This window comes from Asaia sp. As-1742 (assembly GCF_011753235.1).
Classification (GTDB): domain Bacteria; phylum Pseudomonadota; class Alphaproteobacteria; order Acetobacterales; family Acetobacteraceae; genus Asaia; species Asaia bogorensis_B.
The window spans coordinates 403700-461370 of sequence record NZ_VWWA01000003.1 but is presented as its reverse complement, the minus strand read 5'-3'; the positions used below and the strand labels follow the sequence as shown (position 1 = coordinate 461370).

Here is a 57671-nt window from a genome sequence, read left to right as displayed (position 1 = left end):
GAGGTTGCCAATATCGGCATTGATCCCGCAGGCCGGGTGATCGACATCCTGAATAAAGCGAACGCTGGAATCAGCCGTCCCGAGATAGGTGTCCTCGTACATTTCGAGCGAGAGTGTCACGCCCACGCTTGCTGCATGGTCGGCAAGTTCGCGGATACGTGAAACCGCCTTTTGCCACACAGCCTTATCTTCCGGATCACGATGACCCTGAGCGGTCCAGAACCAGAGTGCCTTCTTCTGGACATCGTTCAGCGCTGTCGCGAAGCCAACCGCGATTTCACTTGCGCCCATCTCCGGCGCCACATCGATCACCCGATGGATATAGGCCAGATAGGCATCGGCCTTCGCCGGGTCAGGATCAATCACGGAACGTCGCGATGTCGAGATTGCGGGGATCGTCAGGCCGGCATTGGTGCAGAGCGCCAGAAACTCGCGTCGGCGTGCTGGTGTCAGGTCTGCCACACGTAGCCAGCTATCTGTCGGGTCGATTTCCGTGAATCCTGCACGGGACACTTCTGATATCGCCTTGGCCCAACCCTCGGCGGGTTGATCCTGCACCGAACTGCCATCTGCCAGAATGGCGGGATACTGGATCATGGCCGCAGCGATCGGCCAGTTTTTTGCGTTGTAGCGGTGTTCGGATTTATTGCCTGTCGCTATGGATCGGGGGGTGGGGGCGTTCTCAACCGGGGCGGACATGATCACATTCCTTGCAACGATGCGTCCGGCACATTGAGAGTCGGTACCAGACGCGGCCAAGCAAAGACGGCGCAGATAGTCTTGTCGATCAGAGTTATCCGATGCCGCTATCGGCTTTTCCGATAGCCCGCTCCCGTAAAGCCTCCCACACGAACTGTGCCGCGGGTGACATGGCACGGTCTCGCATCCGGATGAGGTGATAGGGCCCGATGATATCAGGCAGCGAAACCGGCAATTCGCCAATCATTCCCGTCTTTTCGAACATCCTGAAAAGCGAGCGGGGCAGGACCGAGACCATGTCGGATTGCGTAAGCAGGTCGATCGTCGCGAGAACGGAGGAAAGTTCGGTCAGGCGCCGGGGCATGGGCAATCGCGCCATCGTGAATATTCCCTCGAATGCACGGCGGAGCGGGCTGGGCTGCATCTGGACAATCCATCGCTGCTGTATCAGCGCATCAAGGTCAAGCGCCTCCGCCTGAAACAGGATATTGTCGCACCCTGCAACTACCAGGAGCGGCTCATCGGATATCTCCTCAATGGTGAGGAGATCATGGCCAATACCCTCCATTGGGCGGCCTAATGCGATATCGATCCGCCCCGATTGCAGAAGGGCCATGAGATCATCGCTGGTGGTCACCCTGAGGGTAAGACTGATTTCGGGGTGGCTGCGCGTTGTTGACGCCAGAACCGGGGTCACAATCTCATGGAGTGCGGCGCCAATCGCGCCAATACTGACAGTCCCTGTCAGCCCGCGTTTGACGGCCTGGAGATCCTCACGCAGGCGCCCGAGATCAGCCAGAATTTTTTCGGCGTGACGTATCGCAACCCGTCCGGCGTCAGTCGGAGTCAGACCGTGGGAATGCCGCTCAAAGAGCTGTGCGCCGAGGTCATCCTCCATATCCTGCAATAGCTTGGATGCGGTTGGCTGCGACAGGTTGAGTGAGCGCGCCGCGCGGTTGAGCGACGGCTTAAGGCTGATCTGCTGCAGAAGCAGGAGCTGCCTGAATTTCAGCCGGAAGATAAGCGCGTCCATCATAAGCAGAAGGTGACGGCTTTGCTGCCCGCTGTCACCTCACAACGTTATCGTCAGAGCACGGCATGAATCTTGAGGCCGATTGCATCGACCTGCGGTTTGTCCGCCTGCAGATTGGTGCGCCAGATATGCTGATAGTCAGGCTGGATCGAAAGCCCCCGGAAAGCATGGATGCTGTAGGTCGCCTCGAACGTCATCAGATGGCTTTGCGGGTAGGTGGCAGAACCCGGCAGGGAAAGACCGCGCCGGTATCGTATCCATTGTGACGCCACAAGCTGGCGACTGGCGAAGGTCTCTGACCACTCGAGGCCGAACGTATCTTTCGGGCGTGACGGAATGATCCCGCGATCGACAATCCCGGCATAGACCTGCCAGTCATAGACGCTGTTCTGGCCCTCGCTTTTCGTCGCACCCGCGAGCGCATAGAGCCCCTGCAACGGGCCATGACCATTACGTATGAGCATCTGGTCACCTTGCAGCCAGATCTGCGTCTTGCCATTGGTCCAGCGATAGGGCTGACCCGTTGCGGCAGCGGCATTCATATTGTTGTCGTAATAGAGATCCCGATAGTTCGAGGAATCATAGGCCACACCAAACTTGTAATGCCCGACAAGCTGGTTTTTGCCGAAGGACGGGATCAGACCGATCTCTGTGGGCACATAAACGCCGGTATAGAGCTCTGTACCCATCCGGAAACCCGTGCGGTCATACTGGTTGGAATTGAGATACGGATTGACCCCGTATAACCCCGACTGGACATAAATGCCGTGCAGCGGCCAGTAACGCACACGCGTTCCCCAGGTCGAGCCCGGATAGGTGCCATAGCCCGCGGCTGTGCGCGTCAGCGATTTCGGAATGCCGCAATTGGATTTGTTCATGAAGGTGCAGAACAGTGGCGAATTGGCGAAGTCGATATTGACGGGCATCTTGCCTAGCGCAATCTGCATGCGGTTATGCAGCAAATTCTGCGTGCCATAGACATAGACAAGATGCACCCCGACATTGCCGCCGCCGCCATAGATTTCCTGAAATCCGTTCAACGAGCGTTCGCCCAGATCGGACGCCAGATTATGCCCGGCACGATTGACGATGACCGCATGGGTAATGAACCCTTGCCACCCCACAAGTCTGGACCAGTCGAGATCAAGCTCGACGCCGATCTGATGGGCGTAGCCCGCGTCGCCTGCATGACCGGCATTGAGCACCATGGCACTTTCGCTGGTATAGTCAGCCACAATGCCAATGCCCTTGCGATTGAGGCGCTTGATCAGCCGCTCCCACGGCAGAACCATGCTTTCGACCGGGGGCGTAAACGCCGTATTGGCGTAGGAAGTCGGTGTATCGAGGGCAAAAAGCGGCGCGGTTTCGGAGATCGGCCCTCGATACTGCGCCCAGGCATTCTGGGTCAGGGCGAGGCATAAGAGGCTGCACCCCAGACCCGCCGGGAGGAGCCCCGAGCGATGGACGAGCGGGTTCGTTGACCGCGCGACTGGCGCGGCCTTCAACAAGAAACTCGATTTCATGAGCGTCAATCCTTGCCTGCGCCTTACCGGGCGCAGATCACGGTCACACAGCCTGCTGCCCAACCCCAACGCAGGCTTTTCACCTCGTGGTTGCAGGCGCTGGTCTGGCGCTGCCTAGCTTGCGGGTTCGGCCTCGCGCGCCGCTACAGGCGCCGATGGCGCAGGAACTGTTGCAGGGAACACAGGCGTCAGTAACGGGGTACCTGCGAAATGAGCCGCCAGATTATCCAGCACGAGCCGCCCCATAGCGGTACGCGTCTCGATGGTGGCGCTGGCGCGGTGCGGTTGCAGCACAACGTTACTCATGGTCGTGAGCGCCTGCGGTACGTGCGGCTCATCAGCAAACACATCGAGCGCGGCGCGGCCAAGCCGCCCGTCCTGAAGCGCCCTGACAAGGGCCTCCTCATCGACCACGCTGCCACGCGCCACGTTCACCAGAAGCCCTTCAGGCCCGACAGCCTCGATAATATCCTCGCTGATCAGATGGCGGGACTGCGCACCGCCCGAGGCCGCAACAACCACAACGTCGCTGGCTTCAGCAAGCGCCTTGAGGTCAGCCACAAACGGAATCCCCGGCAGGGAGAGGTCCCTGCGGCTGAAATACGAAACCGGCATGGAGAAGGCCTGCGCCCGCCGCGCGATGGCCTGCCCGACCTGACCCATGCCCACAATGCCGAGTTTCGCCCCGCTGACCTTGCGCGATAGCGGCAACCCCTTGCTACCCCATAGCCCTTGTCGAACCAGCGCATCACCGGGCAACAGGTCCCGCAGGGCTGACAGCATAAGGGCCATCGCGAGATCGGCCACATCGTCGGTCAGCACATCACGCGTGACGGTCACGGCAATATTGCGGCGCGCAGCTTCGACCAGATCCACCGCATCCGTACCGATGCCGTTGATGGTGATGATCTCCAGATCAGACAGCGCGTCCATCAACTTGCGAGGCAGCCCCGTACCGCCGCCGGTCACCACCCCGCGTATCGACACCTCCGAAGGAAGCGTCTCACCATTCCAGCGATGAAGCACGTAGCCTTGCTCAAGCTCGGCTTCCACAAATGGCATCATGGGTTCGATAAGAAGGATATGAGGTTTCACGGGAATGTCCTGTTTCTGGAAAAAATTCTGGGTCTGACCCGATTGACGGGTTAATTTATGCGTGGTGAGCCGATGTCAGGGCATCTCGACCGTGATGGGCTGTAGATGGGCGATCCTTGCCGTGGCCGTCGTGCCCGGTGGGACGAAAATGGTGTCGGTCATCGAGCCCGTTGTGATCATGCAGCCCGCCATGAGGGGGATACCTCTTCCCATTGCGTGATTGGCCAGCCACACCAGCAAACGACGCGGATCGCCCGCCGAATTGCCACCAATATGCTCGATCACACGACCATCACTGAAGGCGAGGCGAACCGTCTCGCAAACAGGGCTGAGACGCTGCCACGCCTTCGCGCCTTGGCCGATTACAAGTGCGCCGTGGCTCGCCTGATCAGCCAGATGCACGAGCCGTGGCTGGGAGCCGGGCCGCACAAAACGTGTGTCGATGATCTCGATGGCGGTATGGACACTGTCGATGGCGTCCATCACATCGCCAAGCGACCAAGGCCGGTCGCGCCATGGCAGGTCACGGCCGAGACGATAGACGATTTCCGCTTCCACCCCGCGATGACGACACAGACCCGGTGCCAGCGTCGTATCGCCGTTAAAGAGGGTCGCTTCATGCAAAGGCGCTGCGAACGGAAGCCCGGTGGGCGAGGGCGCGCCAACTTTCCAGCCCATGATGTTGCCCTGATCGGCAATCAGCGCAGCGGCAACAGCGTCCTGTATGCGATAGGCGTCGTCCTCTGTCCGTGGAACCTCACTGTCGTCCAGCGCCTGCAGCGGGGCGCGTGTATGGCGACCATTCAACAGACGCTCAGCAGCTGACGCCGTATCGCAGACATAGGAAATCTCACCGGGAGGTGCGAGGTCGAGCGTGATCATGCGGAAACTCCCGTTCGATCAGAAAAGTGAACACTATGCGGTGCGATGAGGCACGGACTCATAACAGCCCATGCGAAGGCCATAATCGCGTATCTGAGGCTCTTCACAGCGCATCTTCCTGCGCCATCAGATCGCGTCCTCTGGTTTCGGGCACATAGAAAGTCGCGAGGATGGCAAGGCATGCCAGAAAGACGACATAGACGGACAGCGGGATCCAGGCGTATTTGCCACTCCCGACGCCGCCAATATGAAACCTTGCGAACATCGCGATGAGAAATTGCCCGACCATTGGCGATACGCCACCCGCGATGACGGAAGAGAATTCGCGTGTGAACGAGACAGCCGTGTAACGATGGCGCAGCCCGAACATTTCGGGCAGCAGGGCCCCTTGCGTGCCGAACATTCCCCAGGTTGCTACCCCGAGCGCGAAGGACAGGGCGATCGCCGAGGGGATAGGGTGGCCCTGACTGAAGACATACCAGACGGGCAGGGCGCTGACGGCCTGAAGCAGCGCAAAGCCACGATAGACACGCACACGCCCCAAGCGATCGCTCAGCCACCCTGCAACGGGGATGGTCACGCCGCCCACAAGTGCCGCGCCAATCAGGACCAGGGTGCCCCACTGGCTGTTCATGCCGATCGTGTGCACGAGATAGCTGATGGCGAGCACCTGATAGATCGACGAGCCCCCGTTTTCGGCCATGCGCAAACCCATTCCGGCCAAAATCGGCCGCCATGAGGCCGTCAGCGTCTCACGCAGCGAGCCTGTCTCCTTATGACGCTCATCTTCCTTGATCTTGGCGAAAGTGGGTGACTCCTTGAGCCTCATGCGCATGTAAAGCGCGATGAGGAGCAGGACAGCACTGCCAACAAAGGGAACACGCCAGAGCATGGTCTGGGTGATATCCGGAACACCGGTCAGCATGGCATAATAGATGAGTCCGGCCGCGACCGTCCCGATCTGGATGCCTAAAAAGGGCAGGGCCGCGTAGTAGCCACGACGCTTGCGCGGGGCACACTCGGTCATCATGACGGCAGCCCCGGCCTGCTCCGCGCCCGCGCCGAAGCCCTGCGCCATACGCAGGAAAACGAGCAGAAGGGGCGCCATGATGCCGATGCTCTTGTAAGTCGGGATAAGGCCGATAAATGCGCTGGCAAGCCCCATCAGCGTGACTGTCAGCAGCAATACGCGCTTGCGACCGTAGCGGTCGCCCAATCGGCCAAAGAAGATCCCGCCCAGAGGGCGCACCGCAAAACCGATAAAATAGGTGGCGAAGCTCGCTACCAGACCGAGGCCGGGAATATTGCTCGGGAAAAAGAGCGGGGCGAAGATCAGAGCAGAGGCGAGGCTATAGAGCGCGAAGTCATAGTACTCCATCGCGCTGCCAATCGAGCATGTCCAGGCGGCCCGGCGTAGTTCCTGCGGCGACATTTCTGGACGCTGCACGTCGTTCGCTTCGACCGAGGGGGAGCGCATGGCGACTGCCGGGCTGTTTCGGGGAAGGGCTACGCTCACCATGACATGTCCTTCATTCTGAAAACGAGCACATCACGCGGACTTCTCTCGAAGCCTCGGAACACCATCGACGCAAGATTGAAGAGGATCATCGCATACCGCCTATCTTCACTGTATCGACTGCCGCCCCTCTTTTAGATCGATCTAAAAGCCACCTGAAAAAGTCTGGAGCAGGGACAACGCTACGATATCTGGAGACAATTCTATCTGACTAACAATTCTGTAATGCCATATGAACGCCTATTTGAAACAAGAGTCACATCCAAAATGTGACATACTTATCACTCCTGTGTGATATCCTCAGTGCGAATGGCCGAGGCCCAGATCAGGAATTTTCAGGTGCTTTCGCGAATGACCAGCTCCGGAGCAATAACCTGTCGCTCGGGGCGTCGCGTGGGCCGCGCCATACGCTTTTGCAGCAAACGGGCCGCAGCGGACCCAACCAGACGTGGTTTGGTAGCGATCGTCGTAAGCGCAGGGAAGGCCGCTGCCGCTGCCGCGAGATCGTCCATTCCTATGACGGCAAAACCGCCCTCGTCACGACCACCCACCCTGATCCCCCTTCGCCGAAGCTGGTTCATGAGCGCGAGGGCCATGATATCATTGTAGCATATGGCCGCTTCCGGCGGTTCGGGTGAGTTGAGCAAACTGTCGAGCCTGCGCTCATCATAGCAACTGTCTCTCGTCCCATCGATGACAGCCACGTTAGTGAGGTCCAGACGCGCACATGCCTCGCGGAAGCCCTGAACACGAGCCAGTGCGGCAGAATGCGTGTCCATATTACCAACATAGACCACGCGTTTTCGCCCCGTGCGCTTCAGGTGGGTGAGGGCGACATCAATCCCGGCGGCGTAGTCTACCGTAACATAATCTCGCTGTGCGCCGGGAATTTCACGCAAAACCTGCACGAAGGGGAGACCGAGCCGGTCGAGATCGGCAATCAAGCTGGCATCGCTGCCGATCGACGGGCAAATAATAAGCCCGTCAATATTATGTTCACGCAGGCGTTGGATCTGTCTGGATTGTCGCTCCGTAGACTCACCGCTATCAGCGATGAAAGAGACAATCTCCTGTATGTCGTTCACGTCCTCTATGCCAGCTGTCAGCGTGCTGAAGAACGGATTGGCAATATTCGACAGGACGAGACCGATGGTCCCCGTGCGGTTTTGCCGAAGATTGGCGGCACCCCGGTTATAGATGTAGCCAAGGCTCAGCATAGCGGCCTGGACCTTTTCCCGCGTAGCAGGAGCAACCAGCGGGCTGTTGCGCAGAACGAGGGAGGCTGTTGCACGCGAGACGCCTGCCTCACGGGCGACGTGCAGAAGGCTGACGGTGGTACCGCCATGGTCAGACCTCATTACACAAAGATCCTTCATTGTTTATAATGGCAAAATAACGGAAATATCAGCTAGATACCATTCGCCGTTAACAAAAAACGAACATGTGGGACAGAACATGACAGATCAACAACATTAGGAACTCTGCTTTCACGAACTCAATGCATCATAATATTCTTGTTTTCCAACTTATTTAACCGTGATATTTTTGTAATACTTTGAAAAGCTATGATATTCATGCAGTTTGTCACTGGACCACACTGCCCGCGTGTCATAGAAGCTGCCGAACCTTCAGCCCGGGTCGCCGCGACACTGATCATCCTTGTCCCTGCGGTGGCTTGATGGACAAACGGTTTTTAACGGTCTTTGCGCTCATCAGTTAATCACAAGCTGGCGGGTGTGCACATTTCGATCCAATGACGGGAAATGCGCCTCCCGTCTTAAGAGGTTTTCAGAGCGCGTAGAATAAATTGGGGGATTCTCTCTTGGCAAAAGCAGCCCGGTCCCGGACGACCACAGCACGTAAGAAAACTCAGCCAGACACCCTCGTTTCGGCCTCCGTGCAAAAGACGGTAGCTGTCTCTGAGCGCACGCTGCCGGCAGAGGCAACTGAAACCGTTTCTGGCCCCCTCGCCGGAGGGGAGAACCTCCCATCTGCACCGCTTGCAGAGAATGCTGCAGAACAGCCCCCCGAAGCAGATGTAGCGCAAGAATCGGCCTATCCCGCCGAGGCTCTGTACTTCGACGCCAACTGGTATCTCGCTGCTTACCCAGATGTCGGTGCTTGCGGGATGGATGCTGTCGAGCACTTCATGACCCATGGCTATCTCGAGGGCCGCGACCCCAACGGCCATTTCAGCGTTGCTGAATATATCGCTGCGAACCCGGACATTCCCTTGACGATCAATCCATTCCTGCACTTCATCATGCATGGTGCTGCCGAGGGCCGCAGGCTTCGACCCTGAGCGAGATCAGGGCAAGCACCATCTGGCAACCAGACAGCCAAGGATGACATTGGTGCTTACCCGACGCTCTATACTGGCCGCGACAGCGGCTGCCCCCTGCCTGTACGGGACCAGCCTTGCCGGAACGCTTGGGCATAAAGGCAGTGCCCATGCCCATAAGCAGGCAACGTCTGGCGTATCAGGTGGTAGTTACGCTGCCTTTCTCGATACCCTGCGCAGCGAGGCCATAAGCAAGGGAATCGCTGCATCAACTCTGTCACGCGCCTTTGCCCTGACGCGTGAGCCCAATGCACGCGTCATCAAGCTCGACCGGCATCAACCGGAATTTACCCTGACCTGGGCGCAGTATCGCGAACGTGTGATCAGCACGACACGCATCAGCCAGGGGCAGGCCGCTTATCAGCAGCGTGCCCAGATGCTTGAAGCCACGGGCAAGATGTACGGGGTCGATCCACGGGTCATCGTCGGCATCTGGGGTCTGGAATCAGGTTTCGGTCGCAAGATCGGCACATTCTCGGTCATCGATGCACTCGCGACTCTCGCTTATGACGGCAGGCGCGCCAGCTTCTTCCGTGGCGAGCTGTTCAAGGCGCTTCAGATTCTCGATCATGGCGACATTCAGCCAGAAGCAATGCTCGGCTCTTACGCAGGGGCAATGGGGCAGCCGCAATTCATGCCCAGCGCCTATCTGCACTACGCCGTTGATGCCGACCATGATGGCAGACGCAATATCTGGACCAGCGAGCAGGATGTATTCGCCTCTGTTGCCAATTATCTGCATGGCAGCGGCTGGGAGCCCGACGCTCCCTGGGGACAGGCCGTGACGCTCACGAAGGACATCCCGCAAGGGCAGCTCGGACGAGGCAACAAGCAGACGCTCGCCTCATGGATGGCGCTTGGCGTGCGCCGGGAAGATGGCTCAGCCTTCTCGCGCAGTGATGTAACGGGCGCTGTTATTCGCCCAGATGGTCCCGGCACGGACGCCTTCATGGTCTATCGCAATTTCGATGTGATCCGGCGTTATAACCCGTCCGATTTCTATGCTCTCGGCGTTGGGTTGCTCGGCTATGCGGTCGCTTAAGGGTAGCGCGGCGCTTGTGGGCGCAACAATCGGACTCGCAGGGTGCCATCATCATGAAACACCCAGACAGGCCGCACCCCATTACATGGTAGGCAGCGCCTGGCAGGGAAGTGACAGCTGGTTTTATCCTGCCGAGCATTTCGATCTCAATGAGACGGGCCTTGCGGTGATTGCCGCTGCGCCGAAAGGGGGCGTTACGGCAGATGGCGAAATCTGGTCGCCTGATGCCATGACGGGCGCGCATCAGACGCTTCAGCTTCCGTCTGTGGTCACGGTGCGCAATCTTGCCAATGGCCGCATGGTCAGGATCAGGCTGAATGATCGTGGCCCATCAAGCGCGGCACGGGTGCTCGCTGTCACGCCGCGCGTGGCGACCCTTCTTGGCATGGATACAACCCCGACGCCGGTCGAGATTGTTCAGGACGAGGCCATGAGCCGCCAGATTGCCGAGTCCAATCCGAATGCACCGAAACTCGAAATCAGCGCAGCCCCACGCGAGGCCATCACGGCGCAGTCGCTCGATGATGGCACAACGCAGACGCTTGGCATGAAACAGAACGACCGTGAGGCCGGACGCCAGACGCTTTATGTGCCCGACATGCCGCAAACGGTTATGCAGGGACAGGCCCAGATGCCCTATTACCGTGTGATTCTTGGCAGTTTCTCGGGGCATGCAGCGGCTGCACGTGTGGCTGCACAATGTGGCGCTGACATCAGCCAGACAGCGGGTGTGGCGGGATCATTGCCGTGGACGGTTGCGTTGGGCCCCTTCACCGCTGTATCCGAGGCGGACAGGGCATTAGCCCAAGCGCGCCAATGCGGTGGCACAGGCGCGCATATTGTGGCCAGGTAAGGTGTTGACGTGCGGACAAGACGTTTTCTGCTCTCGGGTGCGGCTGGGTTAGCCGTTTCAAGTCAGTTTGCTTTCGCGCGCCCGCGACGTGGCAAGGTAGCGTCCAGCGCTGCGGCGGCAGCCACCCCGACTGCTGCCACAGCCAGCACGGCCACACCGGCATCCACGCCGATCGGCCCGCTCGATACCGTAGCGCGCTGGGCCTGCATCATCGATTTCGATACGGGCGCAACCCTGCTGGAAAAAGCAGCGGACGAGCACATGCCGCCATCCTCTCTCACCAAGATGATGACCGCCTATATCACGTTCGGCATGATCCGGGCGGGCCATCTGAGCCTGACCCAGTCTCTGCCGGTCAGTGAGAAGGCATGGCGCACACAGGGCTCGAAGATGTTCGTGCCTCTGGGCCAGAGCGTGACCGTTTCGGATCTGATTGAAGGCATGGTCATTCAGTCCGGCAATGATGCCTGTATCGTACTGGCTGAGGGCATTGCCGGGTCGGAAGAGCAGTTCGTCAATCTGATGAATCAGACGGCCGCCAAGCTTGGCATGACCAACACTCACTTCATGAACTGCACCGGCCTGCCGGATGAGTCGCAGTATATGAGCGCACGTGATGTCAGCCGCGTCGCGATGCACCTGATCCGTGACTACCCCGAATATTACCATCTCTTCTCGGCCACGGAATTCACATATAACAATATCAAGCAGGGCAATCGTAACGTCCTGGTGGACAAGGGTCTGGCCGACGGACTCAAGACCGGCCACACCGATGCTGGCGGCTATGGTCTGTGCGCCAGCTCCAAGCGTGATGGCCGTCGCATCATCATGACCATCAACGGCACGTCCTCCATGAATGAGCGCGCTCATGAGGGCGAGCGCCTTCTTGGCTGGGCCTTCGCCAATTTCGAGAACGTCACCCTGTTCCATCATGGTCAGGTGGTCGATCATATGCCGGTCTATATGGGCGAGGCCGCCGAGGTCGCGCTTGTCGGCACCCGTGATATCGTGCTGACCCTGCCGCATGGCTGGCAGCAGCGCAGCAGGATCAGCGTGGAATATCCGTCACCCGCCATCGCCCCTGTCATGGCCGGACAAACGATCGGTGCGCTTGTGCTCCAGAATCAGGGGATGCCGGATATCCGCCTCGATCTCGTCGCCGCCAATGCTGTGCCGCGCCTCGGGCTGGTGGGCCGGGCCCTTGCACGACTGGGCCATGGCCCCAAAGCCGCGCCCCATAGCTGAGGCGTGAGCGGGCTATTCATCACCTTTGAGGGCGGCGAAGGGGCGGGGAAATCCACCCAGACCCGCCTTTTGCACGCGGCCCTGATTGCCGCAGGGCATAAAGTACTCCTCACCCGCGAGCCCGGTGGCTCGCCGGGGGCCGAGGCCCTGCGCGAACTGATCCTGTTCAACGAGGCGCCTCTTTCCCTGCGGGCGCAGGCTCTGGCGCATATGGCGGCGCGCGCCGATCATCTCGACAGCGTCATCCTTCCTGCCTTGTCGCGGGGTGAGATCGTGATCTGCGATCGTTTCCATGACTCAACCCTTGTCTATCAGGGCTATGGCCTCGCCAGAGGCGATCCGCCCACGCTTGCGTTCATCCAGTCCCTGCGGGCCCTGCTGGCCTGCGAGCCCGATCTGACCCTGATGCTCGAAATTCCCCCGGCAATCGGGGCCGCTCGCGTGGCTGCAAGGGGCGGGCGGCTGGACCGTTACGAGCAGGAACAGGAAGCCTTCCATACCCGTATTGCCGAGGGCTTTGCGTGGGTCGCCCAGCAGGATCCGGACCGGGTCAAACGGGTCGATGCCTCGCGAACCCCGGAAGAGGTCGCTGCCGGGATCATGGCTATCGTCGCGTCTCGTCTGATCGGCTCACCCATCGACACGCCACCCTGCGGTTCATGAGCGGCGCTGAGAACCCGGCTGCGACTGCCCTGATCGGGCATGAGGCGGAGAAAGCCTTGTTCCGGCAGGCGCTGGAATCCGGTCGCCTGCATCATGGATGGATGATTCATGGCGATTCAGGCGTCGGCAAGACAAGCTTTGCCTTCGACTGCGCCAGAGTGCTGCTGAATGGTACGGATCGGCAGAGCAGTGCCGGACGACAGATTACAGCAGGCACCCATCCCAATCTTTTGCTGATCACCCGGCGCATGGACGAAAAGCGCAAGCGCATGCGTCAGGAAATCGTGGTGGATGACGTCCGCCCCGTGCAGGATTTTCTGCATCATACGGCTGCGGACGGATCCTGGCGCGTCGTCATTGTCGATGCCGCCGAAACCCTTAACCGCAACGCGGCCAATGCGCTGCTCAAGCTGCTCGAGGAACCGCCCACCGATACGGTGTTTTTCCTGACCTGTCCGGCACCCTCGGCCCTGTTGCCCACCATCAGAAGCCGTTGCCGCCTGCTGGGGCTGGCCCCGCTAACCACCGAGCAGACGGCCGCCGTGCTCAGGGCCCAGGGCAGGAGCGTTGCCGAACTCCAGACCCTCGTCGCGCAGGCGCATGGTGCGCCCGGCCGCATCCTTTCTGCCGATCAGGGCACAGACAGAGCGGCCCGCGATCTCGCCACGGCGCTCCTGGCGACCGGCGAAACACCCGATGCAGACAGTCTTGCCGCTTTCCTGCGTCACGATGACGGTTTTGCCGTGCTCTGTTCTTTGCTAGGAGAGGGGCTTGCAGACCGCGCCAGAACACTGGCGGGGCAGGGGAAGCTTGCCGAGGCCAGCCAGGCCGCCGAGGCTTTCTCCGCCCTTCAGGCGCTACAGCGCGAGACCGAGCGGTTCAATCTGGACAAGAATCAGGCTGTCAGACAGGCAGCCGCCATAGCGAGTGCTCCATGACCTCACGTTATTACGTCACCACCCCCATCTATTACGTGAATGGCGCACCCCATATCGGCCACGCCTACACTTCCATCGCTGCCGACGTGCTTGCGCGGTTCAACCGTCTGGATGGCAAGGACGTGTTTTTCCTGACCGGTACGGACGAACACGGACAGAAGGTGGAACAGGCCGCCCAGACTGCCGGTATCGATACCCAGAGCTTTACGGATGGCATCGCAGCCGATTTCCGCAGCATGGCGGATGCGATGGGCATTTCCTATGACGATTTCATCCGCACCACCGAGCCGCGCCACAAGCAGGCCGCCCAGGCATTGTGGGAAAAAGTCGCCGCAAATGGTCATATCTATCTCGACGCCTATGAGGGCTGGTACGCGCTGCGCGACGAGTGCTTCTATTCTGAAGACGAGCTGACAACGCATGCGGATGGCCGCAAGACAGCCCCGACGGGTGCGCCCGTCGAGTGGGTGCGCGAGCCTTCCTATTTCTTCCGTCTCTCCGCGTTCGAAGACAGGCTGCTGGCGCTCTATGAGCAACACCCGGAATTCCTCGGTCCAATGGGACGGCGCAACGAGATCGTCAGCTTCGTCCGTCAGGGGCTGAAGGATCTCTCCATCAGCCGCACCAGCTTCAAATGGGGTATCCCGGTCCCGGGTGACGCCGATCATGTCATGTATGTCTGGTTCGACGCCCTGACCAACTATCTCTCGGCGCTCGGCTATCCCGATTTCAGCGCTGAGCGCATGAAATACTGGCCGGCCTCGGCACATATCGTCGGCAAGGATATCATCCGCTTCCACGCCGTGTTCTGGCCCGCCTTCCTCATGGCTGCCGAGATCGACCTTCCACATTCGGTTTTCGCCAATGGCTGGTGGACGATCGAGGGCGAGAAAATGAGCAAGTCGATCGGCAATGTCATCGACCCGCGTGATCTGGTGGCCAGCTACGGCCTCGACCCTGTGCGCTTCTTCCTGCTGCGAGAAGTCCCGTTTGGTGGTGACTCCGATCTCAGCAAGCGATCCTTGGTCAATCGCCTGAATGTGGAACTCGCCAATGATCTCGGCAATCTGGCCCAGCGCACACTGAGCCTGATCGCGCGGAATTGCGACGCCACATTGCCTGCCTTTGACGCGCTTAGCGAAGATGACAACGCGCTTCTGGCCAGCGCATCGCTACTGCCCGAACTCCTGCGCGGTCAGATGGGACGCTTCGCCCTGACTGACGGCCTGGAAGAAGTCTGGAAGGTTATCCGTGCCTGCAACAGCTATATCGACCGTCAGGCCCCCTGGGCGCTGAAGAAGACCGATCTTGTGCGTATGGCCACGGTTCTGCGTGTGCTGCATGAGGCCATGCGCCATATTGCCATCCTGCTGCAGCCTTACATGCCGGGGACCATGGACAAGCTGCTCACGCAGCTGGGTGTTGCTGAGACCGCACGCGATTTCGCCTCCCTTGCCACGCCGCTCGATGCCGGTATTGCGCTGCCCGCCCCACAGGGTCTGTTCCCCCGCTATGTCGAGCCCGAGACTGCAGCGTGACGGTCCACCCCATGACAGGCCTGATCGACTCCCATTGCCATCTGGACCGTCTGGACGACGTGCCTGCCGCGTTGGCACTGGCCCGCGAACACGGACTGGCAGGCATGGTGACGATTGGCACTCGTCTCTCACGGGCGCAGACGCAAATCGACCTTACCCGTTTTGACACGCCCGAATTGCGGGTCTGGTGCGTGATCGGCACCCATCCCGACCATGTGGGTGAAGAAGCAACGCCAGAGGTCGGGACGATCATCCGTCTCGCAGCGCCAGATCATGTCATCGGCATTGGAGAGTCAGGGCTGGATTACCTGCATGGCGCGCCGTCGGTGCGCGACGCGCAGGCCCATAGCTTCCGGGTTCATATCGATGCCGCCCGCCAGACCGGGCTGCCGCTGGTGATCCATGCCCGAGAAGCCGATGATGACGTCGCGGCCATTCTGCGTGACGAACATGAGAAAGGGGCTTTTCCCTTTCTGCTCCATTGCTTTGCCTCAGGAATGGAGCTGGCCCGGACGGCCATTGATCTGGGGGGCTATATCAGCTTTTCAGGGCTGTTGACCTTCCCGAAATGCGAGACCATCCGCGAGGTCGCACGCGCCTTACCTGAGGAGCGACTGCTGGTGGAGACCGACAGCCCGTTCCTTGCGCCTGTGCCAAAACGCGGCAAGCCGAACACGCCGGGCTACGTGGCTCACACTGCAGCGCGGCTGGCGATGGAACGCGGCATGGAGAATACCGCTCTAGCCGAACTCACCACACGTAACTTTCACGCCTTGTTCAAGCGTGCCGCATGAAAGTCACGATCCTCGGTTGTGGTGGTTCCGGCGGCGTCCCCATGGTTGGCGGCGCACAGGGTGAGGGGATCTGGGGCGCGTGCGACCCCACCAATCCCCGCAACGAGCGAACGCGCTCCTCCATCGTCATCGAGGCCGAGAGCGGCAAGCGTTTGCTGGTGGATTCAGGACCCGATCTGCGCGCCCAGCTCCTGCGCCAGAAAATCGGCGTGGTCCATTCCGTTCTCTACACCCACGAACATGCGGATCATGTGGCCGGGCTGGATGAACTCCGCGCCATCAATCGCATGCTCGATGCACCGCTTCCGCTCTATGCTACCGATACGGTCATGCACGAGCTTGAGGCGCGCTACAGCTATGCCTTCCGGCCGTGGAGCGGTACCGGGTTTTTCCGCCCTGTGCCGGAGCCGCATCTGATCACCCCCACCGACAGGCTGGCAATCTGCGATCTCGATTTGCAGCTCTTCGAGCAGCGCCATTACCGTATTCCGACGATCGGCCTGCGCTGCAGCGATTTCGCCTATTCGACCGATGTCGAGTATCTGAGCGAGGAATCGCTGGAGGTTCTCTCAGGCGTAAAAACCTGGATTGTCGGGTGTTTCCAGTATGAGCCCCATGTCGCTCATGCCTGGGTTAATCTGGTTATCGAATGGTGTGCACGGCTGAAACCTGAGCGCACAATCCTGACCCATATGGGACCTGCGCTCGATTACGAGACACTCCGCCAGCGTCTGCCTGACGGCATAGAGCCCGGCTATGACGGCATGGTTCTCACGGTTTAAATATTTCTTCGATTAACCGTTTTTTTGTTGAAGCGCGGCTCTACATCGCGATAGCGTCAGCATATCGGGTGAGTCCGGTACCAATTTTCATAGCGAGAATTCCCCTCAAATCCGGTCATTCCGGCCAGTTCCTGACCATGTTGGAGCATTTAGTGCTTCCGCACCCTTTGTCGTCTCTCAAAGCCTGACTTCCCGACTTATCGCCTGATTTCCTATCGGTGGGTGTGACCGTTTCGCCCCCGACTTAGTGGCAGGCCTCATCGGAGCATACGAGTCATGAGTGCATTCTCGGACGTCTTTACGCTGGCCTCTTCTTACCGTGAGGAACGCCGGGAAACAGAGATGTCACTGGCTTCCTATCTGTCTCTCTGCCGTGAAGACCCCGGCTGCTATGCCAGCGCCGCCGAGCGCATGCTGAAGGCGATTGGCGCACCGGTCATGCTCGACTCAGCACGCGACCCGCGTCTCAGCCGTATTTTCATGAACCGCACTGTGCGCACCTATCCGGCCTTTGCCGATTTCTATGGCATGGAGGACGCGGTTGAGCAGATTGTCGGGTTCTTCCGTCATGCCGCGCAGGGGCTGGAAGAGCGCAAACAGATTCTCTACCTCCTTGGCCCGGTGGGCGGCGGCAAGTCTTCGCTTGGCGAGCGCCTCAAGACCCTGATGGAACGTGAGCCCATTTATGTGCTCAAGGCAGGCAAGCAGATCAGCCCTGTGTTCGAAAGCCCGCTTGGTCTGTTCGACCCGGAGCGCTACGCGGACTCGCTCCAGGCGCAGTACAATATTCCCCGCCGTGTCCTGACCGGCATCGCAAGCCCCTGGGCGCTGAAGCGACTGGAGGATTTCGACGGCGATATCTCACGCTTTACCGTGGTGCGCCTCAACCCGTCGAAGCTGCGTCAGATCGCTGTCGCCAAGACCGAGCCCGGTGACGACAACAATCAGGATGTCTCCGCCCTGGTCGGCAAGGTGGACATCCGCCAGCTCGAAAATTTTAGCCAGAACGACCCTGACGCCTATAGTTTCTCCGGTGGGCTCAACCGCGCCAATCAGGGCATTCTCGAATTTGTCGAGATGTTCAAGGCCCCCATCAAGATGCTGCACCCGTTGCTTACAGCAACGCAGGAGGGGAATTATGTCGGCACGGAGAATATCGGTTCGATACCCTTCACCGGCGTCATCCTTGCCCATTCCAACGAGGCGGAGTGGCAGTCCTTCCGCAATAACCGCACCAACGAGGCCTTTCTCGACCGCGTATGCGTCATCAAGGTGCCTTACTGCCTGCGGGTGACCGAAGAGTCGAAAATCTACGAGAAGCTGATCCAGTCTTCAGCTCTGGGCGACGCCCCCTGCGCGCCGCACACTCTCGAGATGCTGGCGCAGTTTGCGGTACTTTCACGGCTGAAATCCCATCCCAACTCGACGCAGTTCGCAAAGATGCGCGTCTATGATGGTGAGAATATCCGCGAGACCGACCCCAAGGCCCGCGCCATGCAGGAATACAAGGATAGTGCCGGTGTGGACGAAGGCATGGAGGGCATCTCCACGCGTTTCGCCTACAAGGTCCTGTCCGCCACGTTCAACCATGACCCCTCCGAGATTTCGGCTGACCCGGTGCATCTGATGTATGTGCTCGAACAGGCCGTGCGACGCGAACAGTTCCCGGCTGAGGTCGAGGCGGCATATCTGGCCTCGCTCAAATCCGATCTGTCACGGCGTTATGCCGAATTCCTCGGCAATGAAATCCAGAAAGCCTATCTGGAGAGCTACAATGATTACGGCCAGAACCTTTTTGACCGCTATCTCGATTACGCGGATGCCTGGATCGAGGATCAGGACTTCAAGGACCCTGACACAGGCCAGTTGATGAACCGCGATCTGCTCAACGCGGAGCTCAGCAAGACCGAAAAGGCAGCCGGCATCGCGAACCCTAAGGATTTCCGCAATGAGGTGGTCAAGTTCTCCCTGCGCTCGAGGGCGAGCAATGGCGGCCGCAATCCGTCCTGGACCAGCTACGAGAAAATTCGTGATGTGATCGAAAAACGCATGTTCAGTCAGGTCGAGGATCTACTGCCGGTCATCAGCTTCGGCTCGAAGAAGGACAGCACGAGCGAGCGGAAACATGACGAGTTTGTCAGCCGCATGGTCGCACGCGGCTACACTGAACGTCAGGTGCGGCGACTGGTCGAGTGGTACATGCGCGTCAAGCAGTCTGCCTGATCTCTCTTTCACGGAGCGTTTCATGGAAATCATAGACAGGCGCCCGAACCCGCACGGCAAGAATACCGAGAACCGCCAGCGCGTCCTGACAAGGGCGCGCCAGGCGATACAGAGCGCCGTACGCGATGCCGCGGCACAGGGCCGCATACGAGAAATAGGCCAGGATAGTGCTGTATCGATCCCGGCCGATGTCCTGCACGAGCCCAGCTTTCATCGGCATTTCAGCGCCGGTGCCCGCCATATCGTGCTTTCAGGCAACAAGGAGTTCGTAAAGGGAGACAGGCTGCGCCGGCCGCCGGGTGGTGAAGGCGAGGGCGCGGGTGAGGGAAGTGGTGCGGGCGATCAGGGTGGAGGCGAGGATTCCTACCGCTTCGTTCTCTCACGCGAGGAGTTTCTCGATCTGTTTTTCGACGATCTGGAACTTCCCGATCTCGTCAAGCGCGAGATTGCCTCGACAACAACGCTCGCAACCAGCCGGTCTGGCCTGACAAGCGACGGCTCACCCTCACAGATCGATCTCGGTCGCACCATGCGCCGATCAATGGGGCGACGCATCGGCCTCAAACGTCCCAAGCCACAGGAGTTACTCGACCTCGAAGCAGAAATCGCCGCGCTGGAGGAGGCGCGTCCTCTTTCCGACGAGCAGTTCGTGCGGTTGCAAGGCCTGCGTGACGAGCGCGACCTTTTGCGTCAACGCCTCGCACGTATTCCCTGGGTCGATCCGGTCGATCTGCGCTACCGGCGTTTTACCCCTGTCCCGAAACCCACGACGCAGGCCGTCATCTTCTGCATCATGGATGTCTCCGGCTCCATGACCGAGAAGATGAAGGAGCTAGGCAAGCAGTTCTTCCTCCTGCTGCATGTTTTTCTCGAAAAGCGATACGAGAAGCTTGAGATCGTCTTCGTTCGCCATGCCGAAACTGCCGAAGAAGTCGATGAGGACGTGTTCTTTACCGATCCTCGGACAGGCGGCACAATTGTCTCCACCGCGCTGGAACTAATGCATCAGATCCAGGCTGAGCGGTACCCGACTGACAAATGGAATATCTATGTCGCCCAGGTCTCGGACGGGGATAATATTTCATCGGACATGAACAAGGTCAATCGCCTGATGATCGAGACAATACTGCCTGTCGTGCAGTACTTTGCCTATGTCGAAGTCAGTATGGGCGGTGCGTTACTGCGCAGCGAAACCGATTTGTGGCGTGGTTACAAAAATATCGCTGACAGCACACCACAGCTCGCCATGCGTCAGGTTCAGGACAGGCGCGATATCTTTCCGGTTTTCAGAGATCTGTTCGCCCGTCGTGCGGTCGAACGGGCAGGGGAGTAATTATGCTCTATACCGGCACCGACTGGACATTTTCGACGCTCAGGGATTGCTACGGCGAGATCGACCGTATTGCGAGCGAGGAATTACGGCTCGACACGTATCCCAATCGTATCGAGATCATCACCTCAGAGCAGATGCTTGATGTCTATACCTCGCACGGTATGCCGATCAGCTACCCGCACTGGTCGGCGGGTAAACGCTTCGTATCGCACGAGAACGCCTATAAGCGCGGCCTTATGGGTCTCGCCTACGAGGTCGTCATCAATTCGAGCCCATGCATCAGTTATCTGATGGAGGAAAATACGGCTACCATGCAGGCGCTCGTTATCGCCCATGCGGCATTCGGGCATAACCATTTCTTCAAGAACAATCGGCTTTTCCGAGAGTGGACCGACTCAACCCAGATCCTGGACTATCTGGAGTTTGCGCGTGGCTACGTGGCGCGCTGCGAGGAAAAATACGGCATCAAGGCTGTCGAGCGCATTCTGGATGCCGCCCATGCCCTGCAGGGGCAAGGGGTTGACCGTCATACAGGCAGCAAGCGCCTTGATCTGCGGCAGGAACAGGAACGCGCCCGTGAAAGGCGTGCGTATGAGGATGAGCAGTTCAACGATCTGTGGCGCACGCTGCCGGAGATACAGGGTCAGAACACGGGGAGCGGTGCCACAGATGATCAGTTGGCGAGCCTTGGTCTGCCCGAAGAGAACATTCTCTATTTCCTCGAAAAACACGCGCCGCGACTGGCGAACTGGGAGCGCGAGATTATCCGCATTGTGCGCCTGATCGCCCAGTATTTCTATCCGCAACCTCAGGCGAAGCTCATGAATGAGGGGTGCGCAACCTGGGTGCACAATTTCATCATGCATCGCCTGCATGACAAGAAACTGATCGATGACGCGGCTATATTGGAGGTCATCCATTCAACGAGCAATGTGATCACCCAACGTGGCTTCGATGAGGGGGGAGGGCCGAACTTCAACCCATACGCCCTTGGCTTTGCGATGATGAGCGATATCGCACGCGTCTGCACTGACCCAACGGAGGAGGATCGACGCTGGTTTCCCGATCATGCAGGAAACAAGGACCCTGTAGGCACGCTTCATCACGCCTGGGCTGAATATCGGGATGAAAGCTTTGTGCAGCAATTCCTGTCACCCAAGGTGATCCGTGACTTCCGGCTTTTCAGACTGGAGGATGATCTGAGCCAGCCTTATCTGCTGGTTGACGCAATTCATGATGACGGCGGATATCGAGACATCCGTCGCTCTGTGGCCGCATCCTACGATCCCGGCCTGCTTGCAGAGGAAATCGAGATCGTTGGGGCCGATCTTACCGGAGATCGCATCCTGCGGCTCGAGCATCGCACGCGACCGGGAAAGCTGTTGCAACCTACGGATGCAAGGCTGACGCTCGAGCATCTGGGCCAGCTCTGGGGCTATGGCGTGATCCTTAAGGAAGTTGATAGCCAGACCGGCGCTGAACTGGGCAGCTATGCCTTGGCCTGAAAACACCCAAGCAGCGCGTCGGCGGATGGAACGCCGGCGCGATGGGCTGTCGCGCAGACGAGTAAGGATAAAATTCGCGAGCGCGGCGGCGTAACATCAGGCCTTCACCCTGCGGACTGATATACGAGTTGGCATAATATATCTTATCGAACTTTCTTATATGCGAAAGAAGGGCTCTCTGGACACCATCTGTTCACCACCTCATATGGCTGCTGATTGAAGACGCTGGCGACCGCTGAATGCGGCATCCGCATTCCACATGGACCACCTTCGCGCCGGGGTCGTTTCCGGCACAAAGGCGAAGTCCGATCAGGAGTTCTTGGACGTATCCCTCTCCGCCTTGATAAGCTCTCTCGCCGGGATGAACGGCTCCTTGTCCGCGCCGAGCACGAGTGACAGGCGATGTCCGTCTGCAAGCCTCGCCTCTGCACGCTCGTCTATAGTCCGGCGTACGATTGGATACTCCTCAACCAGACGACGGAACAACGATGCCGGTATGGCGAGCAGATGACAGAACTGCAGAGTACGCACCGTACCCCTCGAGAACGTCTCGTTGATCAGCGGCGCCGCCCCGATCAGGTCCCCTGCCCCAAACTGCACATCCTGTTCCGCAATATGAACTTCCGCCAGTCCCGCCACGACAGCGTAGACCATCCTGATCTTGCCATTACGCTTGAGCAGGACCTCACCTGGCGAAGCGAAACGCAGCGAGATATTCATCGCGAGATCATGAAGAACGCCATCCGGCACGCCGCGAAACGCCGGAAATGACCGCAATCTCTGCTCAATACCGCTCTTGAGATTAAAGCGGAGCGGCTTTTCAAGGCGCTCCTGCCGCTTTTCGACATCCTTGAGCAGTTCGCGATGCAGCTCCTCGCTGACGAGGTTGTCAGAAAGAAGCTCGTCATACTCCTCTTCCTCGAGGCGCAGGGCGATCTGGTGAAGGATGCGGCTTTCCAGCGCCTCCGAATAACCCTGATAATGCAGGCGCATCATTTCCAGTGCGTCATCGAGCATACGACGCTGGCGGCCGAGCACTTCGGACACGATTTCACTGATACGCGTTCCAAGCGTTGGTTCGAGGCGCTGGTGCATGAAACGCATGAGTGAAAGCGAGACAAGATGCGCTATGACCAGCATCTCGAAACGCTCGGACATGCAGTGCATGAGCGGCTGATCGATATGAAAGCGCCGGTGCAACATCTGCGCCAGGCGAAACCGCATGGTGGGGCGCAACCGCCGTCGTAGGGCTCTTACATAACCATATCGACCTTCGAGGCGGGCTCCATCAACCATTGCCTCAGAAGAGCGCAGGAGCGTTTCCATCACCCGCCGCGACAGCCCACGTATACGGAACAGGTCGAGCAGAAGCGATCTCTCACGATTGGCGATGGTGATCAGTGCCAGCGTCACGCGTTGACGGTCGCCCAGTGCTGTATCGAAAGTGTTGGCCTCGCTCTCTTCCAGAGCGCGGCGTTCGATATGGCCGATGATCGTTTGCTGGGTCCCTGCCCCGAAACCAAGCTCGTCGGCGAGACTGTGCGTGCGCTCGGCAACCTGGGCCAGACCACTGCTAAGCACCTGATGACGCATCGCCTGATCGATGGCCGGCAGCTGATCAAGCTTGAGAAACACCACCAGATAGCGAAGCGTCGTGCCATTCACCAGCAGGGTGATCAGAACAAACCCTGTCGCGATGATCCCGATAAAATGGGCCGTTGATGTTGAAACACGCTGGTTTTCCGTCACTGCCAGCGCCAGCGCCAGTGTAATGGCGCCGCGCAACCCACCCCAGACCATTGTTGTCTTGAAGGGAGCGGGCACGGGCGGCGACAGCTTGAAGGCTGCGAGGATGGGCAGAAGGCCGAACACCACGGCGCCACGTGCCAGCAACCCGGCAACAGTCGCGATAAGGATCAGTACACAATCCCATCGCGTCATGCCGATCAGCAGGCGCGGCACCAGCATTGAGGCCAGAACGAACACCAAAGAGCCCGCCCAGAACACAAGCTGGACCCACAATTCGTTCAAAAAGCGCCAGACCTGAGGTCTGAAAGTTGAAGGTCCATAGACGGACATCGTCAGGCCGGAAGCTGCAGTGGCCACAACGCCTGAAAAGCCCAAGAACTCATCGCAGAGGATATAGACGATATAAGGCAACGCCAGTGTGAGCGTAATTTCCGCCGCCGCTGATCCACCAAGACCTGCAATCATCAGCAAGGTCAGGCGGCCAACCGCGACGCCGACTATCATGGCGCCACCAAACGACGCGAAGAAATCGATAACCGTCTCACCAAGCTCGATATGTCGGTGCGACGTGACCGAAGCGAGCAGGATCGAGAAAATGGCGATAGCCGCTGCATCATTGAGCAGTGCCTCGCCCTCAACCAGTCTGGTAAGGCGCGAAGCCGCTCCAATCTCGCGGAAAATGCCGGCGACAGCCGAGGGGTCGGTCGTCGCGACAATCGACCCCAGCAACAGACAGACCACCATTGTCTGGCCAGCAAAGGGATAGAGCGCCATGCCGATGGTCAGGGTCGAGACCAGAACTGCCACGACGGCCAGAAGCAACACTGTCGCCGTTTCATGCGCGAGGCGTCGCACATCAATGGCAAGCGCCCCCTGAAACACGAGGATCGGCAGAAAAATGAGGAGAAACGCCTCACTATTGACCGGGAAATAGAGCAGCGTCTCCGCCGCTCCATCGAAAATCTCGGTCAGGGATGAGCGCAACAACAGATCTGCCGCCGCACCAATGCCAATACCCGCCAAGGCAAGCAGGACCGTCTCGGACACTTCCCATCGTCGGGCGAGAGGCTGCACAGCGCTGATGAGAACCATCAAAAGCGCCAGCGCCAGAATAACGGCAGCCAGTCCCGTCACCATCATGGGTGGGTGTTCTCCCTCATTTCTGCATAGACAGCCCTATTATACGCGAAACTTCACGACTCCGCGAGGGCGCCTCGCCGAACATGAAGGAAATATTACTACATTGTGGTGTGGAACTCTTTAACCCGGTCAGATCTTACATGCCTCGAGCCAGCGCTTTACCTGCCCTTCGGGATCGGATGAGCCCGTGAAATCCGACACTGCGGCCACACTGTCTACACCGGCAGCGATGCAGGCGGGAGCACGCTCAAGCGTAATGCCGCCGATCGCGACCAAAGGCATATCTGGACCAATGATGCCACGCCATTCACGCAGCTTTTCGACGCCCTGCGGTCCCCATATCATTTGCTTGAGCTTCGTTTCCCATATCGGGCCGAGCGCTACATAATCGGGTGAGACCGAGAGCGCACGCTGCAGTTCCTCATGCGAGTGAGTCGAGATGCCAAAAGCAATACGTGCAGCCCTGATCTGATCCAGATCGGCCGTGTCGAGATCTTCCTGCCCAATATGAATATAATCGATGCCAAGTTCGATAGCGAGTTGCCAGTAATCGTTCAGAACAAGCCGGACATTGTGGCGTGCTGCCGCTTCCTGCGCCTCGATCACCTGGGCTCGCAGGATCTCGGGATCCAGATTTTTCAGGCGAAGCTGAATGAAACGTGCGCCAGCTGCGCCCAGCCGTTCGACCCAGCGCGGATGATCTACAACCGGGTAGATCGGGGATGGAAGTCGTGACGTCATGGTCAGAAACTCGCCTTGCCAAGAGTTGGTGTTGAGGGAACCGCCATGTCGCGTTCATCCATCGGATCGGCCCTGCGGGACAGAAATCCGACGTCGCAGGCCAGACGGAAGGCCTCCGCCATGACGACAGGATCTCCCGCTTTGGCAACTGCCGTGTTGATCAGGATCGCATCATACCCGAGCTCAAACGCCATCACGGCATGAGAGGGCCTGCCTATGCCAGCATCGATCACCATTGGTACATCGGGAAAATGCGCCCGCAGCGCACGCAGCCCGAAGGGATTGTTAAGTCCCCTGCCCGACCCGATGGGTGCACCCCAGGGCATCAGCAATTGACAACCCGCCCGCAACAGGCGCTCTGCCACGACCAGATCCTCGGTGGTGTAAGGAAAGACCTTGAAACCGTCTTCCGTCAGTATGCGCGCCGCCTCAACCAGCGAGAACACATCCGGCTGAAGCAGATCACCCTGGCCGATTACCTCAAGCTTGATCCAGTCCGTATCGAAAACCTCGCGCGCCATCTGGGCCGTGGTCACGGCTTCGCGCACCGTGTGGCAGCCTGCTGTATTGGGCAGAACAGGCACCTTCAGGCTGCGCACCAGTTCCCAGAAGGCCTGCCCCGCCTGCAAGCCGGCGGACTCACGTCGCAGCGATACAGTTACTGCACCAGGCTGCGCCGCCCGAACGGACTCAGCCAGAATGGCTGGGCTGTCATACAGTGCCGTTCCCAGCATAAGCGGCGAACTCAGTTCCGTGCCATAGGCCAGCATGGCTCAGCCTCCTTGCATGGGAGCAAGAATTTCCAGCCGGCATCCCTCGCTGAGAATACGTGATGCACGGGCAGATCGCGGAACAAATTGCCCGTCCAGAGCCGTCGCAACCTTCGTCTCACCATAACCGAGCTCGATAAGGGCATCCGCAAGCGAGTGGTTCTTGATGATCTTCGTTTCGTCGTTCACCAGAATCATCATGGTGAGTCTCCTGCACTATCTGGTATTCATGCCCGGCCCGGTTCGCACAAGCGCTCGTTTCTCGGTGCGTTGGGGGCATTACTGATCATGGTCCGGCTACCCTAGGCTGCCGGAGCGAACCCCTCAACCCAGCGTGGGGAATACGATTGCAGCCACCTCCGCTGCCCGTGCGGGGGACAGCAGAAACCCATGACGATACATGCCGTTCAGGGAAATCCTGTTTCCCTCGCAGTGTACCCTTGGGACATTATCGGCATAAGAAGGGCGTATGCCTGCATTGGCCTCAATAATTTCAGCCTCGGCAAAAGCCGGATGAAGCGTGTAAAGCGCATTGAGCAGTTCGCTCATGGCGCGAACTGTAATCTCGCGAGAATCGTCACTCTCTACCATCGTCGCTCCCGCCATGAAGACCTTGTTTTCACGCGGGACGATATAGATGGGTATGCGCGGATGAAGCATACGGATCGGACGGTGAAGGGTGACTTCCGGGCAACGCACGAGGATCATCTCCCCCCTCACCCCGCGCAAGCCGGCATCACTTTCCCTTGCTGCGATACCGGTACAATCGACCACCCAGTCGAACGTCTCTTCCATCGGGTCCGCATCAAATCTGAAATGGCCGCCCAGTTCCACCAGACGGGCTTCCAGCCCCTTCAGAGCGATCCGGGGGTCAACGTGCCCTTCCTCGGCAAAGAAGAGCGCACGGTCAAAACGCCCCGCCAGATCGGGTTCGAGCTGGCCGATACGCTCGGCATTTATCGTCTCGAAATGGCTGGTTCTCCTGCCAAACCGGGCAAGTTCGACCTGATCGCGAGGGGGGGCCACAACGAGGCTGCCGTGATGCACAACAGACGGTACATGGGCAGACCACCAGGAGAGCGAGCTGAGCGAGTCACGGGTCACTTCTTCCGGTGCTGACTCAGCCTCACACCAGGGTGCAAGCATGCCGCCCGCGAACCAAGACGCGCCCGAACCGATACGGGAGCCCGCTTCATGCAGCGTGACCTGCGCCCCACGTTCTGCCAGCGTCACAGCAGTAACCAGACCGGCAACCCCTGCCCCCTTGATCAGCACCTTCGGTCCCGGTCCAGTCATGTCGAACGCTCCTCGCTTCAGCTCAGGCTATTTTTTCGGCAAGCCTACTCCACAGTAACGGATTTGGCGAGGTTGCGCGGCTGGTCCACGTCTGTCCCACGGCGCAACGCCACCTCATAGGCCAGCATCTGCACAGGGATCGTGTAAAGGATCGGTGCCACGAAGGGATCGACCTCGGGCAGGATCACCATATGCTCGGCGATACCGCTCAGGCGCTGAGCCCCCTTCTCATCCGTAAAGGCCATGATACGGCCACCGCGGGCCTTGGCCTCCTGGATATTGGAGAGCGTCTTGTCGAACAGGATCGTCGAGGGCGCGATCACCACAATCGGCACATCCTTGTCGATAAGGGAGATCGGCCCATGCTTCATCTCGCCCGCGGCGTAAGCCTCGGCATGGATGTAGGAAATCTCCTTGAGCTTCAGCGCCCCTTCCAGAGCGACCGGGAAACAGATCCCACGCCCGAGGTAGAGCACATCGCGCGCCTCAGCCACCGAGGCCGCCATGGCCTGGATATCACTCGCCCGGGAAAACACTTCCGAGGCCCGCGAAGGAAGGTCGAGCAGATGGGCCAGCAAGTCGCCCGCACGCTTTTCGGACATGGTCTCACGGGCCCGCGCAATGGCAATCGTGAGTACGGCAAGCACCGCGAGCTGCGCTGTGAAAGCCTTGGTGCTCGCGACCGAGATTTCGGGTCCTGCAACCATGCCAAGAACCACGTCGCTCTCACGGCCCATCGTGCTGCCCTCAACATTGAGGATCGAGACGATGTGCTGCTCGCGTTCGCGAAGGCTGCGCAGTGCGGCAAGCGTATCGGCTGTCTCGCCAGACTGCGAGATCATCAGCGCCATGCCATGCGGCGTCAGGGGCGGATTGCGGTAGCGCAGTTCGGAGGCCACATCGATATCGACCGGAAGTCGTGCCTCGGCCTCAAGCCAGTAGCGTGCAACGAGACCAGCATAGAAGGCCGAGCCACAGGCGGTGATGATGGCGCGGGGCAGTTCAGCCAGATCAAAGGGGAAAGCCGGCAGATTGATCTCGCGCGTAACCGGATCGATGATGCGCTGCAATGTCTGGCCAATCACGACCGGATGCTCATGCAGCTCCTTTTCCATGTAGTGGCGATAGCCATCCTTGCCGACGGTTCCTGCAATGAGGGCAATCGTCTGCACGGGACGCTGCACGCGCTGGTTTGCGGCATCAAAGAACTCGACCTGATCGGGTCTGAGCACGCACCAGTCGCCATCATCGAGATAGGCGATTTTACGGGCGAGTGGTGCCAGAGCGAGGCTGTCTGAGCCGAGAAACATCTCGCCCTCACCAAAGCCTACGGCAAGGGGCGCCCCATGACGGGCGCCGATTATGAGCCCCTCATGCCCGGCAAAGATCATGGCGAGCGCGTAGGCGCCCTGAAGGCGCCCCAGTGTCTTGCTGGCGGCCTCGCAAGGAGAAAGCCCCTGATCGAGATAGAAATCGACAAGCTGGGCAACACACTCCGTGTCCGTCTCGGAGGTGAAGTGGCGCCCTACCGCCAGCATTTCGGCCTTGAGCTCTTCGTAGTTCTCGATGATGCCATTATGCACGATCGCCACACGATCTGTAGCATGCGGATGGGCGTTCGCCTCGTTGGGCAGCCCGTGGGTGGCCCAGCGTGTATGACCGATAGCGGTCGAGCCCTCGAGCGGCTGTACGTCGAGCACGGCCTGCAGATTATCCAGCTTGCCGGCCGCACGGCGGCGGGAGATACGCCCGCCTACCAGACTCGCAATACCCGCTGAATCGTAGCCGCGATATTCAAGGCGACGCAGCGCCTCAACAACGAGAGGTGTCGCGTTCTGATGGCCGACAACGCCACAAATGCCGCACATCAGCCATTCTCCTTTTTCGCGCGCAGAGCAGAGGCTATCGCCTGCCCACGCGTTGCCTTGTTGATCTGCCTCGACCGCCCGAGCGCGAGCGCGCCTGGCTCCACATCCTCGGTCAGCACGCTACCAGCGGCGAGCAGGGCGCCATCCCCCACGGAGATGGGCGCAACGAGAATGGAATCGGACCCCACGAAGACGTCGTTACCAATCGTCGTACGGTGTTTGAACACCCCGTCGTAGTTACACGTGATCGTACCAGCACCGACATTGGTACGCTGACCGATACGCGCATCTCCGAGATAAGTCAGATGATTGGCTTTGGCGCCGTCTCCCAGCTCGGTCGCCTTGAGCTCGACGAAATTGCCGACATGGGAAGCCCTGCCACAAATCGTGCCGGGCCTGAGCCTGGCGTAGGGACCAATCAGGGCCTCCTCGCCCACCACGCATCCTTCCAGATGGCTGAAGGCACGAATTCGCGCGCCACTGCGCACCGTCACCCCGGGGCCAAAAACCACATTGGGTTCAACAACGACATCAGGCTCGATGATAGTGTCCGCGCTGAAAAACACGGTCTCCGGTGCAATCAGGGTGACGCCCGCCTCGAGCGCTGAAAGACGCAGGCGCTTTTGCAGCGTCGCCTCCGCAGTTGCCAGTTCAGCCCGCGAATTGATTCCCGCCAGCTCCTCGGCAGGAGCTTCGACATGACGCACCAACCCTTCGCGTGCCGCCAGCGCCACCACATCAGTCAGGTAATATTCACCTTGTGCATTGTCGTTGCGTACAGCGCCAAGCCAGCGAGGCAGGTCGTCGGATGACGCACAAAGAACGCCCGCATTACATAAGCCAATGGCGCGCTGTTCCTCGGTTGCATCCTTGAATTCGATGACTTCTCTGACGGAGCCGTTTTCAACGATAACGCGTCCGTATTTCGCGGGATCGACAGGGCGCATGGCGAGCAGGGCAAGCGATGTCCCTTCAGCCCGCCGGGTGGAGAGCAGCGCGCGCATCGTGTCCGCTGTGATCAGCGGATTATCGGCGTAAAGGATCGCGACATCGCCCTCTCCGAACAGCGCTTCAGCCATACGGGCCGCATGGCCCGTACCAAGGCGTTCGACTTGCACCACACAGGGCCAGGGAGCGGCGGCCTTTTCGAGGGTTGGCATATCCGGGCCGACCACCACGACGATTCGTTCGAACACGCCACTTGCCGTCTCGATGAGATGGCTGATCATGGGTTGGCCACCGAGAGGGTGCAATGCTTTTGGCAGAGCAGAACGCATACGCGTCCCTAGCCCCGCAGCGAGGATGACGGCGGTCGTCGGTTTGTGATGGCTGACGGGCTGGCCGTCGGAAAAGGAAAATGATGTCATATCATTACGTGGCGTAGCCAACGCAGCGGAGCTCTGTCAAACGCCCGCTTTGTCACTTCGGATTGCTGTTTGTTGCAGCCTTCTGCATCGCAAGGAAAACCCACCGTGAGCACGGAAATTAAGACAGCTGTTTTCGATCTTGACGGCACGCTCATTGATAGCCTGCCCGATCTGGCCGAGAGTGGTATGGAGCTTCTGAAATCATATGATCTCCACCCACCGAGCATGGAAGCCGTGCGCAGCATGATCGGTGACGGGGCTAACCGGCTGGTGGATCGGCTGCTGATTTATGGAGGTGACGAAAAACGCATCGACCGTGACGAGGCTACCAAGCGGTTCCTGGAAATATACGAGCCGCGCTCAACCAGTAAAACCCGGCTTTTTCCTGACACTCAGGAGACGCTGACAACACTGCGTGAACGCGGGATTGCCTGCGTGATCTGTACAAACAAGCCGATCAAAGCCGCGCAAGATATCATCGAGACGCTGGGGATTGCCTCTATGATTGATGCGATAGGCGGTGGCGACAGCTTTGCGACCCGCAAGCCCGATCCTGAGCATATCCGCAACACCGTTCGACTCATTCATGCCGAGCCGGCTCGGGGAATTATGATCGGCGATCACCAGAACGATATCATGGCCGCCATGGGGGTTCCGATGCCGTCGCTCTTTGCCAGTTGGGGCTACGGTGACAGAAGCATGAGTGCCCACGCAACAGCCATTGCCGGTTGTGTGGCGGAACTACCGCGGCTCATCTACGATCTCTCACGCCCCTATTGAGGCACAACGGAAAGATGAGGCGCCGAGGCCGCTACAGGCGTCGGCTGACCGGTTCTCTTCCCGCTTCACCGTAGATCATTCCTGGTTCAATGCTGAACGACTGGCGTATGATCCAGCACTGCTACCATACGCCCGAGCTTGGGATGTTCAAATTCAATACGTACAGCCGTCAGTCCGGCGCCCGGGATGTCCTGAAACCAGGCGGCCCCGGGATGGGGCGCTTTCATGACAGCAAGATGCGAAGAGTCTTTGATAAAACCCGCCTGCTGCTGCCCGACAAAGTCGCAGCGCAGCGCTGGGCCGGTAGATTTCTGACTGAAGGTGTTCGGAACATCCGCCTTGACCGGTCCATGCGACGTCATGGCACTCAGACGCAGGCCATCGAAAACCTGCGCGTTACCATCGCACTTACCAGTCTGCCGGACATTTTCCAGCAGAAGCGCCATGGCACTTAACGTATCCAGCGCGTGATCGAGTTCGCCATCTGGCACAGACTCACGATCTGTCTCTTTGGGATCCAGAGTGACGATATGGGGCGTGTTATCGGCATAACGCAGGACGACGCTGCGGTGCTTGCCGCGCGAGTAGCCATTGCTTTCGTAGTCTACCGGCTGGACCCAATTGTGGTCGAAATGTCCCCGCGCCATGCTCTGGATATCCATGCGCATGAACCAGCTCATCAGTCCACCGGCATGCAGCGTGGTACGAATGCCGTAGCCTTGATCAGTCAGCGTATAGTCAGCCGTCGCATCTACAACATGCAACCCATGATTGTAGACACGATAGACAGCGGTCGTCTGGCCGCTATTCGCTGCAACAGCGGCATCGGTATTCTTTCCAGCATCTGCCGCACACGCTTGTCCAGCGAGGCCTAGCGCGAAGACGCTCGCGGCAAGGCCTTTCCTGACGAGATCAGACGTCAAGATTGGCGACCTTCTGGGCATTGCCAACAATGAAGTCGCGTCGCGGTTCAACCACGTCGCCCATAAGCGTCGAGAACACCTGTCCCGCATCTTCTACATCTCCTACCTTGACCTGCAGGAGAATACGCGTGGCCGGGTCGAGCGTTGTATCCCAGAGCTGCTCATTGTTCATCTCGCCCAACCCCTTGAAGCGGTTGATGGCAAGGCCCTTGCGCCCCTGCTGGAGAACACGGTCGAACACCATTGCAGGACCCGAAAGCTCGGCACCCTGACTGTCCAGCGACAGCTTGACAGGGCCTTCGAAATAATCGGCCACGCGGCTGCCCTCACCTGCCAGCCAGCGTGCTTCTGCCGATTTGAGCAGGGCAGCATCAAGCGCATAGACCTCGCCCACACCACGCACGCTGCGGGCCAGGCGCAACCCACCTTCCTCGGTGGGACCGACCATCCAGCCGCGCTCGTTGACGGGCGATGCCGCATCGAGACGAGCCTGCAATACAGGCGCACGCTCCTGGGCGTGATCGTGGCCGAGCGAGAGAGCCTTGGCCACATAGGCCTGTTCAAGCACCCAGACAGGAATCTTGCTTGCAAGGGCTGTCAGTGTCTTGGCCACCTGGCCCATGGCCTTGACGCGCTCCATCAGCACATCGCCAGCAACCACATCGCCGCCAGCAAGGGTGAGCGTGGCGTTGCTCAGCGCCTTGTCGAGCAGATACTGCTCCAGCGCGGCGTCATCCTTGAGATAACGCTCTTCGTTGCCGCGCTTGGCTCGGTAAAGCGGCGGCTGGGCGATATAGAGATAACCCTTTTCGATCAGCTCCGGCATCTGGCGGAAGAAGAAGGTCAGCAGCAAGGTGCGAATATGCGAACCGTCCACGTCAGCGTCGGTCATGATGACGATCTTGTGGTAGCGCAGCTTGTCGATAGAAAAGCCGCCCTGCTCCACATCGCCACGGCCAATGCCCGTCCCAAGCGCCGTGATCAACGTGCCGACTTCTGCTGATCCCAGCATACGGTCGAAACGCGCACGCTCGACATTGAGGATCTTGCCCTTGAGCGGCAGGATCGCCTGGAAACGACGATCACGCCCCTGCTTGGCCGTTCCACCTGCCGAGTCACCCTCGACGATGAACAATTCGGCCTTGCTGGCATCGCGCTCCTGACAATCCGCCAGTTTGCCCGGCAGTGAGGAGACGTCCAGCACGCCCTTGCGTCGCGTCAGTTCACGGGCACGACGGGCGGCATCGCGCGCAGCAGCGGCCTCGTTCACCTTGGCAATGACCGCCTTGGCTTCACGCGGGTGAGTCTCGAACCAGTGCCCGATGGAATCAGCGGCTGTGACGTGCACAACAGGTTGCACCTCGGAAGAGACCAGCTTGTCCTTGGTCTGCGACGAGAATTTCGGATCGGGCACCTTGACCGACAGCACAGCCGTCATGCCCTCGCGCATATCCTCACCCGTAAGCGATGCCGAATTCTTGGATGACCCCGTGTCAGCATACTTGCCAACAACACGCGTCAGCGCCTGACGGAACCCTGCAAGATGGGTGCCCCCATCACGCTGGGGAATGTTGTTGGTGAAGCACAGCATGGTCTCATGGAAGCTGTCATTCCACGTGAGCGCGAACTCGACCTTGATGCCACTTTCGGCGTGATCGATCGACCCGACGATGGGCGGGGTGACGATCGAGGTCTTGCTGGCATCGAGATACTCGACAAACGCGCTCAATCCGCCTTCATAGCAAAAGACGACTTCCTTGTTCTCGGCATGACGCTCGTCCCGCAGGACGATCTCGAGACCGGAATTGAGGAAGGCCAGTTCGCGCATACGTCGCTCGAGAATGGCAAACTCGAATTCCACCTTCGTGAAAGTCTGCTTGCTCGGCTTGAACGTCACGAGCGTGCCACGTGGCTCGTCACTGGCGCCGATTACCGCCAGAGCGTCGTCACGCTCGCCATGCTGGAAGCGGATGAAATGCTCGGTGCCATTGCGCCAGATACGGACTTCCATCCATTCCGACAGCGCATTGACAACGGCCGCGCCAACGCCGTGCAGACCGCCGGAGACCTTGTAGGAATTCTGGTTGAACTTGCCGCCCGCATGAAGCTTTGTCAGCACCACTTCTGCCGCGCTGACACCCTCTTCCTCATGCAGATCGGTCGGGATTCCACGCCCGTTGTCACGGACACTGACAGAACCATCACCGTTGAGCGTCAGGATACACCGTGTCGCGTGACCAGCCTGAGCCTCGTCCACGGCGTTATCGATAATCTCGAACACCATATGGTGCAGGCCGGACCCGTCATCCGTATCGCCGATATACATACCGGGGCGCTTACGTACCGCATCGAGCCCCTTGAGAACCGAGATCGAGGAGGCGCCATAATCGGCTTCGTCATCGAGGTTTTCGGGCAACTCGGTCGGACGGATCTGTTCGGACATGCTGGCGTGACGCTCCTACTCGCAACAAGCTGCCAATATAGCCTCTCTAGGGGGCTAGGGCTAGGGCGTTGGAACCGGACAAACGGACAGGCAGCCGCCAGCCACCCAGGGATCGGAAATGCCCCAGCCAGGCCCCTATGCGGCAAGCCTGTCAGAGCTTCGGGGCCGCTTTGCATAGCAACCCAAACCCGTCTCGCGACTTCTCATCCCGTGTCGGCTGACCGGCACCGTTTCCCCGACGCAAGCGAGATAAGCCGCCATGACCGATCCGATCGACAAGAAAACCCTCAGAACCATCACGCCTGAAGGGGCCAGCCCCGCCACCAACCGACGCAGCATGATGCAAGGGGCAACGCTTGGGCTTGCAGGGCTGGTTGCAGGGTCAAGCCGTGCGCAGGCTGCGCCAAATGCGCCTGCCGCCTCAGCACCGTTGGCCGACCCGCAGAAACTCTATCCCCACGCCCCGTTCGCGTCCCAGCCCCAGGAGTGGCCGGGCCTGCAATCGCGTATGCATCCCAAACCAGACTGCGGAGAGACAAGCTACAAAGGCAGCGGCCGCATGGCTGGACGCCGCGCCCTGATAACAGGTGGCGATTCAGGCCTTGGGCGCGCCATCGCCATTGCCTATGCACGGGAAGGGGCTGATATCGCGATCAACTATCTCCCGCAGGAAGAAGAAGACGCTCGCGAGGTTGTGGCCCTCATCCGCAAGGCAGGACGCAAGGCCGTTGCCCTGCCGGGCGATATTCGCGACGAGGCGTTCTGTCAGAAACTCGTGTCGGACGCTGCGTCACAACTCGGCAGACTTGATACGCTGGTAAACTGCGCCGGTCGGCAGCACTACCATGAGAGTATTCTCGAACTCTCTACCGAGGAATTCGACTGGACACTCAAGACCAATCTCTATGCGCTGTTCTGGATCATCAAGGCTGCTATCCCGCATATGCCACCGGGCAGCGCCATCGTGAACACAGCCTCTTCCAACGCCTATAACCCGTCGGAAATCATCGTTGATTATAGCCTGACGAAGGCTGGCATCGCCAACCTGACCAAATCTTTGGCCAAGCAACTGCTCCCCAAGGGCATACGTATCAATGCCGTGGCGCCTGGGCCTTTCTGGACACCACTTCAGGTCTGTGGCGGCCAGCCCATGTCTGCCGTCGAGAAATACGGGACCACGGTGCCGATGGGACGTCCGGGCCAGCCTGCGGAGATCGCACCGGTCTATGTCACACTGGCCTCCACGGAGGGTAGTTACATCACCGGGCAGATCTACGGCATCACCGGTGGTACAGGGATGCCCGGATAACGGTGACGACCATCTCGGGCAGCGCTCATCGAACGAAAAGGGGGCGCATCCAATGATAGGTGCGCCCCCTTTATTTCAGATACCTTTCTTTGCCATGCCGCTTGCCGAATGAACCGGCCTATGGGCATGGCAATGGCCCTGCGGCCAATCAGTTTAGCTCGGCCTGCTGGCCATTGATGACCAGCCCCTTGTCATTGGCCGAGACATGCACGGTCTGACCATCAAAGATCGTCCCATCCAGCAGCAGCCCTGCCAGCGTGTTCTGCAGGCTGCGCTGTATGACACGCTTGAGCGGGCGTGCGCCGTAAACCGGATCATAACCGGACTCTGCCAGCCAGTTATCTGCCGCCTGATCCAGATCGAGCGTGATCTTGCGGTCAGCCAGCAACTCACGCAGGCGCTTGAGCTGAATGGCGACGATACGGTTCATATCCGCCCGCTGCAGACGCGAGAACAGAACGATCTCGTCCAGACGGTTCAGGAATTCGGGGCGGAAATGGTTACGCACCACCGCCATGACCTGCGCCTGCACGAGGTCCGTGCTCTCCCCATCGGGCTGCTGCGCCAGAATATCCGAGCCGAGATTGGAGGTCAGGATAATGATCGTGTTGCGGAAATCCACCACACGCCCCTGCCCGTCCGTCAGACGACCGTCATCGAGCACCTGTAGCAGGATGTTAAAAACATCCTCATGCGCCTTCTCGACTTCGTCAAACAGGATGACCTGATACGGCCTGCGACGGACCGCCTCGGTCAGCACGCCACCCTCTTCGTAGCCGACATAGCCGGGAGGCGCACCCACCAGACGGGATACGGCGTGCTTCTCCATGAACTCGCTCATATCCACGCGCAGCATGGCGCGATCGTCGTCAAACAGGAACTGCGCCAGCGCCTTGGCCAGTTCGGTCTTGCCGACGCCGGTCGGACCGAGGAAGAGGAACGAACCGATAGGGCGATTGGGATCCTGCAAGCCTGCACGGGCACGACGTACGGCGTTGGACACCGCCTTGAGCGCAGGCTCCTGACCGACTACGCGCTCACGGAGTTCATCCTCCATACGCACGAGCTTGGCGCGTTCGCCTTCCAGCATCCGGTCCACCGGCACACCGGTCCAACGCGACACGACAGAGGCAATCCCCTGATCGGTCACAGCCTCGCTGAACAATCCTGCCTGAGCGGCATCCTGCTGTTCGACCTGTTGCGCTTCTTCGATCTGACGTTCAAGGCCTGGGATCGTCGCATACATAAGCTCGGATGCCTTGCCGAGATCGCCCTTGCGCTGGGCAATATCGACATCCGAACGCGCCTGATCAAGCTGCTCCTTGAGCTTCTGAACAGCGTTCACCCGGTCCTTTTCGGCATGCCATGCCGCGCTCATGGTGTCCGACTGCTCCTGCAGGTCGGCCAGCTCGGCTTCCAGCTTCACCAGACGCTCGCGGCTCGCGCTGTCCTCTTCCTTGCGGATCGCCTCGCGCTCGATCTTGAGCTGGATGATACGGCGGTCGAGTTCATCGAGCGCCTCGGGCTTGCTGTCGATCTGCATGCGCAAACGGCTTGCCGCCTCATCCACAAGGTCGATGGCCTTGTCCGGCAGGAATCGATCCGTGATGTAGCGATTGGACAGCGTCGCGGCAGCCACAAGTGCGCCATCGGTGATACGCACACCGTGATGCAGCTCGTATTTTTCCTTGATGCCACGCAGGATCGAGATGGTATCGGCCACTGAGGGCTCACCCACAAAGACCGGCTGGAAACGACGGGCCAGCGCCGCATCTTTCTCGATGTATTTGCGATACTCGTCGAGCGTGGTGGCACCGATGCAATGCAGCACGCCGCGTGCCAGTTCGGGCTTGATCAGGTTCGACGCATCCATTGCGCCATCGGAGCGCCCTGCGCCCACGAGCGTGTGCATCTCGTCGATGAACAGGATCACCTGCCCCTCGGCGCTTTCGATTTCCTTGAGAACAGCCTTCAGGCGCTCCTCGAATTCACCGCGATATTTCGCGCCGGCCACCAGGGCACCCATATCGAGCGAGAGCAGCTTCTTGTTGCGCAGCGCTTCAGGCACGTCGCCATTGACAATACGCAGCGCCAGACCTTCCACGATGGCGGTCTTGCCCACACCGGGCTCACCAATCAGCACAGGGTTATTCTTGGTACGGCGTGCCAGAACCTGAATGGCGCGACGGATCTCCTCGTCACGTCCAATCACCGGATCGAGCTTGCCCGATTGGGCCACAGCCGTCACATCCCGCGCATATTTCTTGAGGGCATCGAAGCCCGCCTCGGCATTGGCGCTATCGACCACGCGTCCCTTGCGCAATTCGGCCACTGCGCGCTCAAGGGCCTTCGCATCCGCCTTGCCTTCGCCAAGGGCGTGTCCGGCGCCAGTCTTGCTAGCGGCAAGCGCCACGAGCAGGCGATCCTGCGCAACGAAGCTGTCACCGGCACGCTGGGCATCCTGCTCTGCGCTATCGAGTACGCGCACAAGGTCAGGCGTCGCCTGAGGCTGACCGGCACCGCCGCCCTGCACCTTGGGGATTCGCGCCAGTGCGGCATCATTGGTCTTGCGCACCGTTTCCGGTGTGCCACCAGCTGCACGGATGAGGCCCGAGGCAGCACCCTCTGGATCATCGAGCAATGCTTTCAAAAGGTGCTCGGGCGTCAGTTGCTGATGGAAGTCGCGTAGCGCAATAGTCGAGGCGGCCTGAAGAAAACCGCGGCTACGCTCAGTAAATTTCTCAATATTCATGTTTTCGCAATGCTCCTATGCCCCGTAAAGGCGGCTGGTTACGACAACGGGAACCCCTGTCAGGCAGTTCTCGCTTCGTCATAACTTGAAGATGGGAACATCCCGGTTTTTTCCAAGACCGGTATGGAGCGATTCATGACCATATTCCGCATCAGGCCGATCCGCCCTGTTGCCAGGACGGATCGGCCCCCAAGTTGACCAGCGTGGTTACGCAAGCTCCCTGGATGACACCTGTTGCGCCTGAAACTCTTCAAGCGAGAAAGGACGGCCATAGATCTCGATCTGGTCTGTCTGCAGATAGACCTGCGTGCCCGGAATGGTCAGACGGACGAAACGCCCCACCACCCCGGCCTGATCCACCCAGTTGAAAGGTGTGCCATCGAGTCCACCAAAGACAGGGCCGTTTTTCCTGTCGATAATCTTCGTCCAGAAGAAACGATCATGCGAGACCTCGACCGTAAAGCTCGAAAGGCGCTCCATCACGCCATCCAGTCGGTTGAAGATCATGATTTGGTGTATATGGCTCAAAGCGCCGAGGTCCACCATCCACCAGGGATTATCCTCAAGGGCGGTGTGATGCTGCGGGCGTCCCGTCAGATGACCTGATACAGCGCGGCACGCGTCATCATCTCGTGATCCCTCATGCAGGGTGGAACTCTGTGTGGCACGCTTTCCCGTCGAAAGAAGTTCCCACGCGGAGCACGGCACAATGCTCGACTGCCACCCTTCGTTAACAAGAGATGACCAGTAATCCGAGAGATAAGGGTCGAATACGGCATTTGTGTCAGCATGGTAGGCTGCACGCTCCTCCTCGCTCTTGTTCTGCCAATGCGTCTGCGCGAAAAAGTCACCAAGACACCCACGCGCCACACGGCGTGCAAAATCCTGGTCTGAACGAATATTGAAGTGCGCAATGTAGCCGGCCTGCACAAGACGGCTGCGGCGGCTCTCGGCATTGAGGAACGCCCAGGCATGCTCCGGGAAGTTGTCGTAGTACCCTTCCATCGACTCACCGAGCATATTGCAGGCGCGCAGCGGCGCCCCAAGGGCATAGAGATCGTGATGGATCGCCACGTGAGGGTTCTCATAAGACAGCCTGTATGAGACGACGCCTGCCTTCGCGAGGATTTTGGTGAACGGCGACGCTCCGCTTTCACGATAACGGTAATGGCGCAGGATGCTCCCCGAAGGCCGCTCGGCATGACCACCATGCCCGTAACCGCACCAGTTGAGATAGACAGCATCGTAATGAGCCCCGAAACGCTCACTGACGCTGCGGATATCGTTGCTTCCAGGAAGACAGACAAACTCATCCACATCCAGGAACATGAGCCAGCGGGTCTCATGCACATAATGGCGCAGGAAATGGCGATACATCTGGAACTGCTCACCGACATACCGGAAATGATGGAATGTCACGAACGGTTTGTCTGCCATGATGAAAGGCATCACAGCCTCATAGAGTGCGCCTGGATTGTCATCATTGCAGTAAAGGTAGACATGGTCGAAGCCGATAGAACGGTGATAGGTCAGCCATTCCGCAATGCTCTCGGCCTCCCAACGGGCACAGGCCACCAGTACATGCTGGTACTGCGGTTCGGGCCAGATGCCCTTGTTGCGGGCAACTGCAAGCGGAAGCTTCCCAAAACCCTGCAAATCAGTCTGTGGAGAGGCTGATGACTTCAACGTCGGCATTTTTTTATTGATTTCCTGGCGAAATAAATCTGTCGGTACGGTACATTATCCTGCCACAATAGGACCCGTCCGCCCGCTTCCATAGTGAATTCTTGTGACAGACTTGCGGTCGTCTCGCTGGAACACTGTCTGGCAGGCCGGTCCGTCCTCGAAATCCGTATGCTTGGATGCCTCCTTCCAGCCGGGCGGAAGGTGAGCAATCTTCTGTCGCGCAACTCCCCTCGCTGCCGTGCGTGATCATCGTTGTTCATGCAATGCAAAGCCGTTTCTCGGCTGTAAACGGGACAGTCTCGATGACCGATCTTCTCTCGCCCATGCTCCTGCCCGAAACAAGCTGGGTGCGTCGCTCCGCCCATCGCCTGTGGCTGGCGGCCGAGGGCCGCAGGCTTCTCAGGTTTGCCATGGCATCACGCATGGAAGGTGGTTTTGGTGCGCTCGGGCGTGATGGCACGCTGCCCGAAAACGCCCTGCCAGACGGTATTTTGACCGCCCGTATGGTCCATGCTTTCTCTATGGCAGCCCTTCAGGGTATCCCGGGCTGCCTCCCGCTTGTGCGTCATGGCGTCAAGGCACTCCTCGGCCCGCTGCACGACAAGGAACATGGGGGCTGGTACGAATCACCGGCAGCGCGCGAGGGCCGCAAACAGGCCTATCTCCATGCCTTCGTGGCCCTGGCCGGCTCGTCCGCAACCCTGTTGGGTGTTGAAGGAGGTGAGAAACTTCTCAGCCTGGCGACCGAAATTCTCGAGAACCATTACTGGTCCGAAGATGAAGGCGTCATGCGTGAGAGCTTCGCCTTCGACTGGAGCGACGAGGAGGACTATCGCGGCGCAAATGCCAACATGCACTCGACAGAATCCTGTCTTGCCCTCGCCGATATCACAGGGGATGAGAAATGGCTCGATCGTGCCCATCGTATCGTACACCGCTTTGTGCATGAGATTGCGGGCAATCACGATTACTGCATGCCAGAGCATTTCAACCGGGAGTGGACACTCCTCAAGGACTACAACCGGGAAAAGACGACTGACCCCCTGCGCCCCTACGGCATGACACCGGGCCATTTTGCAGAATGGGCCCATCTCACCCTGAAGGTAGAGGCCGCTCTGCTGCGACGCGAGGGGACCGCCCCCGGCTGGATGCTGCATGATGCCCGCGCCCTGCTGGACTCAGCGTTGCGCTTTGGGTGGGCACCCGATGGCGAACCGGGCATGATCTATACGATCGACTGGGACCATAAGCCGGTGGTCACAGTGCGGGCTCACTGGGTACAGGCGGAAACCGTCACCGCCGCAGTGAACCTGCTCAAGCGCACGGGCAGCCCTGCCTATGAAACATGGTATCGCAAGGTCTGGGACTATATCGCCAGCACACTGATCGACCATGAATTTGGTGGGTGGCGTAATGAGGTCGACGCGCAGGGCCGTTATTCAGGCGAGGTCTACCCGGACAAGGCAGATCTGTATCACGCCTTCCAGGCAACGGTTGCGCCCATTCTCCCCCTGTCGCCTTGCCTTACACTCGCGTTGCGTGAGTCAGACATCGTTTGAGGACATCACGCGATCGATAGCGCCCCAGCGGGTCGTATTAGAAATGCCGGATGGTAGCGCCACCCGGCATTTTCCTTATCGAGACATAAGCTGAACCGCTGAGGGGACCTTATTCAGTGCCTCCGGGCGCCTCGATCTGATCGTAACCCGCCGATCCCGGCGGAGCGCCGCGCGGGACGAGCGGTTCATCTGAAACATGAATAGCCTGCAGCCTGTCAGGCCCAAGACGCCTTGCCACGACAAGCTTGCCATAGGCGGTCTGATAGCCGTAACCCTCGGCATAGATCGGCGCCCCGAGACGCAGGAAAGAGGTACGGGCACCGGAGGCAGGCACACGCAGCACGGTGCCATTATCGAGCAAGGCCCCGTTCAGTGCTCCATCACCGTCATGCAGCAGCCGCGCGATCCGGCCCTGCGTGCTGGCGGGGGGCGCTGCCGTCACGAGCTCCGGCATGGGCGAGGCACAAAGCTCCTGCCCGTTGCTCAGCGCAAAGGCCCGAACAAGACGAAGCGATGGAGCGGCAAGCCCGCGAACGGTAATGGTCGCCCCCGCACGCATGTGGTGATCCTGCGCGGCCAGACCGGGGGGCATTTCGATTTCGGTGCCATCCTTGAGCAAGGCACCCACGGCATCACCCTGCGTGCCCGGCAGCAGGCGATCTATCTTTCCAGAAAAACGGGGGAGACTTGTCAGATCGAAAACACATCCCGCCGGGAGTGAGCCGGGAACTGCCTGCGACATGGTCCCCTGAGGCATCGTATCCCCTGAAATGGCAGGCTGAGCAGCGGCACGTCCAGCAGGCGCAACCACCAACGCAGCAACAAGCCCTGCCAGCAAACCGGTTCTGATCTTCATGTTTCCCCCCTCCGTGAGAGCTATCTCAGCCCTGTCTTTCACAACCGACTGATTGACGCCCCGTTACCCGGTGCGACTTCAGTCCGAGGCACCGGGCAATCGGGAAAGCGACAACGCAGACTAGTTTCAATGACGGAAATGGCGCATACCGGTGAATACCATGGCAATGCCAGCTGCATCGGCAGCATCGATCACTTCCTGGTCGCGAATGGAACCGCCCGGCTGGATAACGGCGATGGCACCGGCTGCAATCACGCTCTCAAGGCCGTCAGCGAAGGGGAAGAACGCGTCAGACGCCGCGACCGACCCTTCTGTCAGTGCCACTGTCTCACCTGCAGCTTCGGCTGCGTCGAGACTCTTGCGCGCCGCGATACGCGCTGAGTCGACGCGTGACATCTGCCCGGCTCCGATGCCGACCGTGGCGCGATCCTTGGCGTAGATCACGGCATTGGATTTCACGTGCTTGGCAACGCGGAAAGCAAAAAGCAGATCGGCCATTTCAGCGTCGGTCGGTGCCCGCTTGGTCACGACACGCAGATCGGCTTCGGTCACCTGACCGGCATCACGGCTCTGTGCCAGGAAGCCGCCTGCAACCGATTTGAAGGTCATGCCCTCAGCCGTGGCGGAAGGCACGCCACCTGTCAGGAGCAGGCGCAGATTCTTCTTGCGGCTTAGCGCCGCGCGCGCGCCTTCGGTGGCATCAGGGGCCACAATCACCTCGGTGAAGATCGTGGCAATCTGCTCGGCTGTCGCCTCATCGAGTGTACGGTTCAGCGCGACGATGCCGCCGAAGGCCGAAACGGGGTCACATTTGAGTGCAGCTTTCCATGCCGCCTCGAGCGTCTCGGCGCTGGCCACACCGCAGGGATTGGCGTGCTTGACGATCACCACGCTCGGCTTGTCGAACTCGGCAACAGCCTCAAAAGCCGCATCCGTGTCGTTCAGGTTGTTATAGCTGAGCGCCTTGCCCTGAATCTGCGTTGCCGTCGCGATACCGAAACGCTTCTCACCGGTGACATAAAAAGCGGCCTGCTGATGAGGGTTCTCACCGTAACGCAGGGATTCACGACGCGTGCCACTCAGCGTCATGGTTTCTGGCAGGGCGTCGCCGCGCTGGCCCGCAAACCAGGTGGCAATCATCGCATCATAGGCACCCGTATGGGCATAGGCGGCACCTGCCCAGGCCGTGCGCTCGGCCAGGGTGGAACCGCCCGCATCGAGCGATGCCTTGAGCGCATCATATTGTGCGGGCTCTGTCAGGATCACGACATGGTCATGATTCTTGGCTGCTGCGCGGATCATGGCAGGGCCACCAATATCGATATTCTCGATGCAGTCCTCAGGGCCCGCCCCCGACGCAACGGTCGCGGCAAACGGGTAGAGGTTGACGCACACGAGGTCGATCGGCGCAATATTGTGTTCAGCCATCTGGGCCTTGTGAGAGTCCAGATCGCGACGGCCAAGAATACCGCCATGGATCTGCGGTACCAGCGTCTTCACGCGACCATCCAGAATTTCGGGAAAGCCCGTGTGATCTGACACGTCCGTCACGGGCAGTCCGGCATCACGCAGGGCCTTGGCCGATCCGCCCGTCGAGAGAAGCTGCGCGCCATGTGCGACCAGCGCCTTGCCCAGATCGATCAGACCGGTCTTGTCTGAGACGGAAAGAAGCGCCCGGCGGACGGGCAGGCGATCGGGAGAGGTCATGACGGGCTCCGGAATGGCTGAATTTCAAGAGGTGCTCATAGGCGTCCGAGCTATTTTAAGCAATAAAAGCCATGTGACGCGGTTTGGCCGCATAAGGCGCAACGAATACACGATGCCCGGTCGGCGGCATTTGGCGCGACAGAAAATGGTAAGTCACACTGCCCAGCAAGCCGAGTGTGGCAATCAGGACCAGATACTCGCGCAGACTGCCCACTTTGGCGTAAGGCCACAGCGAGAGCCTGTTTCGGGATAATGGGTAGAGTGCCCAGCAACCACCCGTCACTAGGTCGCCCGCGATATGGCTGATATAGCCGATCAGGAAACTTCCCAAGGCTGTGTGAACGCTTTGTGTCCCTAGAAAATAGGTGAATGCCAAGGCGAGAAGCAACGGAACCGCGAGCGAGTGGGTGACAGTCCGATGACCCAGGCGACGTGAAATCAGGCGCGAAAGCCGTGGCAACCGACACCCGATCATGGATCGCTCCGTATCGATATCGGGCATCAGGCTACCCAGCGCACCCATTCCCAGAGAGGCCACGGAGAACGGCACATAGCCAGCCGCCGCAGCTGTTACGACGCAAGCTAGGCCCAGAACGATATGAGAACGTCCATTCATGCGGCCTTATGACATCACCTGAGCGTTGTCGTCTATCCCTATGATTCTAAAGAAGTCATGAGCCGGGAAGTCTCCGCCAAACGTATGTCCGCATTCGGTGAGAGCAGCCGGGATTTCGGCCCTTGAGACGAATCCCCTGCCGACCAAGGGGAATAAAGTGCAAAAATAGAGGGTTATACAGGACTGTTGGCGCCACGTATTAGCTAGAGAGGTGTTAAGCCCGCGTCCCAGCTTTCCATGATAACAATAAGTTTTTACGTCTTTTCATTTGAGAAGGTCGGATACTCCCAACCTCCACCCAAAGCTCGATAAAGCGACACGAATGCCGTAGCAATCTGGATACGATTTGCCGAGAAACTCGCTTCCGCGGCCAGTGCTGTTGCTTCCGCCGCATCGACTTGCAAGAAATCGACCGCTCCCTCGCGGTATCGCTGCTGAGCCACCTCGACTGCCTTTCGGCTCTCTTGCCAGGCCGTTTTGGTCTGGACGAGGCGTTTCTGCGTCTGGGCGTAAGCCGTGAGCGCGTTATCAACTTCGTTCCAGGCCGTCGTCACTGTCTGATGAAAGGAGAGCGCCGCGTCTTTCTGTTCAGCCCGCCGGAGGGCCAACGTCCCGCGCAGGCGTCCACCCTCGAAGAGTGGCACTGACAAGGTCGGTCCCGTCGCAAACTGCCGGGATGGCAGAGAGAAAAAATTTGCCGCGGACAGGGTCTGTGTCCCCATTTGACCTGTCAGGGTGATATCCGGGTAAAACGCGGCGATAGCGACCCCGACACCGGCTGTCGCCATATGAAGCCTGGCCTCAGCTTCGCGGATATCGGGACGCCTGCGCACCAGGGCCGAAGGCAAACCGATCGGCGCAGCAGGAACAATGATCGGCATCGTGCCATCACGTTGGGCCAGTTCCTGTGCAAGGCTTCTTGGCGGCTCGTCCAGAAGCAGACCAATGGCATTGATCAGCGCACTTTCAGAGTTGCGCAGGGTCGGAAGCGCCGAGGCTGTATTGGCCTGCTCCGTGCGGGCCTGCGCCAGATCGAGTGTGGTCGCAGCGCCATTGCCAAAACGCGACTGCACAAGGGCCAGATCATGATCGGACACAGCCATATGCCGCTCGGTAATCGCGATCTGATCCTGCACGCCGCGGAGCTGCATATAGCTGTCAACCAGTGACGCGATCGTACTCAGGGCAAGGCCATGGCGTGCCTCGGCTGCAGCCTCCTGCGCCGCGTGCTGGGCTTCGACAGCGCGGCGTATCTGCCCAAACAGATCCAGATCCCACGATGCGCCGAGCGTATTCTGGAAGAAGTCATATTCATTGGGCGCGCCATTGCGCGGCTGAACAAGTGAGATAAACCCCGTCTCGCTCTGATGGGTGCGGGTATAGGACCCAGCCCAGTTCAGGCTTGGCAATCCCTGCGAGGCAGCGATACGCGTTTGTGACCGGGCTTCGGCAATACGTTGCATCCCACGTTGCAGGTCGATGTTCTGTACTGCCAGCCGATCAATAAGGTGGTTGAGTTCCGGGTCATTGAATTGTTTCCACCAGGCGACATCAACAGGACCGCCATAGGTTGTCCCTGCAACATCCTGCGGCTCAGTCCCGAACCGGGAGGGCGAGATCACATCCGGCCGCTGGAAATCCGGCCCCATCGTGCACGCTGTCAGCGCACTTATGAGGCAGCACAACGATGTCCCGCCGCGCAGAATGGCCACCCGTCTGATCATTCTCATCGTGCGGTAATCCCGTTCGCGCTATGCCGCTGCTCATCCACGACATTTTCGAGACGGGTATCGACCGTCGTCTCAACAGAAAAGCCCATGCGCAGCAGCTTGGCGAGGGGCTGGTTGGGCGCCACGACAATCTTCACCGGGAGGCGCTGGACGATCTTGGTGAAATTTCCCGTGGCATTTTCCGGGGCGATCGGCGCGAAGGCGGCACCGGAAGCCGGGGGAATACTGTCAACGATGCCGTCGAGATCCACGTCATACGCATCGACATGGATACGGGCATGCTGTCCAGGACGCATATGGCGCAGCGCAAGCTCACGATAATTGGCCATGACCCAGAGCTGATCCATGGGTACGAGGGCCATCAGAGCGGTACCGGGCGAAACATAATTTCCTGCCTGAACCGTTTTTTCGCCAACCATCCCGTCGAACAGCGCACGGATCTCGGTATAGGAAAGATTGAGCTCATCCTGTCGCACGATGGCGTGGTCAATCTTGAGCTTCCTCAGTGCCGCCTCATGCCGGGCTTTGAGAATTGGCACTTCGTCTTCTGCCGCTGTGATGCGCGCCTTCATGCTGCGAAGATTGGCTTCCATTTCGCGCATCGAAGCATCGGTGAGCTGACGCTCCTGTGCTGAGCCCGCACCCGTTTGAGCGAGATTGTGATAACGCTGCGCGTTCTGCCTCGCATAGACCAGTTGCGCCTCAATCCTGCCGGCTTCCGCCTTGCTCTCCTCAATCATGCTTGGCTGACGATCCACCGCAGCTTCAGCGTCCAGCACGAGCGCCTCGTCCTGGGCAAGCTGGGCACGACTGCGCGCCAAGGTTGTCTCGTAATCCCGCGGGTCCAACCGCGCCAATACCTGCCCGGCCTTTACGCTTTGATTGTCGTCAACCAGAACCTGGACCACCTGCCCCGGCACACGGGGGGCAATGGTTGCATAGTGAGCCGTCACATAGGCATCATTGGTCCAGACCTTGCGATTAGGCACAAAAATGATCGCAAGAATAATCCCGCAAAACACCACGAGGATGAAACCGGTCACAAGGAATGGCCACGTGGCAGGACTGCTTTTCTGGTCGTCTGAGGCCATGATTCAGGTTTTTTTCTTTACGAACATGAGACGTGGAGGATAGGTGCGCTGTGGCAACAAGATGACCCATGCCATCAGAAACACAGTTATCCCGGCGATGATAAGGTAAGCATCAGACAGTTCCAGCACAGTTGTCTGATGGGCCAGCTGGTACTTGAAAGTGGGCAAAGCGTCAGCGCTACGCGGAGTTCCATCCGGCAGGAGCGGCGCGGGTCGTTGCAATGGAATGCTGTTCGCCTGGAACGTGCGATACCGATCAACGCCGATACGGTCGGTAAGGCGGTTCGAATGAAGCCCCCCGCGCCAGCGATGGATCAGCTGGAGCATCCAGACACCAATGGCCTGAGACACGGCGCGCGGCGTATTGACCATTGCCGCCGCATATGGCCCCTCGGCAGGCACGAGCGAATTCGTGGACATCATCAAAAGCGGCATGACGATCATCGCTTCGCCGGCCCCCATGAAGATCTGCCAGAGATAGAACTCGTTCCGGTTCCATCCAACGGTCAGAAAGCTGTCACCGATACACGCCATACAGATCAGACACATGCCCAGCAGGCTGACCACCCGGCTATCCACGGCCTTGCTGTTTAGCACCACCGCCATAAGCGGCAGCATGACGAGCTGGATACAGGCGATCTCAAGCGTCACGGGATAGATCTGCTCGGGACGATAACCGGCGACTTCCTGCAGGAATGTTGCCGGAAGCGTTGACGACGCCAGCGAAACGACAAGAAAGATCAGCAATGTCGTTGCACCGTAAGCGAAGTTGCGACGACCGAGGAGCTGAAAACGAAAGAGCGGCGTACGTTGCTCCCACTCATTGACAACCAGAAGCGGTATACAGACGCCGGATATAAGCGCCATGACGCAGATCGCGGGGGAGTTGAACCAGTCCAGCCGGTCTCCCTGCTGAAGCATGGTCGACAGCGCTCCGAACCCGAACAAGATCAGCAGCGCCCCTCTCCAGTCAAAATCCCGGAAACGTTTGTAGTTCGGCTCTTCGGGCGCGATGCCATACCATAGAAGCGATATTGCGAGACTGCCGAATGGCACAGCCTGCCAGAATACGAAGCGCCAATCGACCAGATCGGTCCATAAGCCGGCCAAGGCAGTACTGAGATTCGGGAAGAAAGTCGCCGTTAGCGAATAGGCCGCCAAACCATAAAGCCTAACGGGCGGTGCCAGCACACGCAGGGCCACCAGCAGCAGCAACGGCACAGCAAAGCCACCGGCCAGCCCCTCTATCAGGCGCAAGCCATAAAGGAGCGTCAGATTGTGATTGAAGGGAATGCAGGCTGCCGACAAGCTGGCGATAGCTGCAACCACAACGGAAAACCGGCGCACGCCGAAAGTAAGGGCCATCCACGGCGCGAGCGACATGCCCATGACTTCGGCGGAGAGATAAAGGCTGTTGAACCATGTGCCGGGGTCATGACTGATACCCAACCCGCCCAATATATCGGGGAGGGATTGCGACGAGACCTGCTCGTTGAGTTCGGTCGTCATCGCAAGCACGATCACGCCGGCCAACCCGAAATAGGATCGCCCCTGCTTTGTCATGAATGCTGCTTGACGCCGCCGAGATCCGGGCAAAAATCTGGAGCTTGCATGGCTTTGTCTATCAGACAAAAGACTTCAGTTTGGCAATGATCCCGATATTAAATTTTGAGTTACAGTGATCATCCGCTTGTTGGAAATAGATCAACAGGCACGATACTGGTTGATCGTCGCGTCATCGCTGCGAGCGCTCGATAACACGGGTTAGGGTCGACGTGGCGGATTTCCATCGCGGGTCAACATACAAGCTTTCGTTTTTGCCAAGGACATATACGTCAGGCGGCACGGAAGATCGGATGGTACATATCACCATGCCCGGAACGGCTGGGCAGAGGCGTTCAGGTCCTCTACCCGCCTCCCGTCAGCCCGCCATTTGCGCAGCTTTGCGGGCTCGCGCCTCGATCTCAGCAGCATTGAAAGGACCGGCCGTTAGCCATGAACCGCCGACGCATGTGACAGCGGGTTCGGCAAGCCACGCACTGGCATTGTCTTCTGTGATCCCACCGGTGGGGCAGAAACGAGCCTTGCCGAACACGGCGGCAAGCGCCTTGAGCGCGGGCAGCCCCCCATTAGCCATGGCGGGGAAGAACTTGAATCGGCTCAGTCCAAGGTCGAGCCCACGCATGATGTCACCGGCATTGGCCACGCCCGGCAGGAGCGGTACATCGTGACGCTGGGCGGCGGCGGCCACTTCTGGCGTCAGACCGGGGCTCACGATGAACTGCGAGCCCGCATCGACCGCACGTGCCAGATCGTCACCGTTCAGCACCGTGCCTGCACCGACATGAGCGCCTTCAACCTTGGACATTTCCCTGATGGCATCGAGTGCGCACTCGGTGCGCAGCGTTACCTCAAGCGTGGTCAACCCGCCCGCGACCAGCGCCTGCGCGATCGGCCGGGCCAGGGACAGGTCCGGTATGACCAGCACCGGAATGACCGGACAACGCGTCATGACCGAGTCGAGCAGAGTCGTGTCGAGCATCGAAAAATTCCTTGTCGAGTTCGGCAGCGTGAAGGTCCATCGTGTCTTCGAGAGCGGCAAGCATGGCTGAGCCCCCTTTCTCCGCCGTATCGGACCGGCTGCGCATCAGTGTAAAGAGTTCGCGCCCCGTACCCAGTCCGGGCAAGGGCGGCAAGGCGGGTTGACGCGCCTGCCAGATGGCGGGCTCGACCAGCGCCTCGATCTGCCCGCGTCGGGCGCAAATGCGCAGTATGTCGCCATCCTCGATCAGGGCAATAGGCCCGCCGGATTGGGCCTCTGGGCAGATATGGATGGCGGCTGGCACCTTCCCGCTTGCGCCAGACATGCGACCATCCGTGAGCAACGCCACGCGATAGCCCTTGTCCTGCAGGACTGCCAGAGTGGGCGTCAGGCGATGCAACTCGGGCATGCCGTTTGCATCCGGTCCCTGAAAACGGACCACCACAATGACATCGCGGTTCAGCTTGCCTGCCTTGAAAGCGGCGATGACATCTTCCTGACGGTGAAACACTGCAGCCGGTGCCTCGATGGTCTGGCGGTCATCATCGACGGCACTCGTCTTGTAAATGCCACGGCCGAGACTGCCCTGAACCAGACGCATCCCGCCATCCTGACGGAACGGCTCGCGTGTATCGCGCAGCACGCTGCGATCGGATGACGCACGCGCTGCACTGTACAGCAGGGCCTCTCCCTCCAGTCGGGCACGGCAGGCGTAATCCGCATAGCCACCCTTCGAGACTGTCAGGATGTCCTGGTGCAGCATCCCGGCCTCGCTCAACGCTGCAATCAGTGTCGGCAGTCCTCCGGCCTCCTGCATGGCATTCACATCAGCCGAACCATTGGGATAAGCCCGCGTGAGCAGCGGCACGGCCCCGGAGAGCGCATCAAGATCGCTCCAGTCGATGCAGATACCTGCAGCACGCGCAATGGCGGGCAGGTGGATGGCGTGATTGGTTGAACCACCCGTGGCCAGTAGACCGACCGCCGCATTCACGATCGCCTTTTCATCCACCATCTGCGCGAGGGGGCGATGATCCGAGCCTGGCTGTGAGATCTCGATAAGGCGATGCACTGCCTTGCGGTTGAGCGCCTGACGGATGCGGGTACTGGGGTTCCAGAAAGCAGAGTCAGGCAACATCAGGCCCATCATCTCCACCATCATCTGATTGGTGTTGGCCGTGCCATAGAAGGTGCAGGTTCCGGCACTGTGATAGGAGGCAGCCTCGGCCTCCATCAGGGCGCTCGAGTCTACCTTTCCTTCGGCATAGAGCTGCCGCACGCGCTGCTTTTCCTTGTTCGGCAGCCCCGACGTCATGGGGCCAGCCGGAACAAGAAGCGCGGGCAGATGGCCAAAACGCAACGCGCCCATCAGCAGACCGGGCACGATCTTGTCGCATATGCCAAGAAGCGCCACGCCCTCGAACATGCCGTGACTCAGGCCAATGGCCGTCCCCATGGCAATGTTGTCCCGCGACAGCAGAGAGAGTTCCATACCCTCCTGCCCCTGCGTAACGCCGTCGCACATGGCCGGCACACCGCCGGCCACCTGCAGCGTTGCCCCCTTCTCACGCGCGAAAAGGCGCATCTGGTCCGGATAACGTGCGTAGGGCTGATGCGCCGAAAGCATGTCGTTGTAGCTGGTGACAACACCCAGATTCACCCCGCCCCCACGCATGAGGCGCGCCTTGTCCTCACCCGACGCCGCAAGGGCATGAGCCAGATTGCCGCAGGCGAGGCGTGGGCGCGAGATCCCTTTCTGACGGTTTCGCTCCATGAGGGCGAGATAGCGACGCCGCGACACGGCGGAGCGCTCGATAATGCGCTCGGTGACGGAAGCAACGACGGGATGAACGGTCATGGCGGCTCGCTGGAAGCTGTTTCGTGCTCGCGTTTTCGCGAGCTGCGCCGTTGTAAAGTTTCCGTGATCGACGCGTCAAGGGTGCCCCAGCAATAAGATTTCCTATCGGTTGCTAATTTTGCAACTTCCTAACAACAATCATGCAACAAGCTGTTGCATCAGGAACACATCGCAATGGAAATGTCACAATGACGAGGGGTGACACTACATTACGACATTGAAACCCTCGATCACCATGTGCCATTTGCGGCGCCAATTCGGCGTTCCTTCCGCCTTCAATTCCTTTCGCGAAAGTGACCAATGGCCATTTCCCGCATACGCCTCTGCCGCGCTTCAATGCTGCTTGGTGCGACGATCCTCGCTGGCGCCAGCATCTCGGCAAAAGCTGCCACAACGGCCGCTACGCCTCACAAGGCCAGCCACAAGAGCAGCAAGCGCACCATGCGTACCCCGGCTCACCAGGCCGCCGCAGGAACCCTAGTGCCCTCCGCAGCTGTAACAACGGCAGCGCCGGTCAGCGCACGTCGCAGCAGCCTGACGTCGCTTTCCAGCCCGGCCCCGGCTGGCAATGAAAGCATCACGGTGGTTGGCTCGGCGCTCAGCACGTCGAACAACACCAACGCAAACCCGGTGCAGATCATCACCTCCAAGCAGATCGCCCAGACGGGTGTGAACAACCTTGGTGATTTCTTTGCCCGCCTGCCTTCCGTCGGCTCCAGTGCCACGACAAACGCTGTCACCAATGGCGGCGGCGGTGTGTCCTGTACCGATCTGCGCAACCTCGGCACCAACCGCGTTCTCGTGCTGATCGACGGCAAGCGCACGACCATCAATGGCAACTCGAACTGCGTCGATCTCAACGCCATTCCGCTTCAGCAGGTGGCTGGCGTGGAAATCCTGAAGGATGGCGGTTCTGAACTCTACGGTGCCGATGCCGTGTCGGGCGTCATCAACATCAAGATGCGTCACGACGTGAACACCGGTAACATCACGATGCGCGGCAGCATCTCGCAATATGGCGACGCGCCCGAGGGCATGCTCTCAGCGTTCAAGGGCTGGAACTTCGACCATGGCAAGGGCAACATCACCCTGTTCGGTCAGTACCTGACCTCAACCGGTGTGATGCAGCGCAACCGCGCCTGGGCAAACCCCGTGGCGCTGACAAACCCGGTTTCAGGCCAGCCGACCTACGGCTCCTCCTACAGCACGAACGGCGTATTCTATCCCGCCAGTGGCGACGGCGCGAGCTACACGACCCACGACAATGGCCAGACGGTTGTGCCGTTCACAAAGGCAGATCGCTATCCCTTCAATCGCGATTCCAGCCTGACCAACAACTATCAGGATTCGTCGCTCTCGGGTGATGCACATTACGATGTGAACAAGCACCTGACAGTCTATGCGAACGTGCTTTACAGCCACCGTACGACGAACAGCTTCATGGCACCCGAGCCCATGTCCGGCTCGATACCGCCCAGCACCCTTGCGAATACCGTCAATGTTCCGGGCAATTATCCCGGCAACCCCTTTGGTGAAGATACGACCGTCTATCGTCGCATGGGTGAATGGGGCCCCCGCCGTTACGAGCGCGCCTCAGATACCGTGACCGGCATGTTCGGTGCGAAGGGCGAGATCACCCATGGGTGGATGTATGATGCATCCTATACCTATGGTGTTAACCGTGAGAACGTCCGCAGCCTGAACATTGGCAATTATGCCAATCTGCTCAACACCTGGGGTCTGCGCGCAACCGATCCTGGCAACCCGGACACAAGCCTCGTCTATGATCCGAGTGTATGTCAGGCATCGGCAGGCTGTGAGCTCTCCTCACCGTTTGGCAAGCTGACGCCGCAGGGCGCTGCCTACACCAACTATACCACAGTCGAGAACATTCAGTACCAGTTCCGCGACACTAACTTCCGTGTGCATAACAACCACGTCGTTTCGATGCCCTGGAAGAACGGTGGCGAGCTCGGTATCGCTCTCGGCATGGAACATCGCAGCGAGCAGATGAGCGACAGCCCCGACCCGCTAGTGGCACAGGGCCTCACGCTGACCAACACCCAGGCCTATACCGGTGGTGGCTTCAACGTTTCCGAAGGCTATCTTGAAGGCAAGCTGAACCTGCTGAAGAATGCCTTCCTGGCCAAGGATCTGACGATCGACGCACAGGGCCGTTATTCGTCGTACAATACCTTCGGTGCAGCGAAGAACTGGAAGGTTGCGATCAACTGGGCGCCAAACCGCGATATCCGTTTCCGCGGAACCCTGGGCACGTCCTACCGTCAGCCCAACATCTTCGAGCTCTTCGGTGGTCAGCAGCTGAGCTACGAAACCGCCTATGATCCCTGCTCGCAGATGGGCAGCTATGGTGCGTCTTCTCCGACGGTTGCCGCCACATGCGCTCGCCAGGGCATCGGCCCAGGGTTTGAGATGCGCAACTCGTCGCAGGTGCCGACCCTTCAGGGGGGCAACGCCCAGGTCAAGCCCGAGACGGGTCGCACCTACACATTCGGTACGGTGCTGACGCCGCACTGGGTGCCGGGCCTCTCGCTCTCGGTCGAGTACTGGCACTACACGCTCAAGAACATGATCAGCGTTATCGGGACGCAGTATCTGCTTGATCAGTGCTATACCGGCGCAAACACCGGCTATTGCTCGGCAATCGTGCGTAACGCCCAGACCCAGCAGATCCAGACTGCCACCGCCATGTATGAAAACCTTGGTGGCCTGCATACGAGCGGTATCGACTTCGATCTGGACTATACCTTCCGTATCACGCGGCATGATCGCCTGAACCTGAGCAACAATTTCCAGCAGCTGGTCAGCTACCAGCAGCAATATGTGCCGGGTGGTCAGTGGTACAATTATGATGGCCGCCTGCTGTACAACAACAGCACAGGTCAGCCCCGCGTGCGTGACTACGCGACGGCAACATGGCGTCATGACGATTTCAGCTTCATCTATATGATGAGCTACACGGGCGGCATGGTCTGGAACAACCAGTCTCAGGACCTCGTGAAGGGCACCGTTGGTCGTTACAAGACACCAGGCATCTTCACGCATGACATCACGCTGGCCTATCAGCTGAACCGCTGGAACTTCCAGACAGGCGTGCGCAACCTGTTCGACAAGAAGCCCCCCTACGTCGTTGATGGTGGCTCGAACAGCAACGTTTACCAGTACGGCAATCTCTTCATGGGCCGTAACGTGTTCGTCCAGGCCGGGGTCAATTTCTGATCCTTTCTGGCAAACATAACAGGCTATTGACCCGGCATCTCAAGGTGCCGGGTTTTTTTGTGCGATATCTCATACATATTGAGACAGATCACACGCATTGGTGAATTGCATCCCAGAAGCTGAGTGGGAATATGACGAATTCGTAAGAGTTTGGATGGGTCCCCATGGAAGTTGTTATTGGCGTCGATGTCGGCACAGGCAGTGCACGCGCCGGCGTATTTTCCCTCACCGGAGAGAAGCTCGCTTCCTGCGTGACCCCCACCCGTACCTGGCGGCCTGAGGCAGATTTCATCCAGCAATCCTCAACGGACATCTGGGATGCCATCTGCAAGAGCGTCCGTACTGCGATGAGCGAGCTTGAGGGCAAAAACCCTGTAGTGCGCGGCATCGGGTTTGACGCTACCTGCTCGCTCGTCGTTCTCGATCGCGAGGGCAAACCCCTTTCTATCGACCCCAAGGGCGCTTCTGAGCAGGACATCATCCTCTGGGCCGATCACCGCGCGATGAAAGAAGCTGAGGAAATCAACGCCGGCCAGTATGAGGTGCTGCGTTACGTCGGGGGCACCATTTCTCCCGAGATGGAAACACCCAAGCTGCTCTGGCTCAAACGTCATATGCCGGAGACCTTCGCCAAAGCCGGCTATTTCTTCGATCTTCCCGATTACCTGACATGGCGCGCAACCGGCGCAGACTCCCGCAGCTGCTGCTCAACAGTGTGCAAATGGACCTATCTCGCCCATTCCAAGGGCTGGGATGAGTCCTACTTCAAGGCAATCGGTCTGGGCGAACTGGTTGATGAAGGCTACCAGCGCATCGGCAAGGATGTGCGTTCGCTGGGCGAGACCGTCGGAAACGGCCTGAGTGCCGATGCCGCGCAGGAACTCGGGCTCGAAGCCGGTATCCCTGTCGGTGTATCCGCGATTGACGCCCATGCCGGTGGCATCGGGGTGATCGGCTCCGCATCGGGTGAAACGGTTGATGATGCCGCACTCGACCGCAGCCTTGCGTTGATCGGTGGAACGTCGAGCTGCCACATGGCCGTGTCGAAAGAGGCACGTTATGTGGATGGGATCTGGGGCCCTTATTCCGAAGCCATGATCCCTGGCACGTGGCTGAACGAAGCCGGTCAGTCTGCCGTAGGTTCACTCGTGGATTTCGTGATTTCCAGCCATGCCTATGGGCCTGAGCTGGCCGAAAAGGCCAAATCAGAAGGTCGTACTGTTTACGAGCTGCTCAATGAGCGCCTGGCCGAACTCGAAAAGGGCGCCCTGCCCGGTTCGCTGACAGCCGAATTCCACGTACTGCCAGATTATCACGGCAACCGGTCGCCCCACGCCGACCCGACCCTGCGCGGCATGGTGAGCGGGCTCAGCCTCTCGGCCGGGTTCGATGACCTTGTGATGCTCTATCTCGCGACCATTCAGGGCCTGGCCTATGGCACGCGCGATATCATCCGCGCGCTCAACGCCAAGGGCTACGCAATCGACACCATTTTCGCGACAGGGGGCGGCACCAAGAACCCCGTGTTCCTGCGTGAACATGCCAATGCAACAGGATGCCGTATCATGCTGCCAAAGGAGCCCGATGCTGTTCTTCTTGGCTCGGCCATCCTTGGCGCTGTTGCAGGCGGTGTTTACAGCGAC

At 59.4% G+C, this 57671-nt stretch carries 43 protein-coding genes (2 of these 43 running past the window's edge); 17 read left to right on the top strand and 26 right to left on the bottom strand.

The window, feature by feature from the left end:
- The 7 genes from F3J08_RS06975 to F3J08_RS06945 all read right to left on the bottom strand — a co-directional run.
- Positions 1 to 699, bottom strand: the 5' portion of a protein-coding gene (locus F3J08_RS06975; protein ID WP_166928920.1) for a sugar phosphate isomerase/epimerase. 291 nt of this gene lie to the left of the window's left edge; 699 of the gene's 990 nt are visible here — the first part of the coding sequence; the start codon lies at positions 697 to 699; its stop codon lies beyond the left edge, outside the window.
- Between the two features lie 94 nt (positions 700 to 793).
- A complete protein-coding gene (locus F3J08_RS06970; RefSeq protein ID WP_166928919.1) occupies positions 794 to 1735 on the bottom strand; it encodes a LysR family transcriptional regulator in 942 nt (313 codons plus the stop codon).
- A 50-nt stretch (positions 1736 to 1785) separates the two neighbouring features.
- Positions 1786 to 3255, bottom strand: coding sequence for a carbohydrate porin (locus F3J08_RS06965; RefSeq protein ID WP_240149183.1), 1470 nt, complete (start codon positions 3253 to 3255; stop codon positions 1786 to 1788).
- Between the two features lie 114 nt (positions 3256 to 3369).
- The gene (locus F3J08_RS06960; RefSeq protein WP_166928918.1) at positions 3370 to 4350 is read right to left on the bottom strand and encodes a 2-hydroxyacid dehydrogenase; all 981 of its coding nucleotides are present in this window, start codon (positions 4348 to 4350) and stop codon (positions 3370 to 3372) included.
- Between the two features lie 75 nt (positions 4351 to 4425).
- Entirely contained in the window at positions 4426 to 5232 is an 807-nt protein-coding gene (locus F3J08_RS06955; RefSeq protein WP_240149182.1) for a 2-keto-4-pentenoate hydratase, read from the bottom strand.
- Between the two features lie 103 nt (positions 5233 to 5335).
- Entirely contained in the window at positions 5336 to 6751 is a 1416-nt protein-coding gene (locus tag F3J08_RS06950) for an MFS transporter (protein ID WP_240149181.1), read from the bottom strand.
- Positions 6752 to 7083: 332 nt separating this feature from the next.
- Complete coding sequence (locus tag F3J08_RS06945; protein WP_166928917.1) at positions 7084 to 8106, bottom strand: LacI family DNA-binding transcriptional regulator; 1023 nt, start codon at positions 8104 to 8106, stop codon at positions 7084 to 7086.
- A gap of 464 nt (positions 8107 to 8570) precedes the next feature.
- Between F3J08_RS06945 and F3J08_RS17140 the strand changes: the two genes are divergently transcribed.
- The 12 genes from F3J08_RS17140 (at position 8571) to F3J08_RS06885 (ending at position 22005) form a co-directional block, all read left to right on the top strand.
- Positions 8571 to 9050 carry a hypothetical protein gene (locus F3J08_RS17140; RefSeq protein ID WP_240149180.1) on the top strand — a complete coding sequence of 160 codons (480 nt, stop codon included), beginning with the start codon at positions 8571 to 8573 and terminating at the stop codon, positions 9048 to 9050.
- A 43-nt stretch (positions 9051 to 9093) separates the two neighbouring features.
- Positions 9094 to 10131: a lytic transglycosylase domain-containing protein gene (locus F3J08_RS06935; RefSeq protein WP_166929025.1), complete on the top strand. Its 1038-nt coding sequence runs from the start codon at positions 9094 to 9096 to the stop codon at positions 10129 to 10131.
- Positions 10118 to 10984 carry an RlpA-like double-psi beta-barrel domain-containing protein gene (locus tag F3J08_RS06930; RefSeq protein WP_166928916.1) on the top strand — a complete coding sequence of 289 codons (867 nt, stop codon included), beginning with the start codon at positions 10118 to 10120 and terminating at the stop codon, positions 10982 to 10984. The genes F3J08_RS06935 and F3J08_RS06930 overlap by 14 nt, the downstream gene beginning before the upstream one ends.
- A gap of 9 nt (positions 10985 to 10993) precedes the next feature.
- Complete coding sequence (locus tag F3J08_RS06925) at positions 10994 to 12229, top strand: D-alanyl-D-alanine carboxypeptidase family protein (RefSeq protein WP_122039441.1); 1236 nt, start codon at positions 10994 to 10996, stop codon at positions 12227 to 12229.
- 3 nt (positions 12230 to 12232) lie between these two features.
- Complete coding sequence (gene tmk / locus F3J08_RS06920) at positions 12233 to 12892, top strand: dTMP kinase (RefSeq protein WP_166928915.1); 660 nt, start codon at positions 12233 to 12235, stop codon at positions 12890 to 12892.
- Positions 12889 to 13830 (top strand): AAA family ATPase, encoded by a 942-nt coding sequence (locus F3J08_RS06915; RefSeq protein ID WP_166928914.1) that lies wholly within the window; start codon positions 12889 to 12891, stop codon positions 13828 to 13830. Before tmk ends, F3J08_RS06915 begins: the two co-directional genes overlap by 4 nt.
- Complete coding sequence (gene metG, locus F3J08_RS06910) at positions 13827 to 15368, top strand: methionine--tRNA ligase (protein WP_166928913.1); 1542 nt, start codon at positions 13827 to 13829, stop codon at positions 15366 to 15368. The genes F3J08_RS06915 and metG overlap by 4 nt, the downstream gene beginning before the upstream one ends.
- An 11-nt stretch (positions 15369 to 15379) precedes the next feature.
- Positions 15380 to 16162 (top strand): TatD family hydrolase, encoded by a 783-nt coding sequence (locus F3J08_RS06905; protein ID WP_166929023.1) that lies wholly within the window; start codon positions 15380 to 15382, stop codon positions 16160 to 16162.
- On the top strand, positions 16159 to 16944 hold the full coding sequence (locus tag F3J08_RS06900) for an MBL fold metallo-hydrolase (RefSeq protein WP_166928912.1): 786 nt from the start codon (positions 16159 to 16161) through the stop codon (positions 16942 to 16944). Before F3J08_RS06905 ends, F3J08_RS06900 begins: the two co-directional genes overlap by 4 nt.
- Before the next feature lie 276 nt (positions 16945 to 17220).
- Positions 17221 to 19167 (top strand): PrkA family serine protein kinase, encoded by a 1947-nt coding sequence (locus F3J08_RS06895; RefSeq protein ID WP_166928911.1) that lies wholly within the window; start codon positions 17221 to 17223, stop codon positions 19165 to 19167.
- A gap of 22 nt (positions 19168 to 19189) precedes the next feature.
- Positions 19190 to 20500, top strand: coding sequence for a YeaH/YhbH family protein (locus F3J08_RS06890; protein ID WP_166928910.1), 1311 nt, complete (start codon positions 19190 to 19192; stop codon positions 20498 to 20500).
- A 2-nt stretch (positions 20501 to 20502) separates the two neighbouring features.
- Entirely contained in the window at positions 20503 to 22005 is a 1503-nt protein-coding gene (locus F3J08_RS06885; protein ID WP_166928909.1) for a SpoVR family protein, read from the top strand.
- Positions 22006 to 22314: 309 nt separating this feature from the next.
- Here the strand turns inward: F3J08_RS06885 and F3J08_RS06880 are convergent, their stop codons facing one another.
- The 7 genes from F3J08_RS06880 to glmU form a co-directional block, all read right to left on the bottom strand.
- Entirely contained in the window at positions 22315 to 24894 is a 2580-nt protein-coding gene (locus tag F3J08_RS06880) for a cation:proton antiporter (RefSeq protein WP_166928908.1), read from the bottom strand.
- Positions 24895 to 25023: 129 nt separating this feature from the next.
- Positions 25024 to 25635 carry a thiamine phosphate synthase gene (gene thiE / locus F3J08_RS06875; protein ID WP_166928907.1) on the bottom strand — a complete coding sequence of 204 codons (612 nt, stop codon included), beginning with the start codon at positions 25633 to 25635 and terminating at the stop codon, positions 25024 to 25026.
- 2 nt (positions 25636 to 25637) lie between these two features.
- The gene (locus tag F3J08_RS06870; RefSeq protein WP_166928906.1) at positions 25638 to 26405 is read right to left on the bottom strand and encodes a thiazole synthase; all 768 of its coding nucleotides are present in this window, start codon (positions 26403 to 26405) and stop codon (positions 25638 to 25640) included.
- A gap of 3 nt (positions 26406 to 26408) precedes the next feature.
- Positions 26409 to 26606: a sulfur carrier protein ThiS gene (gene thiS / locus F3J08_RS06865; protein WP_122039429.1), complete on the bottom strand. Its 198-nt coding sequence runs from the start codon at positions 26604 to 26606 to the stop codon at positions 26409 to 26411.
- Positions 26607 to 26729: 123 nt separating this feature from the next.
- Positions 26730 to 27701: a glycine oxidase ThiO gene (gene thiO / locus F3J08_RS06860; protein WP_166928905.1), complete on the bottom strand. Its 972-nt coding sequence runs from the start codon at positions 27699 to 27701 to the stop codon at positions 26730 to 26732.
- A 44-nt stretch (positions 27702 to 27745) separates the two neighbouring features.
- Positions 27746 to 29569 carry a glutamine--fructose-6-phosphate transaminase (isomerizing) gene (gene glmS / locus F3J08_RS06855; protein WP_166928904.1) on the bottom strand — a complete coding sequence of 608 codons (1824 nt, stop codon included), beginning with the start codon at positions 29567 to 29569 and terminating at the stop codon, positions 27746 to 27748.
- Positions 29569 to 30936 carry a bifunctional UDP-N-acetylglucosamine diphosphorylase/glucosamine-1-phosphate N-acetyltransferase GlmU gene (gene glmU / locus F3J08_RS06850; RefSeq protein ID WP_166928903.1) on the bottom strand — a complete coding sequence of 456 codons (1368 nt, stop codon included), beginning with the start codon at positions 30934 to 30936 and terminating at the stop codon, positions 29569 to 29571. Before glmU ends, glmS begins: the two co-directional genes overlap by 1 nt.
- Before the next feature lie 105 nt (positions 30937 to 31041).
- Here glmU and F3J08_RS06845 point away from each other — a divergent pair, with 105 nt between their 5' ends.
- On the top strand, positions 31042 to 31716 hold the full coding sequence (locus tag F3J08_RS06845; protein WP_205206777.1) for an HAD hydrolase-like protein: 675 nt from the start codon (positions 31042 to 31044) through the stop codon (positions 31714 to 31716).
- Between the two features lie 86 nt (positions 31717 to 31802).
- Here the strand turns inward: F3J08_RS06845 and F3J08_RS06840 are convergent, their stop codons facing one another.
- The gene (locus F3J08_RS06840; protein ID WP_240149179.1) at positions 31803 to 32639 is read right to left on the bottom strand and encodes a DUF3108 domain-containing protein; all 837 of its coding nucleotides are present in this window, start codon (positions 32637 to 32639) and stop codon (positions 31803 to 31805) included.
- Entirely contained in the window at positions 32629 to 35082 is a 2454-nt protein-coding gene (gene gyrB, locus F3J08_RS06835) for a DNA topoisomerase (ATP-hydrolyzing) subunit B (RefSeq protein ID WP_122039424.1), read from the bottom strand. Before gyrB ends, F3J08_RS06840 begins: the two co-directional genes overlap by 11 nt.
- Before the next feature lie 337 nt (positions 35083 to 35419).
- Between gyrB and F3J08_RS06830 the strand changes: the two genes are divergently transcribed.
- Positions 35420 to 36391, top strand: coding sequence for an SDR family oxidoreductase (locus tag F3J08_RS06830; RefSeq protein ID WP_240149207.1), 972 nt, complete (start codon positions 35420 to 35422; stop codon positions 36389 to 36391).
- 148 nt (positions 36392 to 36539) lie between these two features.
- On the opposite strand, the gene clpB is transcribed toward F3J08_RS06830, so the two are convergent.
- Both clpB and F3J08_RS06820 read right to left on the bottom strand, forming a co-directional pair.
- Positions 36540 to 39143, bottom strand: a complete 2604-nt coding sequence (clpB, locus tag F3J08_RS06825; protein WP_166928902.1) for an ATP-dependent chaperone ClpB — start codon at positions 39141 to 39143, stop codon at positions 36540 to 36542.
- Positions 39144 to 39350: 207 nt separating this feature from the next.
- Positions 39351 to 40838: a glycosyltransferase family 2 protein gene (locus F3J08_RS06820; protein ID WP_166928901.1), complete on the bottom strand. Its 1488-nt coding sequence runs from the start codon at positions 40836 to 40838 to the stop codon at positions 39351 to 39353.
- A gap of 293 nt (positions 40839 to 41131) precedes the next feature.
- Between F3J08_RS06820 and F3J08_RS06815 the strand changes: the two genes are divergently transcribed.
- On the top strand, positions 41132 to 42388 hold the full coding sequence (locus F3J08_RS06815) for an AGE family epimerase/isomerase (protein WP_166928900.1): 1257 nt from the start codon (positions 41132 to 41134) through the stop codon (positions 42386 to 42388).
- A gap of 109 nt (positions 42389 to 42497) precedes the next feature.
- Here the strand turns inward: F3J08_RS06815 and F3J08_RS06810 are convergent, their stop codons facing one another.
- From F3J08_RS06810 to edd, 8 genes are all read right to left on the bottom strand, one after another.
- Complete coding sequence (locus F3J08_RS06810) at positions 42498 to 43244, bottom strand: hypothetical protein (protein ID WP_166928899.1); 747 nt, start codon at positions 43242 to 43244, stop codon at positions 42498 to 42500.
- Between the two features lie 126 nt (positions 43245 to 43370).
- A complete protein-coding gene (purH, locus tag F3J08_RS06805) occupies positions 43371 to 44951 on the bottom strand; it encodes a bifunctional phosphoribosylaminoimidazolecarboxamide formyltransferase/IMP cyclohydrolase (RefSeq protein WP_166928898.1) in 1581 nt (526 codons plus the stop codon).
- Between the two features lie 55 nt (positions 44952 to 45006).
- The gene (locus F3J08_RS06800; protein WP_166928897.1) at positions 45007 to 45567 is read right to left on the bottom strand and encodes a metal-dependent hydrolase; all 561 of its coding nucleotides are present in this window, start codon (positions 45565 to 45567) and stop codon (positions 45007 to 45009) included.
- Positions 45568 to 45821: 254 nt separating this feature from the next.
- Positions 45822 to 47297 (bottom strand): efflux transporter outer membrane subunit, encoded by a 1476-nt coding sequence (locus tag F3J08_RS06795; RefSeq protein WP_166928896.1) that lies wholly within the window; start codon positions 47295 to 47297, stop codon positions 45822 to 45824.
- Positions 47294 to 48388, bottom strand: a complete 1095-nt coding sequence (locus tag F3J08_RS06790; RefSeq protein ID WP_166928895.1) for an HlyD family secretion protein — start codon at positions 48386 to 48388, stop codon at positions 47294 to 47296. Before F3J08_RS06790 ends, F3J08_RS06795 begins: the two co-directional genes overlap by 4 nt.
- A 3-nt stretch (positions 48389 to 48391) precedes the next feature.
- Entirely contained in the window at positions 48392 to 49951 is a 1560-nt protein-coding gene (locus F3J08_RS06785) for an MFS transporter (RefSeq protein WP_122039415.1), read from the bottom strand.
- Positions 49952 to 50309: 358 nt separating this feature from the next.
- Positions 50310 to 50900 (bottom strand): bifunctional 4-hydroxy-2-oxoglutarate aldolase/2-dehydro-3-deoxy-phosphogluconate aldolase, encoded by a 591-nt coding sequence (gene eda / locus F3J08_RS06780; RefSeq protein WP_166929015.1) that lies wholly within the window; start codon positions 50898 to 50900, stop codon positions 50310 to 50312.
- Entirely contained in the window at positions 50800 to 52788 is a 1989-nt protein-coding gene (gene edd, locus F3J08_RS06775) for a phosphogluconate dehydratase (protein WP_166928894.1), read from the bottom strand. The genes eda and edd overlap by 101 nt, the downstream gene beginning before the upstream one ends.
- A 300-nt stretch (positions 52789 to 53088) precedes the next feature.
- Between edd and F3J08_RS06770 the strand changes: the two genes are divergently transcribed.
- Together F3J08_RS06770 and F3J08_RS06765 are read left to right on the top strand one after the other, a co-directional pair.
- Positions 53089 to 56028, top strand: a complete 2940-nt coding sequence (locus F3J08_RS06770) for a TonB-dependent receptor domain-containing protein (protein WP_240149178.1) — start codon at positions 53089 to 53091, stop codon at positions 56026 to 56028.
- A 164-nt stretch (positions 56029 to 56192) separates the two neighbouring features.
- Positions 56193 to 57671, top strand: the 5' portion of a protein-coding gene (locus tag F3J08_RS06765; protein ID WP_166928893.1) for an FGGY-family carbohydrate kinase. The gene runs 159 nt beyond the window's last position; only the first 1479 of its 1638 coding nucleotides appear in the window; it begins with the start codon at positions 56193 to 56195; its stop codon lies beyond the right edge, outside the window.

Bases quoted from the DNA above. Each gene is read 5' to 3' on its own strand.
- F3J08_RS06970 (WP_166928919.1), bottom strand. From the start codon at position 1,735: ATGATGGACGCGCTTATCTTCCGGCTGAAATTCAGGCAGCTCCTGCTT.
- F3J08_RS06965 (WP_240149183.1), bottom strand. From the start codon at position 3,255: ATGAAATCGAGTTTCTTGTTGAAGGCCGCGCCAGTCGCGCGGTCAACG.
- F3J08_RS06955 (WP_240149182.1), bottom strand. From the start codon at position 5,232: ATGATCACGCTCGACCTCGCACCTCCCGGTGAGATTTCCTATGTCTGC.
- F3J08_RS06950 (WP_240149181.1), bottom strand. From the start codon at position 6,751: ATGGTGAGCGTAGCCCTTCCCCGAAACAGCCCGGCAGTCGCCATGCGC.
- F3J08_RS06945 (WP_166928917.1), bottom strand. From the start codon at position 8,106: ATGAGGTCTGACCATGGCGGTACCACCGTCAGCCTTCTGCACGTCGCC.
- F3J08_RS06935 (WP_166929025.1), top strand. From the start codon at position 9,094: ATGACATTGGTGCTTACCCGACGCTCTATACTGGCCGCGACAGCGGCT.
- F3J08_RS06930 (WP_166928916.1), top strand. From the start codon at position 10,118: ATGCGGTCGCTTAAGGGTAGCGCGGCGCTTGTGGGCGCAACAATCGGA.
- F3J08_RS06915 (WP_166928914.1), top strand. From the start codon at position 12,889: ATGAGCGGCGCTGAGAACCCGGCTGCGACTGCCCTGATCGGGCATGAG.
- metG (WP_166928913.1), top strand. From the start codon at position 13,827: ATGACCTCACGTTATTACGTCACCACCCCCATCTATTACGTGAATGGC.
- F3J08_RS06905 (WP_166929023.1), top strand. From the start codon at position 15,380: ATGACAGGCCTGATCGACTCCCATTGCCATCTGGACCGTCTGGACGAC.
- F3J08_RS06900 (WP_166928912.1), top strand. From the start codon at position 16,159: ATGAAAGTCACGATCCTCGGTTGTGGTGGTTCCGGCGGCGTCCCCATG.
- F3J08_RS06895 (WP_166928911.1), top strand. From the start codon at position 17,221: ATGAGTGCATTCTCGGACGTCTTTACGCTGGCCTCTTCTTACCGTGAG.
- F3J08_RS06890 (WP_166928910.1), top strand. From the start codon at position 19,190: ATGGAAATCATAGACAGGCGCCCGAACCCGCACGGCAAGAATACCGAG.
- F3J08_RS06885 (WP_166928909.1), top strand. From the start codon at position 20,503: ATGCTCTATACCGGCACCGACTGGACATTTTCGACGCTCAGGGATTGC.
- F3J08_RS06880 (WP_166928908.1), bottom strand. From the start codon at position 24,894: ATGATGGTGACGGGACTGGCTGCCGTTATTCTGGCGCTGGCGCTTTTG.
- thiE (WP_166928907.1), bottom strand. From the start codon at position 25,635: ATGACGTCACGACTTCCATCCCCGATCTACCCGGTTGTAGATCATCCG.
- F3J08_RS06870 (WP_166928906.1), bottom strand. From the start codon at position 26,405: ATGCTGGCCTATGGCACGGAACTGAGTTCGCCGCTTATGCTGGGAACG.
- thiS (WP_122039429.1), bottom strand. From the start codon at position 26,606: ATGATGATTCTGGTGAACGACGAAACGAAGATCATCAAGAACCACTCG.
- thiO (WP_166928905.1), bottom strand. From the start codon at position 27,701: ATGACTGGACCGGGACCGAAGGTGCTGATCAAGGGGGCAGGGGTTGCC.
- glmS (WP_166928904.1), bottom strand. From the start codon at position 29,569: ATGTGCGGCATTTGTGGCGTTGTCGGCCATCAGAACGCGACACCTCTC.
- glmU (WP_166928903.1), bottom strand. From the start codon at position 30,936: ATGACATCATTTTCCTTTTCCGACGGCCAGCCCGTCAGCCATCACAAA.
- gyrB (WP_122039424.1), bottom strand. From the start codon at position 35,082: ATGTCCGAACAGATCCGTCCGACCGAGTTGCCCGAAAACCTCGATGAC.
- F3J08_RS06830 (WP_240149207.1), top strand. From the start codon at position 35,420: ATGATGCAAGGGGCAACGCTTGGGCTTGCAGGGCTGGTTGCAGGGTCA.
- clpB (WP_166928902.1), bottom strand. From the start codon at position 39,143: ATGAATATTGAGAAATTTACTGAGCGTAGCCGCGGTTTTCTTCAGGCC.
- F3J08_RS06820 (WP_166928901.1), bottom strand. From the start codon at position 40,838: ATGCCGACGTTGAAGTCATCAGCCTCTCCACAGACTGATTTGCAGGGT.
- F3J08_RS06815 (WP_166928900.1), top strand. From the start codon at position 41,132: ATGACCGATCTTCTCTCGCCCATGCTCCTGCCCGAAACAAGCTGGGTG.
- F3J08_RS06810 (WP_166928899.1), bottom strand. From the start codon at position 43,244: ATGAAGATCAGAACCGGTTTGCTGGCAGGGCTTGTTGCTGCGTTGGTG.
- purH (WP_166928898.1), bottom strand. From the start codon at position 44,951: ATGACCTCTCCCGATCGCCTGCCCGTCCGCCGGGCGCTTCTTTCCGTC.
- F3J08_RS06800 (WP_166928897.1), bottom strand. From the start codon at position 45,567: ATGAATGGACGTTCTCATATCGTTCTGGGCCTAGCTTGCGTCGTAACA.
- F3J08_RS06795 (WP_166928896.1), bottom strand. From the start codon at position 47,297: ATGAGAATGATCAGACGGGTGGCCATTCTGCGCGGCGGGACATCGTTG.
- F3J08_RS06790 (WP_166928895.1), bottom strand. From the start codon at position 48,388: ATGGCCTCAGACGACCAGAAAAGCAGTCCTGCCACGTGGCCATTCCTT.
- F3J08_RS06785 (WP_122039415.1), bottom strand. From the start codon at position 49,951: ATGACAAAGCAGGGGCGATCCTATTTCGGGTTGGCCGGCGTGATCGTG.
- eda (WP_166929015.1), bottom strand. From the start codon at position 50,900: ATGACGCGTTGTCCGGTCATTCCGGTGCTGGTCATACCGGACCTGTCC.
- edd (WP_166928894.1), bottom strand. From the start codon at position 52,788: ATGACCGTTCATCCCGTCGTTGCTTCCGTCACCGAGCGCATTATCGAG.
- F3J08_RS06770 (WP_240149178.1), top strand. From the start codon at position 53,089: ATGGCCATTTCCCGCATACGCCTCTGCCGCGCTTCAATGCTGCTTGGT.